Source organism: uncultured Tateyamaria sp., assembly GCF_947503385.1.
Classification (GTDB): domain Bacteria; phylum Pseudomonadota; class Alphaproteobacteria; order Rhodobacterales; family Rhodobacteraceae; genus Tateyamaria.
The window spans coordinates 223,880-279,625 of sequence record NZ_CANNDO010000003.1 but is presented as its reverse complement, the minus strand read 5'-3'; the positions used below and the strand labels follow the sequence as shown (position 1 = coordinate 279,625).

Here is a 55,746-nt window from a genome sequence, read left to right as displayed (position 1 = left end):
GATGGCGGCGCTGATCCGCGCCCATGCGCCAAACGCGCAGGTCATCAGCCTCCAGAACGGGGTGGGCAACGCGGATGCGTTGCGCCGCGCCCTGCCGGGGGCGGATGTGCGCGCGGCGATGGTGCCATTCAATGTGGTGGCGCGCGGGCCGGGGCATTTTCACCGGGGCACGTCTGGTGACATCATGGTCGAGGCAGGACCGTTGCCTGATCTCGATACCGAAACGCTGAAGTGGGTGCAGACCGGGCACATCGCGGCGGTGCAATGGGGCAAGCTGGTCCTGAACCTCGGAAACGCCGTGAATGCCCTGTCGGACCTGCCGCTGCTGGAGCAATTGCAGGACCGTCGCTGGCGGCGGATCATGGCGGCCCAGATGACCGAAGCGCTGCGCATCCTGACCGTCGCGGGCATCACCCCGGCCAAAAGTGCTGCCGCCCCGCCGTGGCTCATTCCGCACATTCTGCGCCTGCCGACCCCCCTGTTTCGCCGTGTTGCGGCCCAGATGCTGACCATTGACGCCACCGCACGCTCGTCCATGTGGGAAGACCTGTCCCAGCGCCGCCCGACCGAGATTGACGCGCTTCAGGGCGTGATCCTCGACCTCGCTGCGCGGCACGGGCGTCAGGCCCCGCTCAACACAAGGATGCGGCAGTTGATCAAACAGGCCGAGGCAGAGGGCAATGGACCACCGGGCCTTTCTCCCTCGGACATAGCCCCTCGGTTCTAGCGGCGCGGTTTGGCCCGCAGGGTCGGGTCGGCCTGCGTCGGATCCTCGGGCCAGGGGTGTTTGGGATATTGCCCGCGCATGTCCTTGCGCACATCCGCATAGCTGTTGGCCCAAAATCCGGGCAGGTCCGCTGTGACCTGCACAGGCCGCTGGGCCGGGGACAACAGGGTTATCTGCAAAGGCCGCGCGCCAACCATTGGATGCGTTGTGACCCCAAACATCTCTTGCAGGCGCACCGCGATGCCGGGCACTTCTGCATCATAGTCAATGGGCACCTTGCGCCCCAGCGGCGTGACAAAGGCGGGGGGAACAGCGCGGTTCAGGCGATCCATATTGTCCCAGCCCAGATGCGCCTCGAGCGCGGGCCTGATATCAAACGTCTTCCAGTCCGCTGCACTGCGCACTCCGTCGAGAAAGGGCAAGAGCCAGTCTTCGAGCGTCGCGCGCAAGGCGGGTTCGGACAAATCGGGGAAATCGTCGCCCATGAGCGCGGCGCGCGCCATCAGCCGGGCCGCCCGCTTGGACGGTCGCAGGCCAAGTTGGCGCACACCGTCGAGCATCGCGGCGCTGAGCGCTGCTGTGGGTGCGTCATTCCAAGGCAGATCCTCAAGCACGAGCGCTCCGAAACAGCGCTGCCGTCGGGCCAGAACGCGCGCCTCGCGGCGGGACCACAGGCAGGTATCGCGCCACGCGATCTGGTCGCCAAACAGGTCCTCCAGCGTGTTCTCGTTCAGTACGGCCGCCTGACGGACGCGCGCCTCGCGCGGGTTGCCGTCAAGGTCGGTGGCCACGATCAGGCGCTGGCCCGCCAGCGCGTCCCCGTCCGGCATCACCGCGCCTTTGCCGCCTGACAGCACATAGCGCGGGGCGTCCCCTTTGCGGCGCAGGCCGACGCGGTCCGGGTAGGCCAGAGCCGCCATGGCAGCCGGGCTGAGACCGGTTGCCTGTCGGCCCCGTGCCAGCCGTTTGGCCTCGGACTTGATCCGGGCGACAGCGCCGCGATGCACAGCCTCTCCGAAATCGCCGGGACGGTGCAGCGCACGCAGGCGCAACGCCAGATCGACGCCGCGCCCGCGCAGCGGGTCCCGTTCGGCCAGCAGCGCAGCAAGCAGGGCACCGTCCGATCCGCTGCGTTCCAGCATATGTGCCAGACGTGGGTGCAGCGGCGCGCGGGCCAGCGCGCGCCCGTGGTCTGTGATCCGGTCTGCGGCATCCAGCCCGCCCAGCATCCGCAACAGGCTGCGCGCCTCGGCCAGCCGCCCTGCATGGGGCGGCGTGACAAAGGCCATGTCCGACTCTGACCCGCCCCACAGCGCCAGTTCCAGCGCAAAGCCTGCAAGGTCTCCCGCCTCGATCTCAGGCGGGGGATAGGCGGCCAGCGCGCCGTCCTCGCCCCGCGTCCACAGCTTGAAGCATCGCCCCGGGGCGACACGGCCTGCGCGTCCCGCGCGTTGCGTGGCCTCGGCGCGGGTCACCCGTTCGGTCACCAGCCGGGACATGCCAGAGGCCGGATCAAACACCGCGCGCCGCGACAGGCCCCCGTCGACGACAATGCATATGTCCGGGATGGTCAGCGATGTTTCCGCGATGGAGGTGGCCAGCACGATCTTGCGGGCACCACTGGGTGCCACGGCGGCGCGTTGCGCCTTGAGGTCCATTGCACCAAAAAGCGGCTGCACCGCAGAGCCTATGGGCACGCGCCCGGCAATCGCGGCCTCGACCCGGCGAATTTCGCCCTCTCCGGGCAGGAAGGCCAGCAGCCCGCCTTCGGCCTCTTGCGCGGCGTGAACGATCAGATCGGCCATTGCCGCCTCGAATCGGGTCTGCTTCGGCACGGGACGCTCCAGCCAGTGCGGTGTCACATCAAAACTTTGGCCCTCGGAGGTCAGTATGCGGGCCTGCATCACGTCCGCCACCGGTGCGGCGTCCAGCGTGGCGGACATGGCCAGCAGGATCAGGCCATCCCGCAGCGCCTCGGTCACTTCAAGGCAAAGGGCAAGGCCCAGATCGGCATTCAGTGAGCGTTCGTGAAATTCGTCAAAAATGACCGCCCCGATGCCGGGCAATTCGGGATCGGATTGCAGCATCCGGGTCAGGATGCCCTCGGTCACCACCTCGATCCTTGTGTCGGGCGACACTTTGGTCTCGCCACGGATGCGGTAGCCGACGGTTTGGCCCACGGCCTCGCCCAGTGTTGCTGCCATGCGGTCCGCAGCGGCGCGGGCGGCAAGGCGGCGCGGCTCCAGCATCACGATCCGGCCCAGTGTCAGCCCTGCCTCCAGCATTGCCAAGGGCACGCGCGTCGTTTTGCCCGCGCCGGGCGGCGCTTGCAGCACGGCGCGCCCGTCTTGTGCCAATACGGTCATCAGGTCGGGCAGGATCGCGTCGATGGGCAGGGCGGGGCTGGTCATGGCTGGCCTTATGGCGCAACCGTGCGACCGCGCCAACTCTGGACATTTGGCGCGCCGCTGCTCAGAAAGCGGCGATGGCAAAGGCGACTGACATAGACGATCTGGCACGGCGCATCGCCGCAGGCGAGCGGCGTGCGCTGGCGCGCGGCATCACGTTGATCGAAAGCAGTCGCGCTGATCACCGGGCCGATGCGACCGCGCTGTTGAACGCGCTGCCACAGGACGCGCAAGCCTTGCGCATCGGGCTGTCGGGCACGCCGGGTGTGGGCAAGTCCACCTTTATCGAGGCTTTTGGCATGATGCTGACCGCGCGGGGCCTCAAGGTTGCCGTGCTGGCCGTCGATCCAAGTTCCGCCCGGTCGGGTGGGTCGATTCTGGGGGACAAGACGCGCATGGACCGGCTGAGCCGCGATCCGAACGCCTTTATCCGTCCGTCCCCCAGCCAGACGCATTTGGGTGGCGTGGCCCGCCGCACCCGTGAGGCGGTGCGGCTGTGCGAGGGTGCGGGCTTTGATGTCGTGCTGATCGAGACGGTTGGCGTGGGCCAGTCGGAAACGCAGGTGGCGCAGATGGCGGACCTGTTTTTGTTGCTGCTGGCCCCGGCGGGGGGCGATGAATTGCAGGGGGTCAAGCGCGGCATTATGGAGATGGCCGACATGATCCTGATCAACAAGGCCGATGGCGATCTGAAACCTACGGCGATGCGCACCTGCGCCGATTATGCCGGAGCCTTGCGCCTGCTGCGCAAACGCCCGCAAGACCCCGACACCTTTCCCAAGGCGATGATGGTGTCTGCGCTGGAAGAGGCCGGGATTGCCGACGCCTGGGACGAGATGCAGACGCTGACGGATTGGCGGCGCGAGACCGGGCATTTCGACGCCACGCGCGCCGCGCAAGCCCGCTACTGGTTCGAGGCGGATGTGCGCACTGCGCTGCTGGCGCAACTGGACACGCCGGAGGCCCGCACACGGATGGAGGCACTGGCGCAATCGGTGGCTGAGGGCCAAGCCGAGCCTGCCGCGGCGGCGGCGGAAATGCTCGCGCATTTACGGGGCTAGACCGCCCATTCCGGGTTGACCCGGCCCGCGATTCCCCCTATTGCCCGCGAACGATTTTCGCCAGCGCCGCGTCTCGCGCGGTGCTGCTGTCGTTTCAGGGGCCACATGTGGTGTCCGAACCGACACGATGGATAAGAGGATGACCCCATGTCGCGTGTGTGCGAACTGACCGGTAAAGGCCCGATGTCTGGCAACAATGTCAGCCACGCCAACAACAAGACCAAGCGGCGCTTTTTGCCGAACCTGAACGACGTGACCCTGCAGTCCGAGACTCTGGGCCGTGGCGTCAAGCTGCGCATCTCGGCGGCGGCATTGCGTTCGGTTGATCACCGCGGTGGTCTGGACGCGTATCTGGCCAAGGCCAAGGATGTTGAACTGTCCGACCGCGCCCGCAAGGTCAAGAAAGAGATCGCCAAGGCGCAAGCCGCAGCCTGAGCGACGTTGAATTGAGGGAACGGCCCCGCTTGCGCGCGACGCAGGCGGGGCCGTTTCTATTTGCCGCAGTTGTGATGCGGCGGGGCCTTGATTACGTCTTGGCCATGGCTCGTTCGATGCTCCCCCTGATCCTGTCGCTTGCGATGCTGTTCACCAGCATTGGGGTCGCGTCCGCGCGTGGGGCAGCCCCTGCCGTGGATCAGGTGGTGATCTGTTCCGGCCATGGCGTTTCGGTGCTGTTTCTTGATGCGGATGGCGCGCCGACGCAGGCGCCGCAGCTTTGCCCCGATTGCGTTGTGCACCTTGTTGGCCCGTTTCCCGGTGGCATGGATATAGCCCTTGGGTCCGCGCCGCGCCAAATGTCGTTGCAGGCGCGTGTCACGTCACAGAACGTGCGCCCGCACCGGTCTCCGACCTCGCCGCGGGCCCCCCCTGTTTCGTCGATCTGACCCACACACAATACGCAGATTTGATTTACAGGAGGACACCATGTCCCGACCCTTTCGCCTGACCGCCACCCTGTTGGCGACCCTGATTGCCCTGCCTGCCGCTGCTGCGGACATCATGGTGATGGATCCCTATGCGCGCGCAGCCAATCCGTCCGCCAAATCCGGGGCGGCCTTTATGACGCTGCACAACACCGGCACCGCTGATGACCGCCTGATCGCGGCACAGACTGATGCGGCCAAGCGGGTGGAGCTGCACACCCACATCGAAACCGGTGGCGGTGTCATGCAGATGACCGAGATCGAAGGCGGTATCGCCCTGCCCGCAGGCGAGATGCACAAAATGGTGCGCGGCGGCGATCACGTCATGCTCATGGGTCTGACCGGCCCGCTGGAGCAGGGCGCAGAGATCACCGTGACGCTTGTATTCGAACAGGCTGGCGAAGTGGTCGTGACCATCCCCGTCGACAACGCGCGCAAGCCCGAGGCGGGCGCGCATGGCGGGCATTCGAACTAGCTGCCCAGCACCTCTTTGACCCAGGCGGGCACGGTTTCGGACGCCTTGCCCGCCCGCGCTTCGGCAAAGAGAGACACGTTTTCGCCGGGATCAAGGTTCATCTCGACCGTGTGCGCACCGACATGTGTGGCAAGTTGCACGAACCCTGCGGCGGGGTAAACATTCCCGGACGTCCCAATCGCCACAAAGATGTCAGCGCGTGTCAGCGCCTGTTCGATACGCTCCATCTGGTAGGGAATTTCACCAAACCAGACGATGTCGGGCCGCGCGGTCGGCGTGGCGCATTTCGGGCAAAGCGCCCCCACCTGCATTTTCAAGGGGGCAGGCCAGCGGTGCGCGCAGGCAGCGCACAGCGCCGAATTCAGCGCCCCGTGCATATGGACGACGTTCTGGCTGCCGCCCTTTTCGTGCAAGTCGTCCACGTTCTGCGTAACCAGCGTCACGTTGCCTGCGTGTTCTGCCTCCAGCCGCGCCAGCGCCTCATGTGCGGCATTGGGCACCGCCTCGGCTGCCTGCCGTCGTCGCGCATTGTAGAAATCGACCACCAGTTGCGGGTTGCGCGCAAAGCCTTCGGGCGTGGCCACATCCTCGATCCGGTGCTGCGCCCACAGCCCGCCTTCGTCGCGAAAGGTGCCAAGGCCGCTTTCGGCGGAGATGCCCGCGCCGGTGAGGATCACAATGGAAGGAGACGCCATATTTCTGCTCTGTTTACCACGTATGCCCGTTTGTGACGGAGACAGAGCGACAAAGGCAAGCCCCCGTGATGAACACAGAGAAACCGCTTTTTACCTGGTTTGGTCCGTGGGGCCTGCCTGTGCAGGTGATGCCCAGCACCGCCTTTCTGCTTTTGTTGTTTGTGGGACTGTCTGCCAGCAGCGTGGATTCGATTGTCTGGGGCCTGAACATGTTTGCCATCCTCGTGACGGCCATTTTCCTGCACGAGGTCGGTCACGCATGGGGCGCGCATGTGCAAGGGATCAAGGTACACCGGATCGTCATCCATGGCGGCGGCGGGTTCTGTGAACACCGCAGCGCAGGGGCACGTGCGTCGGAATTGATTGTGCTGATGGGCCCGTTGGTCAACCTTGGCCTTTGGGCGGTGCTGTCGCTGGGTGCGTGGGCGATATTGCCCACCTTTCCAAGCTATGACGCGTCCGAAGAGGTGTGGGAGGCGTTCTTTCGCATTCATGACACTCGGTTCGAGGTGATCTACTGGCTTGATACAGCGGCGCAGATCAACCTGATGCTGTTCGTGCTGAACATGATCCCGGTGCAGCCTTTGGACGGGGGCAAGCTGCTGCATTTGTGGCTGTTGCGGGTCTTGCGCCCCGATGTGGCGCTGATGGTGGTGGGCGGGTTCGGCGTGCTTTGCACGCTGTTGTGGATCCCTGCAATGATTGCGCTTTATTTCTACGTTGGCTTTGTACTGCTGTTCTTTCCAAGCCTGCGAATGCACTGGTCAATGTTGCGCGGCGGCACGCGCCTGCGCCGTCTCGACCGCCGTTAGGGCGCGCGCCACTGACCGGCCCAGCCATCTGCGCGCGCGTAGCCTGCGCGCCGGTGCACGGTATACAGATGGACGAGATCAATCGCTGACACGTGGCAGCGCAGCACGGCAAAGCGGTCGCGGTTGGGCGGCTTGTCATAGGCATGAACGCTGTCGATGGGCTGGCCGGGCAGGGGCTCTGTTCCGTAGGACACGCGCGACGCGGGCGGGATCTGGTTCCATGAGTCAGACACCGCGTCGCCTGTCAAAATCTCGACCTGCGCCGTGACGCGGATTTGCAGCCGCGCGCGCGGCAACCAGACATGCAGGGCGGCCACCGGCGTCGCGCGCAGGGCCGTCACCTTGGGCGTGCGGGTGTCGGTATGCACCTCAAGGACACCGGCCTGCGGGTCCGCGCGGCGCAGCGCCACGGTCCGCGCCTCCGGCGTTCCGTCCGGTGACACAGTGGCAAAGACGGGATAGCGTGCGGGTGATTTGGCATCCGCCACGCCGCGCCGCAAATGTTGCCAGGCTTCGGCCAGAAAGGCGCGCAGATCGCCGGGGTCACTCATAGCCTGTCATCTCCAGATAGCCGCGTCCCTGATGCGTACCGGTCACGCTCACGGGCCCTTCCCAGTAGGGGATGGAGAGGTCCATCCATGCATCGCGGTTCAGTGCGGTGACGGTGACATCCGTCCCCCGGTGGGGGACTGTCACCTGCCAGCGGGTCGGCACGTCGCGTCCCGCAACAGAATGTGTGGCCAGTGGTTCGGCGGAGAACGCCCCGTTTGGCAGGCTTTCGGTCACGCCGTCCGGCGCAATCCACGTGCCCGAACTGTAGCCGCTGCTGCCATCGCGGTTGCGCAACTGGAACCCCATCAGCTTGGCCCCGCTGTCGAAGCTGAGCGAGAACCAGTCCCAGCCCGCCTGCCGCCCGGACAGGGGCTGGGACGACCATTCGCGGTCCAGCCACGCGGTGCCCGTGACCTTGATCGGGCCATCCGGCAGGTGCAGCGTACCGGCGATCCGGTAGAAAGGCTGCGAGTAGTAATAGCTGGCCTGCCCTTCCTCCGACTTGACGGAAAAACCGGCATCGCCGTGAAACACCAGCGGCCCTTGCGCATCAAGCGTCATGTCATAGCGGAACGCAGGCCCTGCCGCCGTCATGTGCAGGCTGTCGAAATTCGGGCCTTCCAGCGCCCATTCGTCGATCCATGCCCGGAACGGGTCGGCCTGTACGCCTGCGGTGCCCACCCCTCCGCGCGCAAAGCGTTCAGTGGCGTAATGCGTGTCCGGCGTAGTCACGGCGGCATGGGCAAACCACACTTGCGGTGACTGCCATCCGGGTCTTTCGCCCGGTGCCAAAGCGGACCGGAACAATGTCCATTGCAGCCCGTAGGGTGTGCCGTCCGGGCCGGTCAGGTTGGCAGTCAGATACCACCATTCGATGCGGTAATCGGGGTGCGGCCCGTGATCGGCGGGAAAGTCGAACGTGGTGCCGGGTTGTGGTACTGCGAACCCGTCCGCATCCGTGCCCAGCCCGGCAAACCCCTGTGCCCACGCAGCGACAGGCAGCATCAAGAAGAGGAAAAGCGCCTTAACGTTCATGGGCAAACACCTGCAAAAGCCGGGCAGGGGGCGTGCGCATGAGCCGTAAGGCGGGCCAGAGTGCCGCCAGAACGGCCGCCCCGATGGCCGCCAGACCCAGCAGCGCATAGCTGCCCGGAAAGAGGAACATGGGCAACCGCCAGCCAAAGGCATCCACGTTGACCTTGGCCAGCAGGACCCACGCCAGACCAAGGCCAACTGGCACGGCAATCACGCTGACCAGCAGCGCAAACAGGCCCGCGCGCGCCAATTCCAGCCGCCCCAGTTGTCGCCGTGTCAGCCCCAGCGCCCAGACAGGCGCAAGCTGCGGCAGGCGTTGGTCGGCCAGCGTCAGCAGGCTCATCAACATGGCGAACCCCGCCACCGCAAGGGTCAACACATTGAGCGCGGCAGTCACCGTGAAGGTGCGTTCGAACACCTGTAGGGAAAAGGATTTGAGTGCGGCCTGATCGATCATCGCGCTGTCGGGGATGCCCGCTGCGCGCAGCGTCGCGCGCAGGCGCGCCGGATCGTCGCTGCGCAGGCCAAAGCTCTGCGGCAGCGCTTGCGGGCGGAGGGTCTGGAACAGCGCCTCGCCCAGAATGACCTGCCCGCGCGGGTTGCCGTAATCGCCCACAACGGCAGCGATGGGCAGGGCCGTGACGTCCAAGGTGACGACATCGCCCACCCACAGGTCCGCACGTCGGGCAAACTGTTCGTTGGTGATGACGGCCCGGCCTTCTGCCACGGCGTCCCATGCCTCGGCTGTGCTGTCCAGAAACACCCAATTGTCGCGGTAGGTCCGCCCCACCCGCACCCCCAGCAGTTCCGTCGGCAGACCTGCCACCTGCGCATCCGCGCGCAACAGGGGCAGGATTTCGTCCGTATGGGCGGCCAGAACGGGGGCGATAACCTCGGCCTGTGCGGGATCGTCGAGACGCAGGTACAGCTCTGCCGCCAGCCGCTGGTCCAGAAACGCAACAAAGGTCAGACGAAAGCTCGACACCATGGTCGACACGCCAATGTTGGCCGACACCGCCAACAGCAGCGCCATGAGCGCAAGGCTAAGCCCCGGCAATTGCTGCCGGGTGTCGGCCCAGAACCATGCGCTGACCGGACCGCGCGCGCCGGTTTCAGCCCACCCGGTTATGGGACGGATTAACAGGGGCAGGGCAAGTGCGGCGGCAATCAGGAAACAGCCCAGCAGCGTAAATGAGGCGATCAGACCCTGACCAAACAGCGCAAGCCCAAGGGCACCCAAGGCGAGCAACCCAGCACATGCCGCCTGCCACGATGCGCTGCGTTGCGACGCCATGAACCACGCCCGGGGCCGCGCGCTGGCGAGGATTGGCATATGCGCGATCTGCCACAACTGACCGCTGGCGGCGATGGCGCTGCCGATGATGGCGATGGCAAGGCCCGAGGCCCACCATTCGCTGCGAAACCGCAGCGAACCCGACACCTCGGCCCCGTAGAGCCCGCGCAGCGTCACCGCCACATCCGGCAACAGGACCGCAGCCACCACATAGCCCAGCACGATACCCAACGCGGCCCCGACGCTGGCCAGCAACAGAATTTCCCCGGCAAGCAGGACAATCATCTGGCGCAACGGAATGCCAAGCGCGCGCAGGCTGCGCACCAGCCCCCGGCGCTGTTCGAAGGCCAGGCCAATGGTGCTGTGCACGATGAAAAGTCCCACCGCAAAGCTCAGCAATCCAAACGCCGTCAGGTTCAGATGAAAGCTGTCGGTCAGTTCGCCAACATCTGCTGTCTGGATGGACGGCTGCACGCGCAGATGGGGCGCAATCTGGTCCAGCGGCGGGCGACCCAAGGGCTGTTCGGGCAAAACCATGAGCCGCGACAGGTCGCTGCGGCCCAACAGGCGCTGGACCACACCGATGTCACCCACGGCCACGTTGGGGGCGGCATCCGTGCTCACGATTACCTGCGCGTCGGTATCAAGCCGCGCTGCCGTCTCCGCCGTGGCGAAGAGCTGGCCCGGCCCCATGAAGGTGCCGATGTTGCCACGCGCGGTCACTTGGCCAAAGTCGAACCGGCCGGGTGAAGACAGGGGATCAAGGCCCAGCAGCCGTACGTCCTGATACCGCCCTTCGATCACTGGCGATACGCGCCAACCAGCACGACGCAGGGCGACATAGTCGGATTGGGCGATGCTGTCGCCGGCGCGGGGAAGGATTTGGTCAAACTGCCCTTCGCCCAGTGTCGCCGCAGCAGCGTCATAGCTGGCGCGCGCTTCGGCATTGATGGCCTGCACCCCGGACCACAGTCCCGTGGCCAGCGCAAGACCGGCCAGAAAAGCAAAGAGTTGCAGCGGATGCCGCCGCCAATGAGACAGCAGCGCGTGCAGCGCCGCCCGCCTCATGCCAGTCGCCCCGCACTGAGATGCGCCCGCCGTTCCATCTGCGCCGCCAGCGCGGGGGAATGTGTCACCAAAAGCATCGCGGCACCGACCTCGGCCACGAGGTTGCGCATCTCTGTCATTACTTTGGCGGCGGTTGCTTCGTCGAGATTGCCGGTTGGTTCATCCGCGAGCAGCAGGCGCGGGCGTGCTGCCAAGGCGCGGGCAATCGCCACGCGCTGTTGTTGCCCGCCTGACAGCGCCTCGGGGTATTTGCGCAGCTGCGCCGTCAGCCCGAGACGGTCTGCCAGCTGTGCCGCTAGGGCCGCATCGGTACGCCCCGCAAGTCGCGCCTGAAACGCGATGTTGTCCGCCACGGTCAGCGATGGGATCAGGTTGAATTGCTGAAAGACAACGGCGATGTCGCTGCGCCGCAGGGCTGCGCGCGCCGTGTCGGACATCGGTGTGATGTCCGCGCCCGCAATGCGCACGGCCCCCTTGTCCGCCGTCTCCAGCCCCGCGGCGAGATGCAGCAACGTGCTTTTGCCACTGCCGGACTCGCCCGTGAGCGCTAGCGTGTCCGCAGCATTCAGCGTCAGGTCCACCCCGCGCAGCACGGGCACCGGACCTTCACTGCTGTCATAGGCTTTTTCCACCGCCTCAAGCTGTAGCACCGGTGTCATGCGGCCTCTGGTGTGTCGAGATGTGGGGCCAGCAGGTCGCGCACGGGTACGGTGGCCCCCAGCCGCGCTGCCAAAAGGAACATGCCCGCCACCTTGCGCTGCACAAAGAGCAGGTCCAGCGGCACAGGTTCGGTTGGTACGAACCCCGCGCGCGCCAGCGCCTCGCCCTCGGCCTGAAGGCGCGCGGGCAGGTCCGAGGCCGCCAAATCCAGCGTGTCGTGCCGACGCAACGTGTCGAACACCATTTCCACCATGTCGAGGATGCGCGCCTTGTGATGCGCAGGCGTGGTCGCAGGCACCAGCCCCATCCGGTCCAGTTGCTGCGCCACCGCGTCCCGCTCGCCCCGCAGCCCCGTCTGCAACAGGGTGCGGCACGCAGGGGCGAGCCATTCGGGCAGGCGCCGCGTCGCCCCGAAATCCAGCAGGACAATGCGGCCCGTATCGGACGCAATCCGGTAGTTGGCGAAATTGGGATCGGTCTGCATCACACCAAAGTCAAAAAGCTCGCGCAGCATCAACGCGATCAAACGTGCGACGGCACGGTCGCGCATATCAGCCGGTGCTTGGCCAAGGTTTTCTATCGGGTCAGAGGGCACAAAGCTCATGGCGAGCACTGTTTCAGAACTAAGCGGAGGGTGGAACCGCGGCAGGACAAAGTCCTGCGATCCTTCGAGCAGGCGGCCAAAGCGCTCCAGATGCGCGGCCTCGGCGGTGTAATCCGCCTCTTCCCGCAGTTGGTCACGGGCCTCGTCCAGATATGGGCCAAGGTCAAAGCCTTTGGGCAGGAGGCCCGACAGGCGCAGCAGCCGCCCCAAATTGGCAACGTCGCTGTCGATGCTGCGGCTGATGCCCGGATACTGCACCTTGATCGCCAGATGCGTCCCGTCCTTGAGCCAGGCCTGATGCACCTGACCGATAGAGGCTGCCGCAATGGGACGGACGTCGAACCGTTTGAACCGGGTGTGCCACCCCGGCCCCCACGCGTCGTTCAGCACATTGCGCAGCTGCTTGGGTGGCATGAAATCCGCGTCCGCGCGCAACCGCGCAAGAATTTCTGCGAGTTCAGGAGGCAGCGTGTCGCCGGTGTCCATCGAGATCAGCTGCCCCATCTTCATCGCCGCCCCGCGCATCTGCGCAAGCGTGTCCGCGACCCGGCGCAGATTTGCCGGGGTCAGCAGCAGGTCGCGGGGATCGGGGCGGGCGCCGGTGCTGAGACTGCGCAAGCCGCCCACCGCCATATTGCCCGCCACACCGGCGGCCATCGCGCCCATGCGCCCGGCGCGGGCCAGCCGCGACTGCGGCACCGCAGCGGGGCGGGATTGGGACGGGTCTTGGGTCATGGTGCTCGCCTCGTGGCCTTGGTCTTGAGGTATCGTGCGGGAGGGGGAATTCAATCCGGGCGCGTGCGGCGCGCCGTCACAGCGGGGCAGGGCGCGCCGCACGCGCCACTGCCCACAGCGCGTCAGGGGCGGGTAAGCGTGCCGTCGCAGAGCCATGCGTCAAGAACGCCCAGTGCCGCCGTGGCAAAAGCAGGATCATTGATGTGGCAGTCCAGCATGGTCAGCTCAACTGGGGCCGTGATAGCGGTCTGCATTTCTTCGACCATGGCGGCAAGTCCGTCCGGGTCATGTGCCGGGCCGCCGGGACGGTCCCATTCCTCGACCCCGTGGGTCGGCATCAGCATATGTACGGGACCCGAAGCGCGGCTGAGACGCTGGGCGATGTCGCGCACCAGCGTGCGGCGTTCATCGGGTGACAGGGCAGAGGATTGGATCAGCCGATTGTGGGCGTGAAACGGTCTGTCTGCATAGGCGTCGGGGATATCCTGCCAGCCTGCAAAGTCGATCAGGTCAGTGCAGCCCGGCGCCACAATCTGCGGAATGCCAAGCGCCCCGGCACGGGTCAATCGTCCGCGTCCGGCATGGGCAACAGACCCCACCATCAGATTGGCAAGCTCGGGCAACGCAAAGTCCATCGTGGCGGCAAAGTAGCCTTGGGCCGCCAGTGCTTCGAACGCCATGCCGCCCATGCCCGTGGCGTGGAACACGGCCACTTCGAACCCGCGTTCTTCGAGCGGGGCGCGCAGATGGGTCATGTATTTCAGGCAGGACGAGCCAAGGCTGGTCATCCCGATCACGGGACGGGTGGCGCGCGGTGGTTCCACCGCTTGCGCGGCCCCCAGCACCGCCCCTGCCGCTTGGCTCAGCGACGATTTGCACACGGCGTTCAACCCATAAAGCCCCCCCGCCCACAGGATCATCTGGATGTCCGGCGACAGCCGGTCCGGGGGGATCAACGGTGAAAAGGCGACGGTGGAGACCACGTATTTTGGCACCCCCATGGGCAGGGCCTGCGCGCAATCCAGCGCCAGATCGGTGCCCATCGTTCCGCCAAGGGCGAGCATCCCATGAATTTCGCCCTTGGCACAGAGCTCTGCCGACATGGTGGCTGCGCCGCGCGCCATGATTTGCATGGCCGTGTTTTCGTCTCCGCAGGTCATCGCCGTCTCGATGTCGCTGCCACCCGCGCGGGCCACGTCAGCCTTGGTGATCTCAGTTGGCTGCGACGGATCGCCCAGCACAGACACATCCATCCGCATCACCGCCCCGCCCATGGCAACGATGCGCCTCGCCACATAGCGCAATTCGTCGTCCTTGGTGTCGTAGGTGCCGATCAGCAGGATGGTCTTGGTCATGTTGGCCTCCTATTAAGGGAAGGCTAACCACTCGCGGCCTGCGCGCAAGTGGGGCTTTGCGCACATGTGAGACGTGACGTCGCACGAACGTCGCAAAGAATTTTGCCAAAGGACAGGAGATGGTGCTGCTGGAGAGAATTGAACTCTCGACCTCTCCCTTACCAAGGGAGTGCTCTACCTCTGAGCTACAGCAGCGCCGTGCGCGGCGGGATAGACCCAAATGCACAACCTTGCAACCCTATTCTGGACGCCCCAAAGCCCCTGCGGTAGAGAAGTCCCATGACAGGCAAGACGACCCCGAAAAACAAGGCGGCAACAGACCGCGATGCCCGGCTGAAAGCCGCGCTCAAGGCCAATCTGGCCCGGCGCAAGGCTCAGGCGCGCGCGCGCAGTGCTGGACCTCAAGGGGCAGAGACGCCGAGCAAACCGAAAGGGCAGGACGATGGATAGTATTCTGGTGCGCGGCGGTGGCCCGCTGAACGGGCAGATCCCAATAGCGGGGGCCAAGAACGCCTGCCTGACGCTGATGCCTGCCACGTTGCTGAGTGAAGAGCCGCTGACGCTGACCAATGCGCCGCGCCTGAGCGACATCAAAACGATGACGCAACTGCTGCAATCGCTGGGGGCAGAGGTCACCAGCCTGCAAGAGGGCAAAGTGTTGGCCATGTCGTCGCATGGTTTGAACAACCCCACAGCGCATTACGATATCGTGCGCAAGATGCGGGCCTCGATCCTCGTGCTGGGGCCAATGCTTGCGCGCGACGGCCACGCGATTGTGTCACTGCCCGGGGGCTGCGCCATTGGCGCGCGGCCCGTGGACCTGCACCTCAAGGCGCTTGAGGCGATGGGGGCCGAACTGGACCTGCGTGACGGCTATGTTCACGCCAAAGCCCCGTTGGGCGGTCTGCGCGGGGGCACAGTGGATTTCGAATTTGCCTCCGTCGGGGCCACGGAAAACGCGGTGATGGCGGCGACGCTGGCCAAGGGCACCACGGTGCTGAACAACGCCGCCCGCGAACCCGAGATCGTGGACCTTGTGGAGTGCCTGCGAGCCATGGGTGCCCAGATCGAGGGCGAAGGGTCGTCGACCATCACCATTCAGGGCGTCGACCGGCTGGGCGGGGCAACGCACCGCGTGGTCACCGACCGGATTGAGTTGGGAACGTACATGCTGGCCCCGGCCATTTGTGGTGGCGAGGTCGAATTGCTGGGCGGCAAGATCGACCTGATCGGCGCATTTTGCGAAAAGCTGGACGCGGCGGGCATTTCGGTCACCGAAACGGACAAGGGCCTGAAAGTGGCGCGCAAGAACGGGCGTATCCGCGCGGTGGATGTGACCACCGAACCATTCCCCGGCTTTCCCACCGATTTACAGGCGCAGATGATGGCGCTTTTGTGCACCGCCGAAGGCACTTCCGTCCTGGAGGAAAAGATATTTGAAAACAGGTTCATGCACGCGCCCGAACTGATGCGGATGGGCGCACAGATCGACGTTCAGGGTGGGACGGCGACCGTGACAGGGGTGGATCAGCTGCGCGGCGCGCCGGTGATGGCGACAGACCTGCGCGCCTCGGTCAGCCTGATCCTTGCCGGTCTTGCCGCCCAAGGGGAGACGCGCGTGGCGCGGGTCTACCACCTTGATCGCGGCTATGAACAGGTGGTCCGAAAGCTGTCGGGCGTGGGTGCGGATATCGAACGGGTGCAGGGCGAATGACCGAAGACGCACGGTTTGAGGACGGGCGCGAGGCGCCGTTAAATCTTGGCGCGCTGGACGGCGATGACCTTCAGGTGATCTCGTCGCTGGTGCAGGACGCTGTGTTTCCGATCACGGAAATGCGCTGGGATGGCAAGGCGCGGCGCTTTGCGTTGCTGCTTAACCGATTTCGCTGGGAGGACGCAGGCAAAGGCCGGCACGCACCGGAACGGGTGCAGGCGCTCTTGTCCTTTGAGGATGTGCTGGGTGTGTCCAGCCAAGGGATCGACCGGTCCGATACGGAAACGATCCTGTCGCTGCTGTCCATCGCGTTCGGCGACGCAGGTGATGGCGCGGGTCATGTCACGCTGACGCTTGCCGGTGACGGGGCCATACGCCTGTCGGTCGAGGCCATTGATGCGACCCTCCGCGATGTCACGCGGCCCTATGTCGCCCCATCGAAATCCGTACCGGAGCACGATGTATAATGCAGGTGCGGCGGCTGACCGCCGGGGATGCCGCGCAATGGCGGACCATCCGGCTGGACGCGCTTGAAGCCTTTCCGGACGCTTTTTTGACAACATATGCCGAAGCGGCTGCGGTGCCACTGGACAGGACGGCAACATGGCTGGAGCGGGGGCAGAGCTTTGGTGTTTTTGTCAGCGGCACGCTGGTCGCGACGGGCAGCCTTGCGCGTGAAAACCGGCGACAGACCCGCCACCGTGGGTCTATCGGGCCGTTCTTTGTCAAGCCGGGCTCGCAGGGACAGGGATTTGCCGATCCGTTGATGGAGGCGATGATTGCCGCTGCACAGGCGGCGGGCATGTGGCAACTGGAGTTGCAAGTGGCGGCGTCCAATACGCGAGCCATTCGGTTCTATCAACGCCACGGGTTCGAGGCCTGCGGGCGCATTCCGAATGCCACCGTGCTGGATGGGGTGCACGAAACGGACCTGCTTTTGATCCGAAGCGATCCGCCCGGGGCTTGAGACCCCGCACATGCCCCGCTATGTCCCGGAGCAACCACAAGGGACGGACATGCCTCAGTTTCTCGACTATGCCGATGCGGATTTTGACGCGCGGTTCAACGCCCTTCTGGGGGCCAAGCGCGAAGACAGCCCGGATGTGGACGCTGTCGTGGCGGACATTATTTCGGATGTGCGGGCGCGGGGCGATGCCGCTGTAATTGCGTTGACCGAACGGTTTGACCGCATGTCGCTGACACCGGCGACCTTGCGCATCAGCCCAGAGGCGGTGGCCGAGGCAACGGCTCAGGTGCCGCAGGCGGAACGGGATGCGCTGGCGCTGGCGGCCGACCGCATCCGCGCCTACCACGCGCGCCAGATGCCCGAAGATGCGATGTGGACCGATGATGTAGGCGCGCGGATCGGCTGGCGCTGGACGCCGGTGTCGGCGGCAGGGCTCTATGTGCCCGGTGGGCTTGCGTCCTATCCGTCTTCGGTGCTGATGAACGCGGTCCCGGCCAAGGTGGCGGGTGTAGAGCGGCTGGCCATCACGGTGCCCACGCCGGATGGTGTTCTGAACCCGGCGGTGCTGCTGGCGGCAGAGCTTGCCGGGGTGGACGAGATTTACCGCATCGGCGGGGCGCAGGCGATTGCGGCGCTGGCTTATGGCACTGAAAGCATCGCGCCCGTGGACAAGATCACGGGTCCGGGCAACGCCTTTGTCGCGGCGGCCAAGCGGCGGGTGTTCGGCAAGGTGGGGATCGATATGATTGCAGGCCCGTCCGAAATCCTCGTGATTGCGGATGGCGACAACGATCCGGACTGGATCGCGCTCGACCTGCTGAGCCAGGCCGAACATGACGAGAGTGCGCAGTCGCTCCTGATCACGACCGATGCCGCGTTCGGGCAGGCCGTGGTGCAGGCGGTGGACGCCCGTCTGCAAACCTTGCAGCGGCGCGACATTGCAGGCGCAAGCTGGCGCGACTTTGGGGCGGTGATCACGGTGCCCGATCTGGATGTGGCTGTCGCGCTGAGCGACCGGATCGCGCCAGAACATCTGGAGCTGTGTGTGGCAGATGCGGAAGCCCTGTCAGAACGTATCACCCATGCAGGGGCCGTTTTTATTGGCCCTTGGACGCCAGAGGCTATCGGGGACTATATCGGTGGTCCCAATCATGTTCTGCCCACAGCCCGCTCGGCGCGGTTTTCGTCTGGCCTGTCGGTGATGGATTTCATCAAGCGCACAACGCTCACGCAGATGACGCCTGACGCTTTGCGTGCCATCGGCCCGGGGGCAGAGACGCTCGCCGCATCGGAGAGCCTTGAGGCACACGGTCTGTCTGTCACCGCACGGCTTCGTAAGCTCAACAGTTGATCCTATTGCGCGCCGAGGGCGCATGACATGTTTTGGGGGGCTCTGCCCCCGGCCTGGGGCCTCCCCCGTGGTATTTTTGGTCAGAAGAAGACACGGCCATTGTGTTGAGGGGGGGGCTTGCGTAAGCATCGCGAAACATTGTTTCGCCTTTGGTCCTCGGTCATGACCCGTATCACACATATCACTCTCGACGACGCCAACCTGCCGCCGCCCACGCCGGAGATCGAGCAGGAGCGTAAGGTCGCCATTTTTGACTTGCTTGAGGACAACACGTTTGTCTTGCCTGATCGCGATGATCGTGCAGCGCCGGGCGGGCCCTATCACCTTGGCCTGTCCATTCGCGACAAGCGTCTGGTGTTCGATGTGAACACTGAGGCCGAGGAGAAGGCCGCAGAGTTCCATCTTTCGCTTGGGCCGTTCCGGCAGGTGGTTAAGGACTATTTCCAGATCTGTGAAAGCTATTTTGAGGCGGTCAAGAAATTGCCGCCCAGCCAGATCGAGACCATCGACATGGCGCGGCGCGGCATCCACAACGAGGGCAGCCGGGTCTTGCAAGAACGTTTGGAAGGCAAGGCCGAGGTCGATACGGACACCGCCCGCCGCCTGTTCACCCTCATCTGCGTTCTGCATTTCGGAGGCTAGATGCCGCAGCCGCTGCCATCGTCGGTGCTGTTTTGCTGCGATCACAACGCGGCGCGGTCGCCCATGGCCGAGGGCATCATGAAAAAGTTCTACGGTACGGGTACGTATGTTCAGTCCGCAGGGGTCAAGAATGACCTAGAGATTGACGGGTTTTCGATTGCCGTATGTCAGGAATTGGGGGTTGAGTTGAGCCGTCACCGGTCGCGCAGCTTTGACGAGATGGAGGATTGGGGCGACGATCTTGGTTCTTTTGATCTGGTGGTCGCGCTGTCCCCTGCGTCGCAGCGGCGCGCGCTGGATCTGACGCGATACTATAGCCTGGAGGTGGAGTATTGGCCAATCCTTGACCCAACCGGGCTGGGGGAGACACGTGATGCCAAGCTGGCCAGTTACCGCGATGCCCGCGATCAGATCGTAGCGCGTCTGGTGGAGCGCTGGGGTCCGGCACGCGAGGGCGCGCAATGACTGTGGTCGCCCAGTATTTCGAGGCATTCAATGCGGGTGACGTGGACGGGATGCTTGCCTGTCTGACCGAGGACGTGGCGCATCACGTGAACGAGGGACAGATCCGGCGTGGCCGAGAGGCGTTTGCCACCTTTTGCCGCCACATGTCGCGCTGTTATGCCGAAGAGCTGCGCGATATGGTGGTCTTTGTGCATCCCGATGGCACGCGCGCCGCTGCGGAATACGCCGTACACGGCACCTATCTGGCGACCGATGGCGATCTGCCCGCGGCGCACGGTCAGCGCTATGTTCTGCCTGCGGGGTCTTTCTTTGATCTGCGGGATGGGCGGATCAGCCGGGTCACAACCTATTACAATCTTGCCGATTGGCTCAGACAGGTGACCGCGTGAAGGTTGCCAAACTGACGGGTGCGGCCCTGGGTGAGGCGATTGACACAATAGCGCAGTTGCGGATGACCGTTTTTCGGGACTGGCCTTACCTCTACGATGGCGACATCAACTATGAACGTGCCTACTTGCAGCACTACCAGACCAGCCCCGAAGCGATTGTGGTTGTCGCACATGTTGGTGACTGGGTCGTCGGGGCCGCAACGGCCACGCCGCTGCTGGACCACGCGGCGGAGTTCGCGCAGGCGCTGGACGGCACCGGCATCGATATTGATCGTACGTTTTATTGTGGCGAAAGCGTTTTGCTGCCCAGCTATCGGGGCCGTGGCATCGGGCATCAATTCTTTGATCAGCGCGAGGCGCACGCCCGCACGTTAGGCTATCACCACATGTGTTTCTGTTCGGTTATCCGTCCCGATGACCACCCGCTGCGGCCTGCAAACTATAGACCTCTGGACGGGTTCTGGGACAAGCGCGGTTATGCGCGCGTGCCAGGAGCGGTGGCTCAATTCAGCTGGAAAGACATCGACACAGGCACCGACAGCCAAAAGCGGTTACAGTTCTGGATGCGCCGGCTTTAGGAACACAAGCGGGCGGCGGTCTGGCTGTAATCTTTCCAGCGCAGCCAAAAGCGTTCGTCGATGCTGCGATCCGACTGACGGACGACCTGCGCCTGATGCGGGTCGCCAAAAAAGCCGGCACCGCGCCGCTGGTCACTGGCATCCAGTTCCCGGTTGGCGACGGCCTGCACACAGCCGCACCGGCTGCGGTTTGCCGCGTCGCGCCCGGAGGACCGGCAGGCCGAATAGATCGGACCGGTGGCAAAGAGCGTGTTGGTCGCAGGGACCGCGACGCGCGTCACAGTGTTACGGCTGCCTGAACAGGCGGATAGGACCAAGGCTGCCACGATCAGGAGAGAGAAGGATTTCATGCGCTCGTACCTCTGTCGGCGGGTTATCCCGCTCTGAATAGGGCGGAGTATGCCGGAATTTGGGGGTGGGGGCAATGCGGCCACGCCGATGACCCCGCACAGTGTCCCACCATGACCTGACACAGTGTTAAGCGAGCCCAAGCATCCGGGACAAAACCAAGATTGCTTTGATCAAAACACCTGCGGCGACACCAACACGCCCGACATAGCCCGCAGCCTTTGAATGCTCTGTGTCGTAAAGTCTGGCCAAGCTCTCCACGGTCATCAAACCGCGCGCCTGTTGCCACATCCGCGAGATTTGGCGGCGCAAAACGATGCTGCGAATGGCGTGAGCTTGTGCGGACCATTCCGGCATTGGATCAGCCTCTGCATCAATGACCTGACCGCTGAGGATTTCAGCCTGATCTTCGCGTGTGGTAAGCGCCTCTTTTGCCTCAAGCATATCCGCGCTGATGTGCCACGCATCCTGTAAAACCAGCGCGTCCGCTTCTGGTATCGCCTGTGGTGCTGGATCAAAACCACGGTCAAGTTCTGTTGCAATTTCAGGGTCAGAATCGCAAACGAAGGCAACGCAGGCCGTGTTGGCTGCTTGCAGCAGGCGTAATGGCTCATCGTCAGCATATTCGCCGACTTTGATCTGCCGCCGAATGCTCTTGTTCACATCCGTCAGGTCAAATGCCACCCGTTCAGGGTCATCGCTGTACTTGCGCACCAGCCGTTTGATAATGCGGAATTCGACCGTGTTTGCGGTGACACCATTGCCACCACCAAGCGCAAGGATATCATCCAGCGCCTCTTCGACCCGAAGCAAATGGCGGCGCAGTCGCTCCGGATTTGCGGGTTCAGGATGTTCGGCGCGGTGCTTTTGGCTGTCCTCGTCGAGAACCAGCGTTTCGTTGATGCGCGCGACGTCATGCGCACGGCGCGCCTCAATCTCCCGGATCGCCTGTGCCACATTGGCCAGCGCATCATCACCCTCCCAAACCTCATCCGGAATCTTGGCCACTTCGATGGCCAGATCCCAGTCCGTAAAATCGCCCACCCACATCTCGCCGTACCAACGGTGCCAGAAAGACCATTGCTCGCCGTCGCTCAAGACGCTCAAGAACTTCTTGTGTTCAAGCAAGGCGTGCTGAGGCACATCGGTGTCTCCCCATAGGCTTCGCGAATAGAGTTCCTTTGGAGATCGGGTCGCGTCTTCCTCAGCAATCGAATAGTCCTCCGAAGAGTTGCCACTCGAGTGGAATATCGTCTGAGCTGCACCGGATGCACTGCGTGCTGCCGTTTTCCCTGTAAGCACACTCAGCGCTGCCGTAGTGGTGCTTGGTGCTTTTGCACTTGGGTAACTGTGGGAAATCGCCACCGCTACACTGTTGATGGAAGACGCGGCTAGTTGTACGTCCCTTCGACCCAACCCGCTTACAGCGACAAACAGAGCGCCCCTAAAGCAAGCCAATGTACGAAGGTCGGACCGGTATTCATCAATGAAGTATGCGCGTGTCACCACTCGCAAAACTGCACGCGCGCACATTATGCACCGCATCTCCTGGCTCTGCGTCGCAAACCAAGCTTCGCATTGCTTAAGGTATGTGAGATCTAGCTCAGCCACGTTTTGTTCCCTGCACCTTGCAAACTATTGAACATGCTCCATCGCCTAAATCTGAACTACACTGACGTCGCTTTCTCGAATGCTCAAACTGCTCATTGGGGTTCTTACCGCCTATGAGCAAATTCTTTGACTTCGAGAACTGCGAATGCCCGCATATACGAAACCAGTACGAAGGGTAAAAGCTCCTGCAACCCTTTAACCCATCCTTAACAAACACAACCGCACGCCCTGTTAACCCGGCAAAAGGTGCACGGGGGGTGTACGCCTGATGTACGCATGGTGCCCCCCGGATTTGCCATAAACCACAGGCGTTAACCCGCGATTCCCGCCCACACCCCGACACACCCCACCGAACGTTGCGTGGCGCGGCTCTCTGGCCCATTGACCAACCCCCAGTTCCGCGACATATCCAGCCCATGACACCGCTCAGCCATATCCGCAATTTCTCCATCGTCGCCCATATCGACCACGGGAAATCCACGCTCGCCGACCGTCTCATTCAGTCCACCAACACCGTGGCCGACCGGGACATGAAGGAACAGCTGCTCGACAGTATGGATATCGAACGCGAGCGGGGCATCACGATCAAGGCCAACACCGTCCGCATCGACTACACCGCCGACGATGGACAGGCTTATGTGCTCAACCTGATCGACACACCCGGACACGTCGATTTTGCCTATGAGGTCAGCCGCTCCATGCGCGCGGTCGAAGGTTCTTTGCTGGTCGTGGACAGCACCCAAGGGGTCGAGGCGCAGACGCTCGCCAATGTCTATCAGGCCATCGACGCCGACCACGAGATCGTCCCGGTTTTCAACAAGATCGACCTGCCGGCCTCGGATATCGACCGGGTGGCGGAACAGGTCGAAGACGTGATCGGCATCGACGCCTCGGGCGCCATCGCCGTTTCTGCCAAGACAGGCGAGGGCATTCACGAAACGCTCGAGGCGATTGTCCAGCTGCTGCCCGCCCCCAAAGGTGATCCCGACGCCCCGCTCAAGGCCATGCTGGTCGACAGTTGGTATGACAGCTATCTCGGTGTGATCGTCCTGATCCGCGTCATCGACGGGCGGCTCAAGAAGGGCGAAAAGATCAAGTTTCTGTCCAACAAGACCGTCCACCACGTGGACCGCGTGGGCGTCTTCCGTCCGCAGATGGAAATGGTGGACTCCTTGGGCCCCGGCGAGATCGGATTTCTCACCGCGTCCATCAAACAGGTGCGCGACACCCGCGTCGGCGACACGATCACCCATGAACGCAAAGAGGTCGCGCCGCTGCCGGGCTTTAAGCCTGCACAACCCGTTGTGTTCTGCGGCCTGTTCCCCGTGGACAGTGCCGAATTCGAAGATCTGCGCGACGCCATCGACAAACTGGCGCTGAACGACGCGTCCTTCTCGTTCGAGATGGAAACGTCCGCTGCATTGGGATTTGGTTTCCGCTGCGGATTCCTCGGGTTGCTGCATCTTGAGGTGATTCGCGATCGGATTGAGCGCGAGTACAACATCGAATTGATCACCACCGCGCCCTCCGTCATCTACCACGTGCACATGCGCGACGGGTCGATGATGGAACTGCACAACCCCGCCGACATGCCCGATTTGTCGGTCGTGGATCACATGCAGGAACCGCGGATCAAGGCGACGATCCTTGTGCCCGATGAATACCTCGGCGACGTGCTGAAACTGTGTCAGGACCGGCGCGGGATTCAAGAGGACCTGACCTATGCAGGCTCCCGCGCGATGGTGGTCTACGACCTGCCGCTGAACGAGGTGGTGTTCGACTTCTACGACCGCCTGAAATCGGTGACCAAGGGCTATGCGTCCTTCGACTACCAACTGACGGGCTACCGCCAGGACAATCTGGTCAAGATGTCGATCCTCGTGAATGACGAGCCCGTGGATGCCCTGTCGATCATGGTCCACCGCGACCGAGCCGAGATGCGGGGCCGCGCCATGGTCGAAAAGCTAAAGGACCTGATCCCCCGCCACATGTTCAAAATCCCGATCCAGGCGGCGATTGGCGGCAAAGTCATCGCTCGCGAGACACTGTCCGCGATGCGCAAGGACGTCACGGCCAAGTGCTATGGTGGGGATGCGACGCGGAAGCGGAAGTTGCTGGACAAGCAGAAGGCCGGGAAGAAGAAGATGCGGCAGTTTGGGAAGGTGGATATTCCGCAGGAGGCATTCATCAGCGCACTCAAAATGGATAGCTAAAACATCACCCTAGTCTATGGACGATGCTCTCAGTAAATCAGTGCGTTACCCTCCTCGCCGTGTAGACGTAAATCACGTAGTTTATTTGGAAAAAGTTTGGGTGTTTTAGTGAACCGTCAGTACTTGGACCCAAAGGTCGACGGAGCCAACTCTTTCTCACGTCGCTTTTGCGATAAGTTGTGCCGCATTCACGTTCTGAGCGCCGCAGCAATGTGGGTACTGATGCGCACTGAAGACGTAAATGCCTACGTGAGCTTTCAACGTACTGTTCGTGGACTATTAGAAGTCTTCCTAGTCAAGGGCCACGATGCAGAATGATAAACTCGGAAGCGACGATAGGAAAAGCAGTAGTTGACGTTTACCGAACTGCAAAAAAAGAGGGTTGGTTAGACAAGTTTCTTGCAGTTTTTCGAAAGAAACACCGGATACTCGTACTCGGCTCATCTGGTGCTGGAAAAACTCAACTGATCCGCAGTCTTTCGTCTGTCGTCCCTGACGTTGTCGGTATTTTGGAGCGGACTCAATTCGTTGAAAGAAACAATATTGAAATTTCCAAGAACTTGTTTGAGTTTGTTGAGGCTCCGGGCGAACTGAGTATGTTTGACGCGAGGCTGGAGGCAATTGCCGAAGCGGCGCGTAGAAAGTATGATCTCGTTTTGAACGTTGTTTCGTATGGGTACCACGAGTATTCAGAAGAAAACGCAAGCTTGATTTTTGATGATAACGGAGCGGTGCAAGCCGAATTTTTGAAAGAACATCGGGATATTGAGATAGATTTGCTGGCAGAGTGGTGTGAAACTCTTTCAGAGTCAAAGCGCCCGCCGCGTGTGATTACGATTGTTACCAAAGCTGATATCTGGTGGGACAATAAAGACTCTGTCATCAAGAATTACAGAAACGGAGACTACGCAGAAATCATCAGTCATCACAAATATCAGCATTCCGTCGTGCCTTATTCATCTAGAATCTACAGGATGCATAAGCTGGGCGCAACGTCTCGATACTTCGACGAACTTACGAAGGCAGAACTCCGAGCTCAATTGTTTCGAACTCTTTTTTCCGGTATTAATGTGTCCAATCCATCCGAACATGTAGATGGATAGTGTGTTGGTGGATACAAATGAAAGCAGTGCGTTTCGCTGGTTGAGGTTACCCAAAGTACAGTATTTGGACGCTGTGTGCGCTGACTATTGGAACGTAACCAGTGTTTCAATATCATTGGGCAAACCCACGTAAACGACATAGCTGCTGACCAATCCCAAGCTCCGGCTAATGCTACACATTCCAATCTTATCCCCACCTTCTCCACAGGAAACACACAAGTAATATCAACAGCTTATCCCCAAGAAATTTCGCCACCGCGCGATTTTTTCGTTGCGCGACTCATCCCCGATACCGCACGTTAAACCTACCGGCGCAGAGTTCCTTGAACAAAGCGGTGGACGCAAAGGCCCCGGGGGCAACGGGATGTGTAGGACGGGTGGCAACACCTAGCCGAACCATCAACGGGCAACCGGATGCAGGTCGGATCGTGTGGGCGTGAAAGCGTCGTGGCGAATGGGCGGTGTCAGCAGGGTTAATGCGGGAGGCGGATTGGCTTCGGTTGAAATGTCTCGGCGACGGGTGGTAACGCCCCGAGCAAGCTGGGCCAAATGTCGCCCTCTGGGGGGATGATGAGGTTCAACGAGGCGTCAGGATGTGCCCTTGGGCACGGCAAGGATTTCGGTCCGCGCCCCTGACGCCTTTTCGTATTTTCCGACAGCCTGAACAGTCTCACCGCGCGTGCCACGGAAAAAGGGGCGCGCGGTCGCCTGACCGGCGCGCCCTTGGGTGTGTCCCACCTCGGGACGTGTTACTTGTGGCCAAAGGCCGCGTTGGGCATCCAATCCGGGGCGCCTTGGCCCGCGCGCATGTGCAGGCAGGATGTGCCCACACGCTGAAAGTAGAGGATGTCCACAGGATACCAGCCCGCTTGCGGCACCTCGACCTGCACGGCGCGGGTTTCGGCGCAGGATTGGCGCCCGTTAAAGTACCCCACCTGTTGACCGCCAACATTCGCATCCAGTCCATCATTGGTCAGAAAATCGATGTTGTATGTCCCCGCCGCGTCAAATTTCACGTAGCCCGTGATCTTGGCCACCACGTGGTGGGCGCGTTTGGACGTCAACGTTTTGTCCCCGTCATTGGTGTCGCGATAGTCGAGCCCCGCCAGCGGTTTGCCGGGCTTGGATTTGCGCAAGGCGTTTTGGGCGTTGCCGAGCGTCTTGACGTCAGACGGGTAGGCGTAACTGACCGCCAGCCCCTTTTTCAGTCCCGAAGGTTGCGGGCTGGCTGGCTTGAGTTTGAGGGGGGCGGCAAAGCTGGCGGTTGCCAGCACAGTAACTGCGGCGGCCAACATGGCCGTCTTGATAAATGTCATCCATTCACTCCCGTTGGACATGGCAGGTCTCGGGCCCGCCTTAGAATCGTCGTTGAAGGTAGAGGGCGGGCTTGCGCTCTGGCAAGCGACGGGCGTGAAACGTGATCGAAATTCTAGGCCAGGTAGAAAAGATAACGGTCCGGGTCGATCGTGTCCGGTCCAGAAATCTGTCTGAACCCGGTCAGGGGCTGTTGTGACACGATCAGACCGCCGGGGGCCATGACAGCGGCGATATGCGGGCTGAGGGCGGCGCCTTCGGCGACGTCCTTTTCCTTGATCCCGTAGCCAAAGTCGTAATGGGCCAGCGCCATCTTGTGACCTTGGGTGGCGAGACGCGCCAACATATCCTCTGCCTCACCTTCGAGGAAGTTTTCGGTGGGCGGGATGCAGCTTGGGTGTGGGTTGAGCACGCGGTCAATCACCCAAATGCGCCGGTCGGGAATTTCCTGACGCAGATGATCGTAAGTACGCCCGTTGCCGAGGCCCAGTTCCAGCACATCGCCGGGGGTGTTCGCGATGCGCGCCGCCGCCCAGTTGATGCCGTCAATCTGCGCGCTGAGCCGTCGGCGCATGGATTCAAGTCTGCTCATGTCATGTCTCCATCTGCCAGGGCGTGGCACCACCCGTCAGCATTTCGGTAAGGAAGGTTTCGGCAAATGCCCAAATCGCCGCGTCATGCACAAGGTGGTGGGTCAGCAGGCCAAATGGTTCGGACGCATCGGCAGCGCCCGTGCTGCGTTGCCGAAGGTGCGCTGCGGCGTCGTCGATCAGGGTTTGCGTATCAACAAGGCTGCGCGTGCCTTTCCAGTGGATCGGGTCCACGTGGGTGTTGATCCGGGTAAGGCCCGGAACGGCTGCCCCGCGCGGGCCGAATGTCGACAAGGTTGTGTAGCCCATATCCGGCAGGGCGGTTGTGACCTGCGCGCTGATACGGTTCCACGGCGGAACGAACATGGGTCTAAGGGTCTGCCCAAACAGGCTGCGCATATGCGTCAACCCGCGTGCAGCATCGCGTTTGGCGTCGGGGCGCGGGGTGAGAAATTCGTTCTTTTTGTCGTGCGCGGCGCTGTGGTCGGTGTGCGCCCAACCATGGACCACCGGGATCAGTGGCGCATCGACGCAATATGCGGCGAGGGCGTCCGTCGCGAGGGCCGGGATGATGGCAAGGTGGACAGACAGGTGGAAGGTCTCGGTCAGGGCACACAGTTGGTCGAGCGCGCGTGTCGGTGCGACGGCGTCATCATCGCGCCACCAGAGCGTGGGCATCGTGTTCGCCGCGCGGCAATCCCGCAAGGCGTTGCGGAGCGGTGTCCAGTCAGGGTTGGCCATGGTTGCGCCCCCATAGCTTTCCGGTGATGCGCACGGCCTCGGCGGCGCCGGTCATGCCAATGCGACGCGGCGTCCGTTCCTCCTGCCGCACGGCGTGCAAGGCGGACATCAGCGTATCGGGGATCAGCGCATCCTGCCGAACAACGGTGATGCCTGGTTGTTGTGCCAGTGCCGCTGCGCGCAGGCCCTGTTCCACCTCGTTACCATCGTCAAATGGGATGATGACGGCGGGCACCCCTGTCTGCAACAAATCCAGCGCGGTATTGTAGCCGCACATCGACACGGATGCGCCCACATGCATCAACAGATTGCGGAAATCAGGCCGGGGTGCGTCAACGACGACGTTCTGTGGTGCACGCGCCGCCAAAGCGTTGCGACGCATGTCTTCTCCGCCGACCAGCAAATGCCACGTCGTGTCGGGGTGACGCACAGCGCTTGCCAGCGCAGTGTCATAAATCGTGTCGCCCACCGCGCCGCCGCCTGCACTGACGAGGATTGTATCGTTGCGCTCCGAGGCCCCGGCAGGCGCTGGTGGTGCGACAAACCCGGTGTAGTTCAGGTAGGGCGCGAGGGTGTCCGACACGGGCCAGCTTTGATCAAGTGTGACAATGTCGCGGTCCGCGTGGACCAGAACGCCCCGGTAATAGCGCTGCACCATATCGTCTGCGAAGGCGACCTTGGCAGGCTTGGAGGGAGGGGCGAGGATATCGCGCACCGACGACAGGATGACAGTCCGCTTGGCCGTCGCAGCGTCGAGCAGCGCCATAAATTCGTCTCGCAGATTGCGCCGCCCAAACGGAAAAAGCTCTGTGATCAGCACGTCGGGTGCGAAGGAGTGGAACCGGTCAAGCGCCGTGGCGATGCGTGCGGCGCGATAGGCTGGGCCCGCCTGTGCGCCTTGCGCGTCAAGCAGGGTGGTGAAATCCGTTCCGTCCGACCGCAGCGGGGCAAGTTGTTCCAGTTGCAGCCCAACCGTTTCAAAATGCGGCACCGGCAGTCCACCGCTGAGCACCATGACACGATGCCCCGCATCAGCAAAGGCGCGCCCGAGGGTGAGCGCGCGGGCAAGGTGGCCCGTGCCCAACAAATGCGTGACCACGATCATCACCCGCATGGCGGGCCCTCTTGCAGCCGCTCGACCGGGGCCACCTGCCAGTCATTGCCATCTATGTGCAGCACAAAAAGCCGGTTGCGCTTGATCTGGAACGGGGCGGGGCCGTCAAACGCCCACCCGGTGGCATGGGCCAAAAGCACCCGCATGATCCCGATGTGACAGATCGCAACCGTGTCACGCGCAAGGGTGCTGACCCAAGGCAGCAGGCGCGCGCGCACTGCGCGGGGGCTTTCTCCATCCGGTGGGCAATAATCCCAGCCCCAGTCTTCGATATGGCGAAACCCGCTTGCTGGATCGGCGTTCAAGTCTTCGCCGCGCGCACCCTCCCATGCGCCCCAATCCATTTCGGTGAGGGCAGGGATTTCCAAGGGCGTCTTTCCGGTCACCAAGACACCTGTCTCAACAGCGCGCGACAGCGGGCTTGATACGATATCCGCATCCGCCCAGCCATCAGGAAGCCGCAGCGCGCCCAGTTGCGCGCGCGCCTCGTCATCCAGTGCGATATCCGTCCGTCCCTGAATGCGCCCCGCGCGGTTCCAAGACGTGTGCCCATGTCGCAAAAGCCCAAGGCGGATCATGTCACGGCCTCAATGGTTTGGCGCAAGGTGGCGGCGGCCTTTGGCAACAGGTGCGTGCGGGTCATCCTGTGACGGGCAGCGTCACCCTCGGCACGTGCCATTGTTGGGTCGGTCCACAATGCGGCAATGCGTTCCGCAAGGGCCTGTGGGCCGGCTGCCGGAACCGGATGCGTCCCTGCAACCACATCGCGCACACCGGGGCGGTCCTGCGCGATCACCGGCACCCCTGCGGCCTGCGCCTCCAGATAGACCATGCCAAAGGCTTCGTTGATACCGGGCCAAAGCAGCGCCCGGGCGGTCGCGTAGTGTCGGGCCAACGCATCGGCATCGCATTCGCCCAGAAATGTCACGCGCGGACCAAACGGGGCCATGAGCGCTTGCACCTCTGCGCGGGCCGGTCCGTCGCCTGCGATATTCAGGTGCCACTCCAGACGTTTCGGCAACATGGCCAACGCGTCAGCGATCAGTTGGTAAGACGCCACTTTGTCGCCTGCGCGCATCATGGCCACGCTCAGCAGCGGGCCACTCAGGTCGCTCGGCGCGGGCAGGGCAGCGCTGTTCAGAAAGGGCGGCAAATGGACAAGCCGTTGCCCGGCAGGCGCATCCCGGCGCAGCGTTTCGGCATCGTGCCCGGTGAAGTAAAAAATTGCACGGGCGGCATCGCTGGCCGCCTCGGCTGCGGCGGCAAAGGCCGACCACGGTCCGGTCAGGCGCTTGCGCGCGCGGGTGCTTTCGACCTGCAAATAGGGGATGTTCAGCGCCGCGCTGACGCGTGGGCCGATCAGGTCGGGGGCCTTGTAATAATTGTGGTAGGTCAGCCAATGCGACCAGCTTGCGGATCGCTTGGTTGCACAGAGGCGCCGGATTTCGGCGTCCGCCTGCGCCGCGAGCTGCGCCTGTGTGTCCGCAACGCCGGAGCCATCATAAAGCCGCAACTCAGAAGCAAGGCACACGTCATAGCCCGCGTGATCAAGCGCCGACATCACCGCGCGCGCCACCGACCGGTCGCCTGACGGCACAGGGTGTGTTGGTGGCTTGAGCGGGGCGAAAAAGGCGATGCTCATGTGTCCATCACCGCACGCAACCGCTGTGCCAAGTGGTCGATACCCGGTTGCATTGTGAAATCGCTGCGCAGGCGGGTATGGGCCGCATCGGCAAGCGCTTGCGCCCGCGCAGGATGTGCGGCGAGGTCGATCATGTTCTGGGCCAGCGCGGATGGGCTGTCATCGCTTAGAACGCCGTGGATGCCGTTTTCGATGAATTCAGGAATGGCGGATACCGGGGTGGACAGGATGGGCAGACCTTGGCTTGCCGCTTCCATCAGCACATTGGGCAGCCCGTCGCGGTCACCGTCAGCCGCCACGCGGCTCGGCAAGACAAAGAGGTGGGCGGCGCGCATGGCTGCGATCACTTCGGGCTGGTCGCAGGCCCCACGCCAAGTGATCCGCTTGGACAGGCCGTGCCGTTCTGCGCGGGCGCGCATGTCGTCGCCAAGCGTGCCACCGCCGATGTGGGTCCAATGCCAATCCAGCCGATCAGGCAGCAGCGCGAGGGCGTCGATTAGCCGGTCAAAGCCTTTCTTTTCCACCAGCCGACCCACAGATACCATGCGGAAGGGGTCATTTGGCGCACGCAAGGGCCGGTCCGGCCGGGTTGGAAAGCGGTCAAGATCGAGACCATGATAGACAAGGTCGACTTGCGTCGTACGTGCCAAGGATTGCAAATGCTCCGCTCCGAAACGGGTGCAGGTGGCGCCGTATGCCGCGCCGGATGTGGCGACATCAAGCTTGTCCCGCAGTTCCCAATCGGGTGAGGTCCAGATGTCCTTGGCGTGGGCCGAAAAGGACCATGGGATGCCGCGCAGCATCGCGGCGTAACGGGCAACAGAGGATGGAGTGTGCAGAAAATGGGCGTAGATGGCGCGGGTCCCCGTTGGCAGCTCGCGTGCCATGACGCAGGCCTGACCAAAGCGGCGCAGGCGGTTTGATGTCCGATCGCGGGCGAGGTCGCGCAGGAACTGCGCAGCCGTGCGCCAAAAGCGCGGCCGCAGCAGCGCCGCTCCAAATCCGCGCAGCACGCGGCCCGGTTCATTGCGCAGGTACTCTGGCAGATATCGCACGTGGGCCTGCACGGCGTCGCTCAGCGGGTGCGTCTTGGTGTCGGTGGGGTGGCGCAATGACCAGATTTCAAAGCGTATCCCGGCGCGTTCCAGCGCCAGCAATTCCTGAGCAATGAAAGTCTCTGACAGCCGCGGCCAGCCTTTGACCGCGATTGCCAGCGGCGCGGTGGAGTTGGTCATTCAGCCGCGCTTTGCACATCCGCACCCATAAGCGCGCGGGCGCGCGCGATCACCACGTCGAGCCCGTCCAGCAATCCGTCGGCCCCGGCTTCGCTCGGGCGCGTCTGCGTGGGCAGGGCGCGAATTGCGGCGATCATCGCATCCGGCGTCAGCCCGTCCCGGAACTGGTCGAGGTTGCGCACCAGCCCCAGTTCCTCGGCGCGGTTGGCTCGTATCCACTGTTCCAGTCGCGGCTTGGTGCGGGGCACGATGACGGCGCGCGCATCAAATGACAGCAACTCGCAGAACGTGTTGTAACCGCCCATGGACACAACCCCTTCGGCCCCGGCAAAAAGCGCTTCGATCTTGCTGTCGAACCCGGTGGCGATCACCCGACCATTGAGGTCGGCCACGCGCGCCTCGAACCGGTCGCGGGTCTCGCCAGAGAGGAACGGGCCATAGACCAGCACTGCCTTGGGGCCCAGATCGGCATCCTTTTCATAGGCTTGCAGCACGAGGTCCACCATCGCGGCACCATCGCCACCGCCACCGGGCGTGATCAGGATGTAGGGTTCGTCCGGCACCTCCGCAGGATCGATGATCTCGCGGCGCAGATATCCCGTCCAATGGGTGCGCGCCCGCACCCGGTCGGACAGTGGCAAGCCTTGGGTCGGGTCATAGACGGAGCGCGGTCCATAGACCCACACCTCGTCATAGAACCGTTCGGTTGCTTCGACCGCGTTCTTGCGCGCCCATTCGGCGGCCAGCACGTCCGGTTCGTCCAACACGTCACGCAGGCCCAGCACGATCCGCGTTTTGCCCGCATTGCGCAGCTTTTCTAGCGTCGGCACCAATTCGCCGCGAAATCCGGTGGGCTCCTTGTCGACGATCAGCAGGTCCGGCTCGTACTCGGCCACGGTCGACGCGATAAGCCCCGCGCGCAGGGCCGTGGTGCCGTCGATGTCCATGCCGCTGTTCTTGCTGATGTAGCTGCCATCGGGCAGCTTCTTCACGCCGGGCAGGCGCACGTGGTCAACGGCCGGAGGAAAGGTGAACCGCCCCGCAACAGGGCTGCCGGTGAGGATAATGGCGGACGTCACGACCCCCGACTGGGTCAGCGCAGAGGCCAGCGCACGCGAGCGCCGCAGGTGGCCAAGACCGAATGTGTCGTGGCTGTACAAAACGGCGCGCCGTTGGTGCATGGGTCCTGCCGGCTCAGCGGGCGGGTACGTGTGCCGCATTGTCATCGTCTCGTCATGGTTCGGGACAGCCACGCAAGCCGCACCCAATGAATCGTTCTGGCCGGTATAGCACAGCGTGTTCCGATCCCAAGCCATGAGCGCCGGATTCCCTTCTTGGTGGTGTACTTACGCTCGGCAGGTGGCGTGTTTCAGGGCAGTCTTCAAGGGGGACACACCGTGATCGCCAAAGGGTGATGCGATGTGTGCCCGGTGTGCCTCGCCACATTGTCATCGCGCCAGCCGTGGCGTAGCGTTTGGCCCGACAAGACCGGAACGGGTGGCGGGACACGTGACGAGACGACTGTGTTGGCAGGGTATGCACCTGTGCATCATCGCGGTGCTCATCCTTTGGGCAGGGGTGGCAACCGCGCAGGGGCTTGGCAGCCTTCTGCCGGGCAGTGGCGCTGACACGACGCAGGACAGCGTGTCCGAGATCATGCGTCAGGCCGCCCAGAATGGCGTCAGCGTCGTCGTGATCGACAGCGATGGCCGCGTTCTGACCCAAGCGGCTGAACCGGCTTCGACCGCGCCCGGATTGGGTGACGGCAGCACGCTTATGACCATACAGGACGACGCGGTGGCCTTTCGATCTGCGCTGATCGAACGTCTGCTGAACCTGCCTGCCGCCTTTCAGGAAGTGCTGTTCATCCTGCGCGCCTCAAGCCCGGACGGCACCATCTTTGCCTATGTCGAGGCACTGCTGTTCAGCCTTGCCCTGTTCGCCGCCGGGATGGTGTTCGAAGCGCAGATTTTCGGCAAACGCATCGCCAAACGGTTCGTTGTGGCACGCATTCGTCAGAACCCGCAGGGCTATGCGGAAAAGATGCCGTTTCTGGTGTTCCGCTTTCTCGCGGGCGTGGTGGGTATTCTGGTGTCCATGGCGGTGGCCTATGTCCTCGGTTTCATCATATTCGGCCCGCTTGAGGATACGGCGATGCAATTCACTGTATCGCTGATCAATGTGGGCTACTTTCTGACCCGCTTGGTGGCGGGCATCTGGCGCATGATCCTGTCGCCATATCTCAGCCAATACCGCATCCCCGTCATCCAAGATGCGGCGGCCAAACGGCTGCACCTGTGGCTGAGCATCGTGGCGGCCCTTGGATTTTTTGCGATCCTGTTCGGTGTCTGGATCGAAGAGTTGGGCCTGAATTACGAAGTGTACGTGTTCCTGTTTTCCTTCGTTTCCTTTTTCGTGATGCTGCTGAATATCGCGCTGGTCTGGGTGAACGCATCGGCCATTACGGGGGCGATCCTGAATGGCAAGGCGGTGACGCAGGCCACGTGGGTTGTGCGGGTGCTGTCGCGGCTGTGGGCACCGTTGGCGGTGGGCTATTTCATCTTTGCGTGGGGCGAACAGACCTACCACCTTGTGCTGGGCGATCCGTTGGGCGTGCCGCTGCTGGCGGGGGCTTGGGCGATCCTGATGACGATCATCGTTGTGTATGGTGTGATCAATTTTGGCATAGAACGTAGCTTTGCCCGGGCACGCACCTTGCGGGAACAGGCCGCGTTTGATGGCGAAGTGCTGGACCCCGACTATTCCGAGATGGCCACCGTTGGGCCGCGGATCACCACCTTTCAGGGGTTGGCGCAGCGCGTTGCCGGTATCCTTGCCTTTGTGGCCGGCGCTTATGCGTTCCTGTCGATTTGGCAGCCCGAGACAGGCGGTATGATGGACGAAAGCCTGACGGACCGCGCGCTGGATATCATCGTGATCCTGTTTCTGGGGTACATCGCCTACAACGCCTTTCGGATCTGGATTGACGCCAAAATCCGCGAAGAGCAAGGCGACGTGGTTGAGGCGGAACTGGGCGACGAGGGCGGCGGGTCCTCTGCGTCGCGGCTGGCCACGCTCTTGCCGCTGTTTCGAAACTTTGTCCTGATCGTGATCGTGATCACGATCGTGCTGATTGCCCTGATGGATATGGGGGTGAATGTGGGCCCGCTCTTTGCCGGTGCGGGTGTGGTTGGTGTGGCGGTGGGCTTTGGCTCGCAAAGCCTTGTGCGCGACATCTTTTCGGGCGCGTTTTTCCTGTTCGACGATGCGTTCCGCAAGGGCGAATACATCGACGTGGGCGGGGTCAAGGGGACGGTGGAAAACATCTCTGTCCGGTCGTTTCAGTTGCGTCACCACCTTGGCGCGCTGCACACAATCCCCTTTGGCGAAATTCAGGTGCTGACCAATTATTCCCGCGACTGGGTGATCATGAAGCTGCCGCTGCGCGTCACCTATGACACGGATGTCGAAAAGGTGCGTAAGCTGATCAAGAAGCTGGGTGTCGAACTGCTCGATGATCCGGTGATCGGCGACAACTTCATTCAGCCGCTGAAATCCCAAGGCGTGATCGAGATGCAGGACAGCGCGATGATCATCCGGGTCAAGTTCATGACGAAACCGGGTGATCAATGGTTGGTGCGCAAAAAGGTCTACGAGGATATCCGCGCGCTGTTCGAACGCGAAGGGATCAAGTTCGCCCATCGCGAAGTCACCGTGCGACTGGCCGACGGTCAGGCCGAGGGTTTGACCGAAGACGAGAAAAAGGCGGTTACGTCCGCCGCACAGGCCGCCATCGAAGAAGAGCTGTTGGACGAGGTCGAAACCGGCGACGACCGATAATTCCCTCGACAAGGCGGGCCAAAGGGCATAGGCGCGCAGCCTTGCCCCCCGTCTGAGGACCTTTGCCGTGATCACCCCGCTTCAAACCGCGCTGACTGCGCGTGGCTACACTGACCTGACACCCGTGCAAACGGCAGTGACCGAGCCTGCGCTTGCCGGTGCTGATTTGCTGGTGTCGGCACAGACCGGGTCCGGCAAGACGGTTGGGTTCGGTCTGGCTCTGGGTCCGACATTGCTGGGCGATGCACATGTGTTTGATGCGGCGGATGCGCCGCTGGCGCTGGTGATCGCGCCGACGCGCGAACTGGCCTTGCAGGTCAAGCGCGAGTTGGGCTGGCTTTATGCTGAAACAGGCGCTGTGATGGCGTCTTGCGTCGGAGGCATGGACATGCGCGACGAACGGCGCGCGCTGGCGCGCGGGGCGCATATTGTCGTCGCCACGCCGGGCCGGTTGCGCGACCATATTATGCGCGGGTCGATTGATCTGACGGCGATCCGTGGGGTGGTCTTGGATGAAGCGGACGAAATGCTCGATCTGGGCTTTCGCGAGGATCTTGAGTTCATTCTGGATGCCTGCCCCGAAACGCGGCGCACGCTCATGTTCTCGGCGACGGTGCCGGCGCAGATTGCGCGGCTGGCCAAGACCTACCAAAAGGACGCCGTTCGGGTCGAGACGACATCAGGCACCGATCAGCACGCAGACATTGCCTATCAGGCGATGAGCGTCGCCAATCACGATGCGGAAAACGCGATCATCAACATCCTGCGATATCACGAGGCACCCAATGCCATCGTGTTCTGCAACACCCGCGCGATGGTCAACCGCGTGACGACGCGCCTGTCGAACCGTGGCTTTCCCGTGGTGGCCTTGTCGGGCGAATTGACGCAATCCGAACGCACCAACGCGTTGCAGGCCATGCGCGACGGGCGTGCGCGGGTCTGTGTGGCCACGGATGTGGCAGCGCGTGGCATTGATTTGCCGAACCTTGATCTGGTGGTCCATGCCGAATTGCCTTCGAATTCCGAGACGTTGCTGCACCGTTCGGGCCGCACGGGCCGCGCGGGCCGCAAGGGCACCAGCGCCCTTATCGTGACGGCCAAGGTGCGATCCAAAGCGTTGCGCATCCTGCGCGGGGCCAAGCTGGAGGTCGAATGGACCGATGCGCCATCCGCGGAAATGGTGCGGGCGCAGGACGCGCTTCGTCTGATGGACGACCCGATGTGGGACGGCGCTGTGGCCGACAGCGAGGCCGATATGGTGGCCAAGCTGACCGAACGGTTCAGCCCCGAACAACTGGCCGCTGCGGTGTTGCGCACCCATGGGGCGCGCCATTCTGCGCCGGAACACCTGTCCGATGTCACGGACGCCAAGGCTCCCAAAGCCCGCGCGCCCTTTGGTCCCAGCACGTGGTTTTCCGTCACCGGGGGACGCGACCAAGGCGTCGAAGTGCGTCGGCTGCTGCCCATTTTGTGCAATGCGGGCGACATCACCAAAGACGATATCGGCGCGATCCGCATCCAGTCCGACATGTCTTATGTCGAATTGAAAGTTGAGGCCGTCGATGGGTTTGTGGCCGCCTTGGGCGCTGACCGCACCGTGGAAGGCGGCGCGCAGGTGACGCGGCTGGATCACGTGCCTGCGGCAGCATCACAGGCCAAACCAAGGTTTGAGGGCAAGCCCAAGCGAAAGGACGGCCCGCCGCGCGGCCCCAAGCCTCAGAACGCTGATGCCCAGCCCGCCAAACCGCGTGCCAAGAAGGTCTGGAGTGATACGCCTCTCATCCCGCACGCGCCAAAGCCCGACGCGACGCCCATCGACTGGAACGACACCGCAACCCCGAAACCGCGCAAGCCCAAACCGAGCGCCGCGCCCAAGGGCAAACCCCGCAGCAAGCCTGCGACCCGTCTGGAACGCGCCATCGAAGGCGGGGCCGTCACAACGCCGAAAAAACCGCGCCACAAGGCGGGCGGAAAAGGCAAGCCAACAGGCGGCGGCGCGCCCGCAGTCGGCAAACCGAATAGCAAAAAGAACAAAGCCCGCCGCGCAGCCGCCAAGGCCGGTGGCACTCAGCCGCCGCGGCGCAAGGCCTAGTCGCTGTAGGGGTCGAGGCTGTCGCGCAACCCATCCCCGAGGAAGTTGAACGCCAGCACGACGATCACGATGGGCAGCATCGGGATGGCCGTCCACGGATAAATCTCGATACTGGCGAGGTTTTGCGCATCGTTCAGCATCACGCCCCACGACACCGCAGGCGCACGCAGGCCAAGGCCAAGGAACGACAGCGCCGTTTCGCCTAGGATCATCGCCGGGATCGACAATGTGGCCGAGGCGATCAGGTGCGACATGAAATTCGGCAACAGGTGGCGGCGGATCACCCGGCCCGGTTTGGCCCCCATCATCTCTGCCGCGCGCACATATTCCTCCTCCCTCAGCGAGAGGAACTTACTTCGGACGGCACGCGCCAAGCCGGGCCAGTCCAGAAGCCCGAGGATGATAGATATGATAAAGAACACGGACACCGGCCCCCAATTTGACGGCACCGCCGCCGACAGGGCCAGCCACAGGGGCAGTTCGGGCAGGCTTCGCAAAATTTCGATCGCGCGGTTCACCACCCAGTCGACCCAGCCACCAAAGTAACCTGCCATCGCCCCCAGCGTGATGCCGATCAGAAAGCTGACGGTGATGCCGATCAGACCCACGGTCAGCGACAGCTGCGCGCCGTAGGAAATGCGCGAAAACACATCACGTCCCAGCCGGTCAGAGCCAAAGATAAACACTGTGGCCCCCTCGGGCGCGCAGAACAGGTGCCGTTCGGTCGGGATGAACCCGATCAGATTATATTCGGATTTCCGGCAAAAGAATTGCAGCGGCATTGGCCGGGTGGTGTCCGTCTCGTACACCCATTGGAAGTTTTCCAGATCAGGTGCGCCCGTGGTGGGGTAGACAAAGGGGCCGACAAATTCGCCCTCATGCCAGAACTTGATGGCCTGCGGCGGATGGAACAGGTGTTCGGCGCTGCGTTCGTTGGGGGTGTAGGGCGAGATGAAGCCCGCAAAGGGAATGAACGCGTAAGCGAAGAACAAAAAGATCGCGGAGATCAGGCCAAGCCGATGTCGGCGGAACTTGCGCCAGACCAGCAGCCAGTTCGGCGCGTCCATATCTGCGCGTTCGATGGCCGAGATGTCCACATTCGGATCATAAGGCGCATCGTCGATAAAACGGCCATCGGGCAGGGTGCTCATACGCTTATCCTTCCCGCGCGCCATAGCGGATGCGCGGATCGAGCAGCACCAGCAAAAGGTCTGAGATCATCGTGCCCACAAGCGTCAGGAACGCCACAAACATCAGCACGAACCCGGCAAGGAACTGGTCTTGGGTCTTGAGCGCAGTGAGCAGGTCAGGCCCGATCGTGGGCAGGCTCATCACGACAGAGATGATGACCGATCCCGACACCATCGCCGGCAGCAGGTTGCCGATATCCGCCACAAAGGGATTGAAGGCGACGCGCAGCGGGTACTTGGTCAGCATCCGCGACGGGGCAAGGCCCTTGGCGGTTGCGGTCTCCACATACGGTTTGCCCAGTTCGTCCAGCATGTTGGCGCGCAAACGCTGCATCATAGCGGCAACCCCGGCAGTGCCGATGACAAATGTGGGTACGATCATATGGGTCAGCACGGATTGGATCTTGCCCCAGCTCAACGGCTCGCCCTCGTATACCGGGTCCATCAGACCGCCGATGGGCAGGCCGATATATTTGCGTCCGTAGTAAAACAGGATCAGCGCCAGCAAAAAGTTCGGCGTGGCAAGGCCGAGGTAGCCAATAAAGGCCGTTACATAGTCGATCCAAGTCTTTGACTTGGCGGCGGCCAGAACGCCCAGCGGAATGGCCATGAAGTAGATAAAGAGCACGGCGGCGAGGTTGACCAGAACGGTCAGCCACAGCTTGGACCCGACGATGTCGATCACCGGCTCGTCATTAAAGAAGGACCAGCCAAGGTCGCCCTGCAACAGGCCGGAAAACCCGTATTCGCCCGGCGCAAGGCCCACCCACATCAGATATTGATACCAAAGCGGCCGGTCGAGGCCGAATTCGGTGCGCAGAAATTCGGCCTTGGCCACGCCTTCGGCCTGACCTGTGGCCCGCAGCTCTGCGATTTGGTTCGACAGATAGTCGCCGGGCGGCAGGTTGATGATGGCGAAGACGAGGATGGACACCACCACCAACGTCAGACACATCGTCAGCAACCGGTAGGCCGCGTAGCGCAGGAACATCATTCGCGCACCTGCGCCAGTTCTTCGTCCGGTTCACCGAACCAGAATTCGTCCACGCGGTGCACGCCGAAATGGGCGCCGGGGTCCCAGGCCCATTTGCCCTTTTCGGGCACGTTGCGCAGCCTGTCGGACACGACAATGGGTTGCGGCGCCTCGCTCAGCACACCGATGCCGAATTGCTGATCCGCGTGGATCGCCAGCATCTCGCGCCAGATGGCGGCGCGCTGGACCGGATCGCGGGTCTGACCCCAACGGCGGTTCAGGTCCATGAGCTTGCCCGCTGCGGGCATGTCGATCCGTTCGCCAGCCGCTCCTTGGGTTTGGTAGTATTGCCCCCATTTCGGCCAAGCAAAAAACACTTGATCCGTGGGCGCAAGGTAGCTGGGCGGCGTATAGGCCTGCGGGATGCCATTGTCCCATCCGAACCAGACAGCGGCCATGGTCACACCCGAAAACACGCGGTTGCGCAGGATGTCCCGGTCCAGCGGACGCATGATCAGCTTGATGCCCACATCGCGCCACGTGTCGGTGATGATGGCCAGCGCGTTCTCGACCTCTTGCCGTTCGCCAGCGGTTTCGATCACAAACTCCATGGGGCGGCCATCGGGCAGCAGACGGATGCCGGAACGGTCGCGTTCGGCAAGGCCCATATCGTCCAGCAGGGCGTTTGCCGTCTCGGGGTCGTAAATCGCCCATTTGGTCAGGTTTTCCGGATCAAAGAGCGGACTGGCGGCCAAAGCCGTCATGCCGCCCTCCTTGCCCAGCCCAAAGTACAGCGCGCGGTTGATGATGGTCCGGTCGATGGACAGCGACAGAGCCCGGCGAAAGCGCACGTCGCGGATGACCTCGCGCCAGACCGGGTCGGCAAAGTTCAGGTTGGGATAGATCGCAATCTGGCTGGCGGCCCCATTGGACCACAGATATGTCCGGTAGGGTGAGCCGTCGGCCTCGCCTTTTTTCAGGATCGAGGTGTCGCGGAAATCAAGGCCACGGGCCTGCAAGTCGACTTCGCCCGCATTCGCCTTGGCTGCGACGAGGCCGGATCCAACCACGTTCATCTCGACCACGTCGATATAGGGCAATTGCACGCCGCGCGCATCCACGCGGTGGAAATATGGGTTGCGCACAAACAGATAGCGCGACGCCCCACCGGTCGATGCGGGCATCCACGGCTGCAAGGTGGGCAGTTCGTGGTTGTCGAACTTGTACATATTGTCGAGCTTGTTGTGCAGCGGTGCCCAGCCGCGCACGCGCTTTTTGTCGATCATCTCTTCCATTTGTTCCACCGTGTTGAAATCCACATGGAACTGTTTGAGGTAATGCGCAGGCCGGTAGATGAAGGGCGGGCTGGCCTGCGCCAGCGCGGGCAGAAAGCGTGGGTTGGCGCGCGGGAAACTAACGACAACCGTATGCGCGTCGGGAAAGGTCACCGTCGCCACGTCATCGCCCACGCGCATGATCTCCGGCGGGCCATTCGGGCTTAGCTCGGGGTTGTTGGCGACATGGTTCCACCAATACTCGAAATCCGCCGAGGTAAAGGGCACGCCATCGGACCACCGATGTCCCGGCCGCAGGTGCAGCGTAAAGGTGCGGCCCCGGTCCACCTCGAAATCGCGCAGAATGTCGGGGCGCAGACGGTATTCGTGATCGTATCCGACAAGGCGCGCATAGCCGTAGACAACCATCTGCCGCACGTCCTTGGTCCGTGTGACCATGGTGCGCAAGGTGCCACCCTGCTGGCCAAAGCTGCGGCCCTTGGCCTCTAGGTCAACGACAAGGGGGACGTCCGGCACGCGGTCAGGTGCGGCGTCCATCTGGCCCTTTTCGACCTCGGCGCGCCAGAATGCGCTTTCCCCGACGGGTACGGTCAGCGTCGATTGGGTGGGCGCGACAAATACGTCGAGCGGCTGGGCCGTGACAGGCATCGGTGCCGCAAATACGGCGGTGGCCACGCATACAGCCGTCAGCATGGATTTGAGATCGCGAAAGGCTCTAGGCATGGCAGCGCACCTTGTGTCCGGGTTCAATCTCGCGCAGGGCAGGCGCGGCCATCCCTTCGAACCGGTAGAGGTCGGGCCATGTTTCCGGCTCACCCGCACCGCTTGACACCGCCGCAAGGTCGATGGGGCTGTGAATGTCGGGCTCGGGCTGCGCCGCAATCAGCGCCTTGGTGTAGGGATGGCTTGGGTTGTAAAACAGCGTCTTGGGCGGGGCCTGTTCCACCACCACACCGCGTCGCATCACCGCCACTTCATCCGCAATGCGGGCCACAACGGCAAGGTCATGGCTGATGAACAGGTAGCTGAGGCCCATGCCGTCCCGAATGCGTTCCAGCAGGCTCAGGATCTGTTCCTGCACGCTCACATCAAGGGCGGAGGTCGGCTCGTCGCAGACCAGCAGCACCGGATCAAGCGTGAGCGCGCGCGCAATGGACAATCGCTGGCGCTGACCACCCGAAAAGGCGTGCGGGTAACGTTTCAGCATATCGGGGTTCAGCCCGACCCAGCGCAACATCTCCGCCGCCTTGTCGCGGCGCGATATCTTGGTGCCGAGGCGGTGAATCTCCATCGGCTCGGTCAGTGCCTCCTGCACCCGCATCCGGGGGCTGAGGGAGGAATACGGGTCCTGAAACACCATCTGCGCCTGTCGTTGAAAGGCGACCTTTTCCGCCCGGCTCAGATGATCGACGCGGACAGGTTGCAGACCCGCTTCGGCGCGAAAAATGACTTCGCCGCCGGGGTCGGGCAGTTCTGCCCCCAACGCGATGCGCGCGCATGTGGTCTTGCCCGAACCGCTTTCGCCGACAATGGCGAGCGTCTTGCCCCGGGGAACGCGCAGGTTCACGTCCGAACAGGCATAGACCGGCTTTGACGCGCGCCATCCGCTGGCGCGAACGTGGTAGGTCTTGGATATGCCATTCAGTTCGAGGATTGCATCGTTACCGTCAATTGGATCGGCAGGCTTGGCCACCTCCGGGATCACGGGGGCCGCCGCAAAAAGCTTTTGGGTATAGCCGTGGCCCGGCGCGCTCAGCACCGCCTCGGCGGGGCCGCGTTCCATGACGTGGCCCTTGTTCATCACCACAACGCTGTCTGCCATGTTGGCCACCACGCCAAGGTCGTGGGTGACAAGGATCATCGCCATGCCGGTGTCGCGTTGCAGGGTCTTCATCAGGCCCAGCACCTGCGCCTGCGTGGTCACATCCAGCGCTGTCGTCGGCTCATCCGCGATCAGCAGATCGGGCTTGGCCACCATTGCCATGGCAATCATCGCCCTCTGGCGCATCCCGCCGGACAGTTCGAAAGGATAAGCCCGGTAGGCACGTTCTGCATCGGGAAAGCCCACGCGGTCAAAAGTGGCAATCACGTCGCGCTTGGCCTCGGCAAGGCTCATGTCGCGGTGCAAGGTCAGAACTTCGCTCACCTGATTTCCGATGCGGTGCAGCGGTGACAGGGACCTCATAGGCTCTTGAAAAATCATGGAAATCCGGTCGCCCCGAACGTCGCGAATCTGGCGCGGAGCCATCTGCAACAGGTCCGCGCGCGACGCCCCGGTGCCAAAATGCACCTCGCCACTGCGCACCTGTGCTGCGGCGGGCAGAATGCGCAGCACGGACCGGCAGGTGAGTGTTTTGCCTGAGCCGCTTTCACCGACAAGAGCCAGCGTTTCGCCCGCATTGACCGAAAAGGACACGCCATACACGACCGGCGGGGCAGACCCGAAGCCGATGGACAGGTTTTTAACGTCCAAGAGTGGTGACATGCACCGTCCCGTCTTTGCGTTCGTTGGCTCCACAAAAGCCGATTTCGACCGGCGCGTCCATACACGCTGTGCGCACGCGATTGTGCTACACATTTCACCATTTGTCCCCCATCTAGGGGCAAATGCGTAAAGGACTGATGACGACATGACCCAAAGCCGCCTTGATCTGTTCGTGGACCGTATGGTGTCGCAACGTGCCTGCCTTGATCATGCGGCACGTGTGGTAGCCGATCTGCCCGGCCCGATTTACGAGCTGGGTTTGGGCAACGGGCGGACCTATCACCACATGTGCCACATCATGCCAGACCGGGATATCTACGTGTTTGAGCGTGCGGTGGCCTCGCATCCCGACAGCACACCGCCCGATGACAGGGTGCTTTTGGGCGATGTGTTTGACACGCTGCCAGCGGCGCTGGCGCGGTTCGGGCCGACGGCGGCGCTGATCCATGCGGATCTGGGTGGGCACAACGCAGCCAAGAACGATCAATTTGCACAAGACGTGTCGCCCATCATCGCGCCACTTTTGGCGGTGGGCGGGCTGATGGTGTCGTCGGACCGGATGTACTTTGACGATCTGGTCGAACAGCCCCTGCCGGACGGCGCCGTGCCGGGGCGGTGTTTCATCTACCGGCGCGAAACCTGACCAACCTAGCGACCTGTTGCGACCCGACCCTTCGGGGAGGATTTTTTGGGACAGAGACGGGGCGGGCGTGGCTTGCCCTTTGGTGTGATCTCTCTACTCTGACCGCAGCAGGGAGGCGCGCAATGAGTGATGTGATCGGGTATGACCGGGTAGGTGAGATTGCCGTTCTGACGGTGCGCAACCCGCCCGTGAACGCGCTGAGCCAAGCCGTGCGGCAGGGCCTGTGGGACCGAATGGATCAGGCCGAAGCGGATGCCGACGTGCGTGCCATAATGATCGTGGGGGAAGGGCGCGCGTTTTTTGCGGGTGCCGACATCAAGGAGTTTGGCAAACCGCTGAAAGAGCCGTTTCTGCCGGACCTTATTCACCGCATTGAAGCCTCGCCGCTGGTTGTGGTGGCCGCAATGCATGGCGTGTCGCTGGGCGGTGGGCTGGAAGTGGCGTTGGGCTGCCATTACAGGATCGCGGTGCCGCAGGCCCGCGTTGGCCTGCCCGAAGTGCATCTGGGTCTCATCCCCGGTGCGGGCGGCACCCAGCGTTTGCCGCGCCTGACGGGTGTCGAACCTGCCTTGGAGGTCATGACAACCGGGCGCCATGTGGGAGCGGCAGAGGCGCTGTCGCTGGGCATTCTGGACGCAGTGGAAGAGGGCGACCCGCGCGAGATCGGGTTGGCTTTTGTCCAGCGCCTGTTGGCAGAGGGCGCGCCGCGACGTCCGGTGAGCGAGATGGCGCTGCCCCAGCCGATTGACTGGGACTATGCCTTTGACGCGACGCTGGCACGGGGCCGGGGACAGATTTCACCTGCATGGTGCGTTCGCGCGGTCCAGGCGGCTTATGGCGGTTCCTTTGCCCAAGGGATGCAGGCCGAACGCAAGATGTTCATGGACCTGATGGAAACAGACCAGAGGCAAGGCATGATCCATGCGTTCTTTTCCGAACGCGCTGTGTCGAACCTGCCCGAGTTGAAAGGCGTCGCACCGCGTGACATTCAGCACCTTGCCGTCATTGGTGGCGGTACAATGGGCGCGGGGATCGCGACTGCGGCATTGCTGGCCGGATTGCGGGTTCATCTGCTGGAAATGTCGGCAGAGGCAGGCGCTGCGGCCCGTGGCCGGATCGAAGCAAACCTCGCCGGTGCATTGAAGCGCGGCAAGATCACCGCAGAGGCGCATGGCGCAATGCTGGAACAGGCGCTGCGCGTGTTGACCGACTACACGGATTTGTCCGAGGTCGATCTGGTGATCGAGGCCGTTTTTGAGGACATGGACGTCAAAAAACAGGTGTTTGCCCAGCTGGACGCCGTATGCAAACCGGGATGCGTGCTGGCGTCGAACACCTCTTACCTCGACATTGACGTGATCGCGGCCACAACGTCCCGGCCTGCGGACGTTCTGGGCCTGCACTTTTTCTCACCTGCGCATGTGATGAAACTGCTCGAAGTCGTTGTGGGTGAACAGACGGCACCGGATGTTGCCGCAACCGGCTTTGCCTTGGGCAAGCGGTTGGGGAAGATCAGCGTGCGTGCGGGCGTGTGCGATGGGTTCATCGGCAACCGTATTCTGGCCACCTACCGCACCTGTGCGGATCATATGGTCCTCGATGGCGCGTCGCCTTACGACATTGATGCCGCACTGGAGGCGTTTGGCTTTGCCATGGGACCGTTTGCTGTGGCGGACCTGGCCGGGCTCGACATTGGCTGGGCGGTGCGCAAGCGCAAACGCGCCGAAGGGCAGGCGCCCACCCGCGATGCCACCTATGCGGACCGGCTCTGCGAGGACGGACATTTTGGCCAAAAGACGGGCAAAGGATACTATGACTACGCCGCGGGCGCGCGGGCGCCGGTGCCAAACCCGGAGGTCATGCCGATGATCGAGGCGGACCGGGCCCGGCTGGGCATTACGCCACGGCGTTTTGATGCGGATGAGATCGTGCGCCGCTACATGGCAGCGATGGTGAACGAGGCCGCCAAAGTCGTGGGCGAAGGGATCGCGCGGCGCCCGTTGGATGTCGATATGACACTGCTTTTTGGGTACGGGTTTCCGCGCTACCGCGGCGGCCCGCTAAAATGGGCGGATATGGTCGGCCTCGAAGGGCTTTTGGATGACATACGCGGCTATGCCGTTGAAGATGCAGTATTTTGGGCCGCTGCACCCCTGCTGGAACAGCTTGTCGCCGATGGCCGCTGCTTTGATGACTTGAACAAGGAGAGCTGAGATGGACCTGTCCTACACCGCAGATGAAGAGGCGTTCCGCGCCGAAATCCGGGCCTTCTTGGAGGCTGAATTGCCAAGCGAGTTGGCGGAAAAGGTGCGGCTGGGCCGGGACCTGACCAAAGCGGATATGGAAGGCTGGCACGCGATGCTGAACGCGCGTGGTTGGCTGGCGCCAAACTGGCCAAAATCGTTTGGTGGCGCGGAATGGAACGCCGTGCAACGCCACATCTTTGACGAAGAATCCGCCGCAGCCAACGCGCCGCGGGTTGTGCCGTTTGGCCTGTCGATGCTGGGGCCTGTCCTGCAGAAGTTCGGGAACAGCGCACAACAGGAACATTGGCTGCCGCGCATTCTGGACGGCACCGACTGGTGGTGTCAGGGCTATTCGGAGCCGGGTGCCGGTTCCGATCTGGCATCGCTCAAGACGCGCGCCGTGCGCGACGGCGATCACTACATCGTCAACGGGCAAAAGACGTGGACGACCCTTGGCCAGCACGCAAACATGATCTTTTGCCTTGTCCGTACGGACCCGGATGCCAAGCAGCAGGAGGGGATATCCTTTTTGCTGATCGACATGGACACGCCCGGTGTCGAAGTCCGCCCGATCATCCTGCTGGATGGCTCGCACGAGGTGAACGAGGTCTGGTTTACGGATGTCCGCGTGCCTGTTGAGAACCTCGTGGGCGAGGAAAACAAGGGCTGGACCTACGCCAAATACCTGCTCACCCATGAGCGTACCGGCCTTGGCGGCGTCGGCTTTAGTCAGGCGGGGCTGGCGGCCGTCAAACGCATCGCGCGGGCCGAGATGCACAATGGCAAACCGTTGATCGAGAACCCGCATTTCGCAGCGCGTGTGGCCCAGGTGGAAATCGAGATGCGCGCCATGGCGACAACCAATTTGCGCGCGATTTCCAAAGCCGCCGCGGGCGAGGCACCGGGGCTGGAGGCGTCAATGCTCAAGGTCAAGGGCAGCGTTATCCGTCAGGAAATCAACGACTTGGCCCGTCGGGCTGTGGGACCTTACGCCATGCCATTTGCGTCTGAAGCCCTCGAAGGGGCCAATGACTTGGTGCCTGATCCGCAGGATGCCGGGCCGGTGGCGGCGCAGTATTTCAACAATCGCAAACTGTCGATCTTTGGCGGGTCCAATGAAATTCAGCGAGGGATTATCGCCAAGGTCGCCATGGGAGGCGGGCGATGAATTTCGAACTGACAGAAGAACGCCGGATGTTGCAGGACACGCTGCGACGCTATCTGCGGGCAGAGTATTCGACAGAGCGGCGCAATGCGATCCTTGACAGCGCGGCGGGGTATGCGCCGGAAATCTGGTCCGGGCTGGCCGACCTTGGGGTCATTGGGGCGCTGTTTGACGAGGCGCAGGGCGGATTTGGCGGTGCGGGGTTCGACATCGCTGTCGTGTTCGAGGAATTGGGGCGGGCAGGCGTGGTTGAGCCGCTGTTGGACGGCGCGTTGTTGGCGGGACGCGCGCTGGCGCTGGCCGGACGGCAGGACATCGTCGATGGGTTGATCGCAGGTGATGTGCAGTTGGCTTTTGCCCATTACGAACCCGGTGGCCGCTACGATCTTGATTATGTCCAGACAGAGGCGTCCGGTGGTGGGCTGACGGGCCGCAAGGCCGTCGTCATGCACGGCGGAGCGGCGGAACATATTGTAGTGTCAGCACGCGACGGGGATCAGATCGGGCTGTACCTCGTGAACGCTGGCGCGCCCGGGCTGGACGCGCGCGACTATCCGCTGTTGGCCGGGGGACGGGCAGCAGAGGTGATGCTGGACAACACGCCAGCAGAGCCATTGGGTTTGGGACTTGCCGAGATCGAGAGCCTCGTTGCACTGGCCATGGTCGCGCAATGCGCCGAAGCGTTGGGGGCGATGGAAACGGCTGTTGCACTCACGCAGGACTACCTGATGACGCGCAAGCAATTCGGGCGGCCGATCGGCACATTTCAGGCTTTGGCGCACCGGATGGCAGATCTGTTGATCGAGTTGGAGCAGGCGCGATCGGCTGTGATCAACGCGGCGGGTATGCTGGGCACGCGGGACGAAGCGACGACATTGGCTGCGTCCAAAAACCTGATCGGGCGGGTTGGTCGGCAAGTGGCGGAGGAAGCGATCCAGATGCATGGCGGGATCGCCATGACGCAGGAATATGAACTGGCCCATATCGCCAAGCGGATCATCATGGCCGACCACCGCTTTGGCGACACGGACTACCACCTTGAGCGGTTCATCGCCCTGTCGGCGGCCTGATCCTTGGCGCGGGTTGAGGCGTTTCTGACGAAACAGGCCGATCAGCGGCCCGATGCACCTGCGGTCGAGGATGCTGTGTCTGGTGTGCTGAGCTATGGCGCGCTTGCCCACGAAGTGGCCGCGTACGCGGATATGATGCGCGGCGGCGTGGCACCCGGAGAGCGGGTGATGATCCTGTCGGAAAATTGCGCCGGGGCAGTCGCGGCAACATTTGCGGCGTGGCAGTGCGGGGCGACGGTGGTGCCGATCAATGCGCGCCAAACCGCGCGCGAGGTGGACCGCGTGATCGCCCACGCTGACCCCAGACGGGTGTTTTTTACCACACATGTCTCGTCAGAAGCATCCGCCCATGCCGACCGGCTGGGTGCGCAGGCGGGGCGGATGCCTGTCCTGCACCGCAGCCCGCGCAAGGCACCATGCGACAGCGATATCGCGGTGATCCTTTATACCACCGGCACAACGGGCGATCCCAAAGGGGTAATGCTCACCCATGGCAACGTCCGCTTTGGCGCGCAAACCTCGGCGGCGCTGCGGGATATGGTGGCAGAGGATGTCATTCTGGGGGTTCTGCCGATCACCCATGTGTTCGGTCTGTGTTCGGTTCTGGTGGCATCGGTACACAAGGGCGCGTTCATGCGCCTTGCCCCCCGTTTTGATCCCGAGCGGGCGTTGGCGACATTGCGCGACGGGGTCACGCTGTTTTCTGGTGTGCCGCAGATGCACGCCCTGCTGATGGCCCATGCCGCCGCCATGGGAGCCACTGCGCTGGGATCGGACAGCCTGCGTTACGTGTCATCCGGTGCAGCACCGCTTGATCCTGCGTGGAAGCGCGCGGCAGAGGCGTTTTATGGAGTTGCGGTGCAGAACGGCTATGGCATGACCGAAAGCACCGCAGGCATTGCCGCGACCCGACATGCAATTGGCAATCCGGATATGTCTGTGGGACCTGCATTGCCCGGTGTCGACGTGCGGATTGACGAAACGGTTCCCGGCGGCGGGAACGGTCAGGGCGAGGTCCTGACGCGCGGCCCGCATGTGATGCCTGGTTATTTCGACGCGCCCGAGCGGACGGCCGAGGTGCTGGCGTCGGATGGTTGGCTGCGCACCGGCGATCTCGGTCGGTTTGATGATGCGGGGCATCTGCACATCATGGGCCGGTCCAAGGAGTTGATCATTCGCGGCGGCTTTAACGTCTATCCGCCGGAGGTGGAGGCGGTCCTGACGGATCATCCCGACGTTGTGCAATCGGCAGTGATCGGTCGACCGGCAGGCGGAGATGAAGAGGTACTGGCCTTTGTCCAGACACGCGCGGGCGCTGACCTGACCGCCGCGTCATTGGCGGCGTTTGCAGCTGAACGGCTGGCCGGTTACAAGCGGCCCGCGCGCTATGTGTTTGCCGACAGGCTGCCTGCGGCACCTACGGGAAAAGTGTTGAAACACAAGCTGTTGGAGACATTCGCAGCCGCGTTGGCCTAGCGTCCCTCCACGCCCCGATGCACCTAGGCCCAGACACCCTCGGCCGCCGCGCGAATGGCGCGGATGTTTTCGCCGTAAGGGGCGGGGTCCGTCACTGACCCGCCGCGGAACACGGCAGAGCCTGCAACCAGCACATCTGCACCTGCCTTGGACAGGCGTGGCGCGGTTTTGGGGTCCACGCCGCCGTCAATTTCGATATGCACGGGGCGGTCGCCGATCATGCGGCGCAGGTCTGCAACCTTGGCGGTCATGTCGATAAAACTCTGTCCACCAAAGCCGGGGTTCACGGTCATCACACACACCAGATCAACAAGGTCCAGCACATGTTCGACCGCCGCCGCCGGTGTGCCGGGGTTCAGGGCCACACCGGGCCGCATACCGGCAGCACGGATCGCCTGGAGGGTTCGGTGGATGTGCGGCCCCGCCTCAACATGCGCGGTAAGCACGTCGGCACCAGCGTCAGCAAAAGCATTGATGTAAGGATCAACCGGCGCGATCATCAGGTGAACGTCCATCACCCCTTTGATATGAGGACGGATCGCGGCACAGGTCGCGGGGCCAAAGCTGATATTCGGCACAAAATGCCCATCCATCACGTCCACGTGGATCCAGTCGGCCCCCTGCGCTTCGACCGCCGCGCATTCTGCACCGAAATTCGCGAAATCCGCGGCAAGGATCGAGGGGGCGATTTTGATGGATCGGTCAAAAGACATCGTAAGTGCTCCGTGACGGGGTTGGCGCGGGTATAGTCAGCCTGCGGCCCGGTGGAAAGGGGCCCTTCGGGGAGGATTTTTTAGGGACAGAGACGGGCCGGACCCATCACACCTGATAGTAGTCGCGATACCAGCCGACAAAGGCGTCTATCCCCTCTTGGATCGGGGTCGACGGGCGGTTTCCGGTCAGCGTTTCAAGCAGGGTTGCGTCAGCCCACGTGGCAGGCACGTCGCCCGGTTGCATGTCGTGATAGGTCTTGATCGCCGCACGCTCGCAGGCGGTTTCGATGGCGGCGATAAAGTCCATCAGGGGCACCGGCGCGCCATTTCCGATATTGACGATGCGGTGCGGCGCCACGGGCGACAGGCTGTCGCCCGGAACGGGCGCGTCACCCGGAACAGTGTCGATGAGGGCAAGGATGGCGCCGGTCAGATCGTCGATATAGGTGAAGTCGCGGCGCATGTCGCCATGATTGTAGATGTCGATAGGCTCACCGCGCAGGATCGCGCGGGTGAATTTGAAATGCGCCATATCGGGACGGCCCCACGGCCCGTAGACCGTAAAAAACCGGAACATGGTGATCGGCAGGTCATAAAGGTGGGCATAGCTGTGGGCCATGTTCTCTGTCGCCTTTTTGGTGGCGGCATAGAACGACATCTGGTGATCGGCGCGCATATCTTCGCGGTAGGGCATGTCGGTATTGGCACCATATGCCGAGGACGTGGAGGCCAGCAGCATATGCGCGGGCGGTACGGCACGGGCCGCCTCCAGCAACTCGAACGTGCCCATCAGGTTGGCTTCGACATAGCTGCGCGGCGCTTCGATGGAATAGCGGACACCGGCCTGCGCCGCGAGGTGGATCACGGCGTCAAAGCGATGCTGTTCGAACAGGTCCCGGAGCAGGCCGGGTGTTTCGATGCGCCCTTCGATATCTGTGTACCCCGGTGTCTGCCGCAGCATGGCGCGGCGGCGTTCCTTGAGGCCGACCTCGTAATAGTCGGTCATCGCATCCAGACCGACGACCTGCCAGCCTGCATCTATCAGCGCGCGGGCGGTGAAATAGCCGATGAACCCGGCCGATCCTGTGACCAATGCGGTGCGCGTCATGCCTGCCTCTGCGTTGTGGTGATCCGGTTCTGCCCGATGCGCGGGTTTTTGGCCAGTGCCGCGCGCAACAGGGTTAAGTTTGAGCGTGCCCGGTTGACGCGGCGTTGTGCAGCGCCCAAACCCCTTTGGAAAGCCGAATCTTTGCAAATTCAGTCTCGGGGGATGCGTTATGTCTATCGGTGAGGCGATTGGTTTTGTCGCCGATGTGGGCGGCACCAATACGCGATTGGCCTTTGTCGGCCCAGCGGGTGTGCTGACCGACACCATCGCCCGCAAGCGCAATGCGGATTTCGACAGCTTTGAGCATCTGGTGGGCGACTACCTTGGCGACACGCGCGTGGGCGGCCCAATGGTGGTGGCCGTGGCGGGCCCCGTTGGCGGGCGCGAGGCACGGTTGACCAATCGCAACTGGCGGATCAATGCGGATGCGGTGGCGTCACAGTGCGGTGCAACCGAAGTGACATTGATGAATGATCTTGAGGCGCTTGGACAGGCCGTGCCCACCGTGACCGCAGATGCGGTCGAGCCGTTGCACGAAGGTGCAGCGCTGGGTGGCAGCGGGCAGGGGTTGGTGATTGGGCTGGGCACCGGGTTCAACGTGTCGGTCGTTCACATTGCGAGCGGTGCCGCGCTGATTTCCGAACAGGGGCACGCGAGCCTGCCATCAAGCGTCATGGACGTGCTGCGGGAGCATATGCCGGACACCTCGGCCTTTGACAGCATCGAAAACCTGTTTTCGGGCGTTGGTCTGCTGCGGCTCGCCAAAGTGATTGGGGTTGACGTGGACAGCGCCGAGGCGCTGGCCAAATCAGATGACCCGCGCGCGCGCGAGGCACTGGAGACCTGTACAGACGCCTTTGGTCAGATGGTGCGTGAACTGGCCTATGCCTATTTTCCGCGGGCGGGGCTCTATTTTAACGGGTCGCTGGCGCAGTTTCTGTTGGCGCCGGAGCGGCGGGAGCGGGTGCTTGCGCCATTGCGGTCAGAGACCGGTTTTGACGGTCAGTTCGCCCGGATTCCTGCGTTTCTCTTTGTGTCACACACGGTTGCGTTGGGTGGGGCTGCGGCCCGGTTGATGGCGCAGGTGCAACGCTAGGCAAAAGACAGGTCCACGCGGCCAAAGTCACCGAAATCGGCGTGGATGTCCGTGCCGGGAGGGCATTCGATCGGGCGGATGAAACTGCCCGACAGGATGACCTGCCCGGCCTTGATCTGGTCACCATAGAGCGCCATGCGGCGCGCCAGCCACACAACGCTTTCGACCGGGTCTCCTAGGACGCCAGCGCCCAAGCCTGTTTCCTCAACCACGTCTCCGACGGACACGATGGCACCGACCCATGGCAGGTTGTCGGGTGCATTGCGCGACGCCCCCAGCACGATGCCTGCATTGGCGGCATTGTCCGAGATGGTGTCAAAGACTTTGCGCGCCTGACCCGTTTCCGGGTCCCGGCGCAGGATGCGGGTGTCGAGAATTTCGAGCGCGGGGGCAACGTATTTGGTGGCGGCCAGCACGTCGGCCCGTGTTGCGTCCACGCCACCCAGATCCGACTGCATGACAAAGGCGATCTCGGCCTCGATGCGTGGTTCGATGAAATGACCCGTTGGAATGGTCGCACCGCTGTCGAACCGCATCGAGCGGGTCAGCACGCCACTGTCGGGGATGTCGATGTTCAGCGCCATTTGCATGGCCCGGCTGGTAAGGCCGATCTTCCAACCTATGACCGGATCGCCCGTGGCGACCTTGGTGGCGACGACCTGTTTCTGGATGGCATAGGCGTCATCCATGCCGATGTCGGGATAGGCGACGGACAGCAGGCCGATCTGTGTCCGGTCGCGTTCGGCCTGCACCAGTGCTGCGGCGGCGTGGCGGTGGTCTTCAAGTTTCATCCGCCACCCCGTTGCGCAAGGTGCCGATCCCCTCTGCGGTCACTTCGATCACGTCGCCGGGTTTCAGAAATTTCGGCGGATCAAATCGTGCCCCGGCGCCGGTCGGTGTGCCGGTAACGATGATGTCGCCGGGAACCAGCGTGGTAAAGGTCGAGATATAGGCGATCTGGCGGCGGATCGGGAACAACATCCGCGAGGTGCGATCATCCTGCCTGAGTTCGCCGTTCACACGGGTGGTCAGCCGGATGTCGTCAAGCTGCGCAGGCGCGGTAAAAGGGACGATCCATGGGCCGATGGCCCCCGAACGGTCCCAGTTCTTGCCTTGGGTGACGTTGAATTTCGCGTGCCGCACCCAGTCTCGGATTGTGCCTTCGTTGCAGAGGGTGAGCGCTGCGATGTGATCATAGGCATCAGCCTCGGCAATGCGCCGCCCGCCCTTGCCGATGACAATGGCAATCTCCCCTTCATAGTCCAGTTTCTCACTTTCCGGCGGGCGGATCAGAGGGTGGTCCGCTCCGGTGAAACTGCGCGGAAAGCGGGGAAACAGCGACATATTGGGGGGGGCGTCTTGTCCGTCTTTATATTCTGCATTGCGGTCGGGAAAGTTGACGCCAACGCAGATAATCTTTTCCGGGTTGGGCACGGGGATCGTATAGGTGACGTCGCTGTGCGTGGCCGCGCGGCCATGGGCGGCACGGGCGAGATCGTGCAGCCCATCGGCTGCGACCACGTCGCGCAGTGTGGGCCACTGCGGATGGTTGGGCGACAGCGGGATCATGCCACCGTCTGTGACAGCGCCATAATATGTGTCTCCGCCGGTCGTGTATGTGGCGAATTTCATGCGCGCCTCGCAATCTCGGTGATGGTGTCAAAGGCCACGTCGAAATCGCGTTCTTCGCAATCGAACTGTCCTGCCTGAAAGCGGATGACCTTGCGCCCATCGACCATACCTTGGGTCAGGTAGATGCGGCCATCGTCGTTGATGGCATCGACGAGGGTCTGGGTGGCCTCATCGCTGGCGCTCTTCGGCCGGAAGGTCCAGAGCGACAGGATCGGTTCGGTCACGATCTCGAACCCGTCCTCGGCCCGTAGGCGCTCGCACAACGCTTGGGACCATGACACATGGTTGCGGATACGGTTGC

53 protein-coding genes and 1 tRNA gene (2 of these 54 only partly in view) are annotated in these 55,746 nt (G+C 62.8%); 25 read left to right on the top strand and 29 right to left on the bottom strand.

All coding sequences use genetic code 11. The annotated features are described in order from the left end of the window. On the top strand, window positions 1–727 hold the 3' portion of the coding sequence (locus Q1A85_RS12440; RefSeq protein ID WP_299689443.1) for a 2-dehydropantoate 2-reductase. Its footprint begins 266 nt before the window's first position; 727 of the gene's 993 nt are visible here — the last part of the coding sequence; its start codon lies beyond the left edge, outside the window; its stop codon occupies window positions 725–727. On the opposite strand, the gene hrpB is transcribed toward Q1A85_RS12440, so the two are convergent. Beyond that, complete coding sequence (gene hrpB / locus Q1A85_RS12435) at window positions 724–3,138, bottom strand: ATP-dependent helicase HrpB (protein ID WP_299689440.1); 2,415 nt, start codon at window positions 3,136–3,138, stop codon at window positions 724–726. The genes Q1A85_RS12440 and hrpB overlap by 4 nt on opposite strands. A gap of 74 nt (window positions 3,139–3,212) precedes the next feature. On the opposite strand from hrpB, the gene meaB reads away from it, so the two are divergent. The 4 genes from meaB to Q1A85_RS12415 all read left to right on the top strand — a co-directional run bounded on the left by meaB (window position 3,213) and on the right by Q1A85_RS12415 (window position 5,594). After that, complete coding sequence (gene meaB / locus Q1A85_RS12430) at window positions 3,213–4,196, top strand: methylmalonyl Co-A mutase-associated GTPase MeaB (protein ID WP_299689437.1); 984 nt, start codon at window positions 3,213–3,215, stop codon at window positions 4,194–4,196. 147 nt (window positions 4,197–4,343) lie between these two features. Then, window positions 4,344–4,631 (top strand): 50S ribosomal protein L28, encoded by a 288-nt coding sequence (gene rpmB / locus Q1A85_RS12425; protein ID WP_299689434.1) that lies wholly within the window; start codon window positions 4,344–4,346, stop codon window positions 4,629–4,631. Between the two features lie 104 nt (window positions 4,632–4,735). After that, complete coding sequence (locus tag Q1A85_RS12420; RefSeq protein ID WP_299689432.1) at window positions 4,736–5,080, top strand: hypothetical protein; 345 nt, start codon at window positions 4,736–4,738, stop codon at window positions 5,078–5,080. Window positions 5,081–5,120: 40 nt separating this feature from the next. Continuing rightward, on the top strand, window positions 5,121–5,594 hold the full coding sequence (locus Q1A85_RS12415; RefSeq protein WP_299689429.1) for a copper chaperone PCu(A)C: 474 nt from the start codon (window positions 5,121–5,123) through the stop codon (window positions 5,592–5,594). Here Q1A85_RS12415 and Q1A85_RS12410 read toward each other — a convergent pair. Further along, window positions 5,591–6,289: an NAD-dependent deacylase gene (locus tag Q1A85_RS12410; protein WP_299689426.1), complete on the bottom strand. Its 699-nt coding sequence runs from the start codon at window positions 6,287–6,289 to the stop codon at window positions 5,591–5,593. The genes Q1A85_RS12415 and Q1A85_RS12410 overlap by 4 nt on opposite strands. A 68-nt stretch (window positions 6,290–6,357) precedes the next feature. Here Q1A85_RS12410 and Q1A85_RS12405 point away from each other — a divergent pair, with 68 nt between their 5' ends. Continuing rightward, window positions 6,358–7,101 carry a site-2 protease family protein gene (locus tag Q1A85_RS12405; protein ID WP_366140590.1) on the top strand — a complete coding sequence of 248 codons (744 nt, stop codon included), beginning with the start codon at window positions 6,358–6,360 and terminating at the stop codon, window positions 7,099–7,101. Here Q1A85_RS12405 and Q1A85_RS12400 read toward each other — a convergent pair. The 7 genes from Q1A85_RS12400 to Q1A85_RS12370 form a co-directional block, all read right to left on the bottom strand. Beyond that, the gene (locus Q1A85_RS12400) at window positions 7,098–7,652 is read right to left on the bottom strand and encodes a pyridoxamine 5'-phosphate oxidase family protein (RefSeq protein WP_299689420.1); all 555 of its coding nucleotides are present in this window, start codon (window positions 7,650–7,652) and stop codon (window positions 7,098–7,100) included. The two genes, Q1A85_RS12405 and Q1A85_RS12400, sit on opposite strands and share 4 nt — an antisense overlap. Further along, complete coding sequence (locus tag Q1A85_RS12395) at window positions 7,645–8,688, bottom strand: lipocalin-like domain-containing protein (protein ID WP_299689418.1); 1,044 nt, start codon at window positions 8,686–8,688, stop codon at window positions 7,645–7,647. Before Q1A85_RS12395 ends, Q1A85_RS12400 begins: the two co-directional genes overlap by 8 nt. Further along, on the bottom strand, window positions 8,678–11,050 hold the full coding sequence (locus Q1A85_RS12390) for an ABC transporter permease (protein ID WP_299689415.1): 2,373 nt from the start codon (window positions 11,048–11,050) through the stop codon (window positions 8,678–8,680). Before Q1A85_RS12390 ends, Q1A85_RS12395 begins: the two co-directional genes overlap by 11 nt. Then, a complete protein-coding gene (locus Q1A85_RS12385; RefSeq protein ID WP_299689412.1) occupies window positions 11,047–11,709 on the bottom strand; it encodes an ABC transporter ATP-binding protein in 663 nt (220 codons plus the stop codon). Before Q1A85_RS12385 ends, Q1A85_RS12390 begins: the two co-directional genes overlap by 4 nt. Beyond that, entirely contained in the window at window positions 11,706–13,049 is a 1,344-nt protein-coding gene (locus Q1A85_RS12380) for an AarF/ABC1/UbiB kinase family protein (protein WP_299689409.1), read from the bottom strand. Before Q1A85_RS12380 ends, Q1A85_RS12385 begins: the two co-directional genes overlap by 4 nt. A 122-nt stretch (window positions 13,050–13,171) precedes the next feature. Beyond that, on the bottom strand, window positions 13,172–14,404 hold the full coding sequence (locus tag Q1A85_RS12375; protein ID WP_299689406.1) for a Tm-1-like ATP-binding domain-containing protein: 1,233 nt from the start codon (window positions 14,402–14,404) through the stop codon (window positions 13,172–13,174). A 120-nt stretch (window positions 14,405–14,524) separates the two neighbouring features. Next, window positions 14,525–14,599: transfer RNA gene (locus Q1A85_RS12370), tRNA-Thr, on the bottom strand. An 84-nt stretch (window positions 14,600–14,683) separates the two neighbouring features. Between Q1A85_RS12370 and Q1A85_RS12365 the strand changes: the two genes are divergently transcribed. The 9 genes from Q1A85_RS12365 to Q1A85_RS12325 all read left to right on the top strand — a co-directional run bounded on the left by Q1A85_RS12365 (window position 14,684) and on the right by Q1A85_RS12325 (window position 20,510). Then, entirely contained in the window at window positions 14,684–14,854 is a 171-nt protein-coding gene (locus Q1A85_RS12365) for a hypothetical protein (protein ID WP_299689403.1), read from the top strand. Continuing rightward, the gene (gene murA / locus Q1A85_RS12360) at window positions 14,847–16,118 is read left to right on the top strand and encodes a UDP-N-acetylglucosamine 1-carboxyvinyltransferase (RefSeq protein WP_299689400.1); all 1,272 of its coding nucleotides are present in this window, start codon (window positions 14,847–14,849) and stop codon (window positions 16,116–16,118) included. The genes Q1A85_RS12365 and murA overlap by 8 nt, the downstream gene beginning before the upstream one ends. Continuing rightward, window positions 16,115–16,585, top strand: a complete 471-nt coding sequence (locus tag Q1A85_RS12355) for a DUF2948 family protein (RefSeq protein WP_299689397.1) — start codon at window positions 16,115–16,117, stop codon at window positions 16,583–16,585. Before murA ends, Q1A85_RS12355 begins: the two co-directional genes overlap by 4 nt. A 5-nt stretch (window positions 16,586–16,590) precedes the next feature. After that, window positions 16,591–17,085 carry a GNAT family N-acetyltransferase gene (locus Q1A85_RS12350; protein ID WP_299689394.1) on the top strand — a complete coding sequence of 165 codons (495 nt, stop codon included), beginning with the start codon at window positions 16,591–16,593 and terminating at the stop codon, window positions 17,083–17,085. 49 nt (window positions 17,086–17,134) lie between these two features. Beyond that, entirely contained in the window at window positions 17,135–18,436 is a 1,302-nt protein-coding gene (gene hisD / locus Q1A85_RS12345; RefSeq protein ID WP_299689392.1) for a histidinol dehydrogenase, read from the top strand. Window positions 18,437–18,598: 162 nt separating this feature from the next. Continuing rightward, on the top strand, window positions 18,599–19,078 hold the full coding sequence (locus tag Q1A85_RS12340; RefSeq protein ID WP_299689389.1) for a UPF0262 family protein: 480 nt from the start codon (window positions 18,599–18,601) through the stop codon (window positions 19,076–19,078). Next, window positions 19,079–19,543, top strand: coding sequence for a low molecular weight phosphatase family protein (locus tag Q1A85_RS12335; protein WP_299689386.1), 465 nt, complete (start codon window positions 19,079–19,081; stop codon window positions 19,541–19,543). Further along, complete coding sequence (locus tag Q1A85_RS12330) at window positions 19,540–19,932, top strand: ketosteroid isomerase-related protein (protein ID WP_299689383.1); 393 nt, start codon at window positions 19,540–19,542, stop codon at window positions 19,930–19,932. Before Q1A85_RS12335 ends, Q1A85_RS12330 begins: the two co-directional genes overlap by 4 nt. A 62-nt stretch (window positions 19,933–19,994) precedes the next feature. After that, entirely contained in the window at window positions 19,995–20,510 is a 516-nt protein-coding gene (locus Q1A85_RS12325) for a GNAT family N-acetyltransferase (protein WP_299689380.1), read from the top strand. Here Q1A85_RS12325 and Q1A85_RS12320 read toward each other — a convergent pair. Further along, window positions 20,507–20,860 (bottom strand): hypothetical protein, encoded by a 354-nt coding sequence (locus Q1A85_RS12320; protein WP_299689378.1) that lies wholly within the window; start codon window positions 20,858–20,860, stop codon window positions 20,507–20,509. The genes Q1A85_RS12325 and Q1A85_RS12320 overlap by 4 nt on opposite strands. 127 nt (window positions 20,861–20,987) lie before the next feature. Continuing rightward, entirely contained in the window at window positions 20,988–22,469 is a 1,482-nt protein-coding gene (locus tag Q1A85_RS12315; RefSeq protein ID WP_299689375.1) for a hypothetical protein, read from the bottom strand. A 416-nt stretch (window positions 22,470–22,885) separates the two neighbouring features. Between Q1A85_RS12315 and lepA the strand changes: the two genes are divergently transcribed. Next, window positions 22,886–24,682: a translation elongation factor 4 gene (gene lepA, locus Q1A85_RS12310; RefSeq protein WP_299689372.1), complete on the top strand. Its 1,797-nt coding sequence runs from the start codon at window positions 22,886–22,888 to the stop codon at window positions 24,680–24,682. A 314-nt stretch (window positions 24,683–24,996) separates the two neighbouring features. Beyond that, complete coding sequence (locus Q1A85_RS12305; RefSeq protein ID WP_299689369.1) at window positions 24,997–25,785, top strand: GTPase domain-containing protein; 789 nt, start codon at window positions 24,997–24,999, stop codon at window positions 25,783–25,785. 588 nt (window positions 25,786–26,373) lie between these two features. On the opposite strand, the gene Q1A85_RS12300 is transcribed toward Q1A85_RS12305, so the two are convergent. The 9 genes from Q1A85_RS12300 to Q1A85_RS12260 all read right to left on the bottom strand — a co-directional run bounded on the left by Q1A85_RS12300 (window position 26,374) and on the right by Q1A85_RS12260 (window position 33,641). Continuing rightward, the gene (locus Q1A85_RS12300) at window positions 26,374–26,523 is read right to left on the bottom strand and encodes a hypothetical protein (protein WP_299689366.1); all 150 of its coding nucleotides are present in this window, start codon (window positions 26,521–26,523) and stop codon (window positions 26,374–26,376) included. Between the two features lie 11 nt (window positions 26,524–26,534). Then, complete coding sequence (locus Q1A85_RS12295) at window positions 26,535–27,101, bottom strand: PA14 domain-containing protein (RefSeq protein ID WP_299689362.1); 567 nt, start codon at window positions 27,099–27,101, stop codon at window positions 26,535–26,537. A 113-nt stretch (window positions 27,102–27,214) separates the two neighbouring features. Beyond that, complete coding sequence (locus Q1A85_RS12290) at window positions 27,215–27,691, bottom strand: class I SAM-dependent methyltransferase (RefSeq protein ID WP_299689359.1); 477 nt, start codon at window positions 27,689–27,691, stop codon at window positions 27,215–27,217. Window position 27,692: 1 nt separating this feature from the next. Continuing rightward, window positions 27,693–28,430 (bottom strand): polysaccharide deacetylase family protein, encoded by a 738-nt coding sequence (locus tag Q1A85_RS12285; RefSeq protein ID WP_299689356.1) that lies wholly within the window; start codon window positions 28,428–28,430, stop codon window positions 27,693–27,695. Next, on the bottom strand, window positions 28,417–29,544 hold the full coding sequence (locus Q1A85_RS12280; protein WP_299689353.1) for a glycosyltransferase: 1,128 nt from the start codon (window positions 29,542–29,544) through the stop codon (window positions 28,417–28,419). The genes Q1A85_RS12285 and Q1A85_RS12280 overlap by 14 nt, the downstream gene beginning before the upstream one ends. Continuing rightward, complete coding sequence (locus Q1A85_RS12275; RefSeq protein ID WP_299689350.1) at window positions 29,535–30,122, bottom strand: histidine phosphatase family protein; 588 nt, start codon at window positions 30,120–30,122, stop codon at window positions 29,535–29,537. Before Q1A85_RS12275 ends, Q1A85_RS12280 begins: the two co-directional genes overlap by 10 nt. Further along, window positions 30,119–31,186, bottom strand: a complete 1,068-nt coding sequence (locus tag Q1A85_RS12270; RefSeq protein WP_299689347.1) for a glycosyltransferase family 4 protein — start codon at window positions 31,184–31,186, stop codon at window positions 30,119–30,121. The genes Q1A85_RS12275 and Q1A85_RS12270 overlap by 4 nt, the downstream gene beginning before the upstream one ends. After that, complete coding sequence (locus Q1A85_RS12265) at window positions 31,183–32,421, bottom strand: glycosyltransferase family 4 protein (protein ID WP_299689344.1); 1,239 nt, start codon at window positions 32,419–32,421, stop codon at window positions 31,183–31,185. Before Q1A85_RS12265 ends, Q1A85_RS12270 begins: the two co-directional genes overlap by 4 nt. Beyond that, a complete protein-coding gene (locus Q1A85_RS12260) occupies window positions 32,418–33,641 on the bottom strand; it encodes a glycosyltransferase (RefSeq protein WP_299690210.1) in 1,224 nt (407 codons plus the stop codon). Before Q1A85_RS12260 ends, Q1A85_RS12265 begins: the two co-directional genes overlap by 4 nt. Window positions 33,642–33,930: 289 nt before the next feature. Between Q1A85_RS12260 and Q1A85_RS12255 the strand changes: the two genes are divergently transcribed. Both Q1A85_RS12255 and Q1A85_RS12250 read left to right on the top strand, forming a co-directional pair. Next, on the top strand, window positions 33,931–36,261 hold the full coding sequence (locus tag Q1A85_RS12255) for a mechanosensitive ion channel domain-containing protein (RefSeq protein WP_299689341.1): 2,331 nt from the start codon (window positions 33,931–33,933) through the stop codon (window positions 36,259–36,261). Window positions 36,262–36,328: 67 nt separating this feature from the next. Then, window positions 36,329–38,353, top strand: coding sequence for a DEAD/DEAH box helicase (locus Q1A85_RS12250; protein ID WP_299689337.1), 2,025 nt, complete (start codon window positions 36,329–36,331; stop codon window positions 38,351–38,353). Here Q1A85_RS12250 and Q1A85_RS12245 read toward each other — a convergent pair. Genes Q1A85_RS12245 through Q1A85_RS12230 form a run of 4 tightly spaced genes read right to left on the bottom strand, consistent with a single transcriptional unit; the run spans window position 38,350 to window position 44,296 of the window. Beyond that, window positions 38,350–39,504, bottom strand: coding sequence for an ABC transporter permease (locus tag Q1A85_RS12245; RefSeq protein WP_299689334.1), 1,155 nt, complete (start codon window positions 39,502–39,504; stop codon window positions 38,350–38,352). The genes Q1A85_RS12250 and Q1A85_RS12245 overlap by 4 nt on opposite strands. 4 nt (window positions 39,505–39,508) lie before the next feature. Continuing rightward, the gene (locus tag Q1A85_RS12240; protein WP_299689331.1) at window positions 39,509–40,537 is read right to left on the bottom strand and encodes an ABC transporter permease; all 1,029 of its coding nucleotides are present in this window, start codon (window positions 40,535–40,537) and stop codon (window positions 39,509–39,511) included. Then, on the bottom strand, window positions 40,534–42,534 hold the full coding sequence (locus tag Q1A85_RS12235; protein ID WP_299689328.1) for an ABC transporter substrate-binding protein: 2,001 nt from the start codon (window positions 42,532–42,534) through the stop codon (window positions 40,534–40,536). The genes Q1A85_RS12240 and Q1A85_RS12235 overlap by 4 nt, the downstream gene beginning before the upstream one ends. Further along, complete coding sequence (locus Q1A85_RS12230) at window positions 42,527–44,296, bottom strand: ABC transporter ATP-binding protein (protein ID WP_299689325.1); 1,770 nt, start codon at window positions 44,294–44,296, stop codon at window positions 42,527–42,529. Before Q1A85_RS12230 ends, Q1A85_RS12235 begins: the two co-directional genes overlap by 8 nt. 145 nt (window positions 44,297–44,441) lie before the next feature. On the opposite strand from Q1A85_RS12230, the gene Q1A85_RS12225 reads away from it, so the two are divergent. From Q1A85_RS12225 to Q1A85_RS12205, 5 genes are all read left to right on the top strand, one after another. After that, the gene (locus Q1A85_RS12225; RefSeq protein ID WP_299689322.1) at window positions 44,442–44,939 is read left to right on the top strand and encodes a class I SAM-dependent methyltransferase; all 498 of its coding nucleotides are present in this window, start codon (window positions 44,442–44,444) and stop codon (window positions 44,937–44,939) included. Between the two features lie 122 nt (window positions 44,940–45,061). After that, the gene (locus Q1A85_RS12220; protein ID WP_299689319.1) at window positions 45,062–47,152 is read left to right on the top strand and encodes a 3-hydroxyacyl-CoA dehydrogenase NAD-binding domain-containing protein; all 2,091 of its coding nucleotides are present in this window, start codon (window positions 45,062–45,064) and stop codon (window positions 47,150–47,152) included. A gap of 1 nt (window position 47,153) precedes the next feature. Beyond that, on the top strand, window positions 47,154–48,353 hold the full coding sequence (locus Q1A85_RS12215; RefSeq protein ID WP_299689316.1) for an acyl-CoA dehydrogenase family protein: 1,200 nt from the start codon (window positions 47,154–47,156) through the stop codon (window positions 48,351–48,353). Beyond that, window positions 48,350–49,420, top strand: coding sequence for an acyl-CoA dehydrogenase (locus tag Q1A85_RS12210; protein ID WP_299689314.1), 1,071 nt, complete (start codon window positions 48,350–48,352; stop codon window positions 49,418–49,420). Before Q1A85_RS12215 ends, Q1A85_RS12210 begins: the two co-directional genes overlap by 4 nt. A gap of 3 nt (window positions 49,421–49,423) precedes the next feature. Further along, window positions 49,424–50,896 carry an AMP-binding protein gene (locus Q1A85_RS12205; RefSeq protein ID WP_299689311.1) on the top strand — a complete coding sequence of 491 codons (1,473 nt, stop codon included), beginning with the start codon at window positions 49,424–49,426 and terminating at the stop codon, window positions 50,894–50,896. Between the two features lie 23 nt (window positions 50,897–50,919). On the opposite strand, the gene rpe is transcribed toward Q1A85_RS12205, so the two are convergent. Both rpe and Q1A85_RS12195 read right to left on the bottom strand, forming a co-directional pair. After that, window positions 50,920–51,609, bottom strand: a complete 690-nt coding sequence (gene rpe / locus Q1A85_RS12200) for a ribulose-phosphate 3-epimerase (protein ID WP_299689308.1) — start codon at window positions 51,607–51,609, stop codon at window positions 50,920–50,922. A 106-nt stretch (window positions 51,610–51,715) separates the two neighbouring features. Next, window positions 51,716–52,717: an SDR family NAD(P)-dependent oxidoreductase gene (locus Q1A85_RS12195; protein ID WP_299689305.1), complete on the bottom strand. Its 1,002-nt coding sequence runs from the start codon at window positions 52,715–52,717 to the stop codon at window positions 51,716–51,718. A 169-nt stretch (window positions 52,718–52,886) separates the two neighbouring features. Here Q1A85_RS12195 and Q1A85_RS12190 point away from each other — a divergent pair, with 169 nt between their 5' ends. After that, window positions 52,887–53,813: a glucokinase gene (locus tag Q1A85_RS12190; RefSeq protein ID WP_299689302.1), complete on the top strand. Its 927-nt coding sequence runs from the start codon at window positions 52,887–52,889 to the stop codon at window positions 53,811–53,813. Here the strand turns inward: Q1A85_RS12190 and Q1A85_RS12185 are convergent. The 3 genes in view from Q1A85_RS12185 to Q1A85_RS12175 are tightly spaced (each overlapping or abutting the next) and all read right to left on the bottom strand, a layout consistent with a single transcriptional unit that may run on beyond the window. Next, entirely contained in the window at window positions 53,810–54,604 is a 795-nt protein-coding gene (locus Q1A85_RS12185; protein WP_299689299.1) for a 2-oxo-hepta-3-ene-1,7-dioic acid hydratase, read from the bottom strand. The two genes, Q1A85_RS12190 and Q1A85_RS12185, sit on opposite strands and share 4 nt — an antisense overlap. Further along, window positions 54,594–55,445, bottom strand: a complete 852-nt coding sequence (locus Q1A85_RS12180; RefSeq protein ID WP_299689296.1) for a fumarylacetoacetate hydrolase family protein — start codon at window positions 55,443–55,445, stop codon at window positions 54,594–54,596. Before Q1A85_RS12180 ends, Q1A85_RS12185 begins: the two co-directional genes overlap by 11 nt. Further along, window positions 55,442–55,746 carry the 3' end of a pyridoxal-dependent decarboxylase gene (locus Q1A85_RS12175; RefSeq protein ID WP_299689293.1) on the bottom strand. It continues 1,093 nt past the right edge of the window, so 305 of the gene's 1,398 nt are visible here — the last part of the coding sequence; the start codon falls outside the window, past its right edge; the stop codon is at window positions 55,442–55,444. Before Q1A85_RS12175 ends, Q1A85_RS12180 begins: the two co-directional genes overlap by 4 nt.

Bases quoted from the DNA above. Each gene is read 5' to 3' on its own strand.
- hrpB (WP_299689440.1), bottom strand. From the start codon at position 3,138: ATGACCAGCCCCGCCCTGCCCATCGACGCGATCCTGCCCGACCTGATG.
- meaB (WP_299689437.1), top strand. From the start codon at position 3,213: ATGGCAAAGGCGACTGACATAGACGATCTGGCACGGCGCATCGCCGCA.
- rpmB (WP_299689434.1), top strand. From the start codon at position 4,344: ATGTCGCGTGTGTGCGAACTGACCGGTAAAGGCCCGATGTCTGGCAAC.
- Q1A85_RS12420 (WP_299689432.1), top strand. From the start codon at position 4,736: ATGGCTCGTTCGATGCTCCCCCTGATCCTGTCGCTTGCGATGCTGTTC.
- Q1A85_RS12415 (WP_299689429.1), top strand. From the start codon at position 5,121: ATGTCCCGACCCTTTCGCCTGACCGCCACCCTGTTGGCGACCCTGATT.
- Q1A85_RS12410 (WP_299689426.1), bottom strand. From the start codon at position 6,289: ATGGCGTCTCCTTCCATTGTGATCCTCACCGGCGCGGGCATCTCCGCC.
- Q1A85_RS12405 (WP_366140590.1), top strand. From the start codon at position 6,358: ATGAACACAGAGAAACCGCTTTTTACCTGGTTTGGTCCGTGGGGCCTG.
- Q1A85_RS12400 (WP_299689420.1), bottom strand. From the start codon at position 7,652: ATGAGTGACCCCGGCGATCTGCGCGCCTTTCTGGCCGAAGCCTGGCAA.
- Q1A85_RS12395 (WP_299689418.1), bottom strand. From the start codon at position 8,688: ATGAACGTTAAGGCGCTTTTCCTCTTCTTGATGCTGCCTGTCGCTGCG.
- Q1A85_RS12390 (WP_299689415.1), bottom strand. From the start codon at position 11,050: ATGAGGCGGGCGGCGCTGCACGCGCTGCTGTCTCATTGGCGGCGGCAT.
- Q1A85_RS12385 (WP_299689412.1), bottom strand. From the start codon at position 11,709: ATGACACCGGTGCTACAGCTTGAGGCGGTGGAAAAAGCCTATGACAGC.
- Q1A85_RS12380 (WP_299689409.1), bottom strand. From the start codon at position 13,049: ATGACCCAAGACCCGTCCCAATCCCGCCCCGCTGCGGTGCCGCAGTCG.
- Q1A85_RS12375 (WP_299689406.1), bottom strand. From the start codon at position 14,404: ATGACCAAGACCATCCTGCTGATCGGCACCTACGACACCAAGGACGAC.
- Q1A85_RS12365 (WP_299689403.1), top strand. From the start codon at position 14,684: ATGACAGGCAAGACGACCCCGAAAAACAAGGCGGCAACAGACCGCGAT.
- murA (WP_299689400.1), top strand. From the start codon at position 14,847: ATGGATAGTATTCTGGTGCGCGGCGGTGGCCCGCTGAACGGGCAGATC.
- Q1A85_RS12355 (WP_299689397.1), top strand. From the start codon at position 16,115: ATGACCGAAGACGCACGGTTTGAGGACGGGCGCGAGGCGCCGTTAAAT.
- hisD (WP_299689392.1), top strand. From the start codon at position 17,135: ATGCCTCAGTTTCTCGACTATGCCGATGCGGATTTTGACGCGCGGTTC.
- Q1A85_RS12340 (WP_299689389.1), top strand. From the start codon at position 18,599: ATGACCCGTATCACACATATCACTCTCGACGACGCCAACCTGCCGCCG.
- Q1A85_RS12335 (WP_299689386.1), top strand. From the start codon at position 19,079: ATGCCGCAGCCGCTGCCATCGTCGGTGCTGTTTTGCTGCGATCACAAC.
- Q1A85_RS12330 (WP_299689383.1), top strand. From the start codon at position 19,540: ATGACTGTGGTCGCCCAGTATTTCGAGGCATTCAATGCGGGTGACGTG.
- Q1A85_RS12325 (WP_299689380.1), top strand. From the start codon at position 19,995: ATGACCGTTTTTCGGGACTGGCCTTACCTCTACGATGGCGACATCAAC.
- Q1A85_RS12320 (WP_299689378.1), bottom strand. From the start codon at position 20,860: ATGAAATCCTTCTCTCTCCTGATCGTGGCAGCCTTGGTCCTATCCGCC.
- lepA (WP_299689372.1), top strand. From the start codon at position 22,886: ATGACACCGCTCAGCCATATCCGCAATTTCTCCATCGTCGCCCATATC.
- Q1A85_RS12305 (WP_299689369.1), top strand. From the start codon at position 24,997: ATGATAAACTCGGAAGCGACGATAGGAAAAGCAGTAGTTGACGTTTAC.
- Q1A85_RS12295 (WP_299689362.1), bottom strand. From the start codon at position 27,101: ATGACATTTATCAAGACGGCCATGTTGGCCGCCGCAGTTACTGTGCTG.
- Q1A85_RS12290 (WP_299689359.1), bottom strand. From the start codon at position 27,691: ATGAGCAGACTTGAATCCATGCGCCGACGGCTCAGCGCGCAGATTGAC.
- Q1A85_RS12285 (WP_299689356.1), bottom strand. From the start codon at position 28,430: ATGGCCAACCCTGACTGGACACCGCTCCGCAACGCCTTGCGGGATTGC.
- Q1A85_RS12280 (WP_299689353.1), bottom strand. From the start codon at position 29,544: ATGCGGGTGATGATCGTGGTCACGCATTTGTTGGGCACGGGCCACCTT.
- Q1A85_RS12275 (WP_299689350.1), bottom strand. From the start codon at position 30,122: ATGATCCGCCTTGGGCTTTTGCGACATGGGCACACGTCTTGGAACCGC.
- Q1A85_RS12270 (WP_299689347.1), bottom strand. From the start codon at position 31,186: ATGAGCATCGCCTTTTTCGCCCCGCTCAAGCCACCAACACACCCTGTG.
- Q1A85_RS12265 (WP_299689344.1), bottom strand. From the start codon at position 32,421: ATGACCAACTCCACCGCGCCGCTGGCAATCGCGGTCAAAGGCTGGCCG.
- Q1A85_RS12260 (WP_299690210.1), bottom strand. From the start codon at position 33,641: ATGCGGCACACGTACCCGCCCGCTGAGCCGGCAGGACCCATGCACCAA.
- Q1A85_RS12245 (WP_299689334.1), bottom strand. From the start codon at position 39,504: ATGAGCACCCTGCCCGATGGCCGTTTTATCGACGATGCGCCTTATGAT.
- Q1A85_RS12240 (WP_299689331.1), bottom strand. From the start codon at position 40,537: ATGATGTTCCTGCGCTACGCGGCCTACCGGTTGCTGACGATGTGTCTG.
- Q1A85_RS12235 (WP_299689328.1), bottom strand. From the start codon at position 42,534: ATGCCTAGAGCCTTTCGCGATCTCAAATCCATGCTGACGGCTGTATGC.
- Q1A85_RS12230 (WP_299689325.1), bottom strand. From the start codon at position 44,296: ATGTCACCACTCTTGGACGTTAAAAACCTGTCCATCGGCTTCGGGTCT.
- Q1A85_RS12225 (WP_299689322.1), top strand. From the start codon at position 44,442: ATGACCCAAAGCCGCCTTGATCTGTTCGTGGACCGTATGGTGTCGCAA.
- Q1A85_RS12220 (WP_299689319.1), top strand. From the start codon at position 45,062: ATGAGTGATGTGATCGGGTATGACCGGGTAGGTGAGATTGCCGTTCTG.
- Q1A85_RS12215 (WP_299689316.1), top strand. From the start codon at position 47,154: ATGGACCTGTCCTACACCGCAGATGAAGAGGCGTTCCGCGCCGAAATC.
- Q1A85_RS12210 (WP_299689314.1), top strand. From the start codon at position 48,350: ATGAATTTCGAACTGACAGAAGAACGCCGGATGTTGCAGGACACGCTG.
- rpe (WP_299689308.1), bottom strand. From the start codon at position 51,609: ATGTCTTTTGACCGATCCATCAAAATCGCCCCCTCGATCCTTGCCGCG.
- Q1A85_RS12195 (WP_299689305.1), bottom strand. From the start codon at position 52,717: ATGACGCGCACCGCATTGGTCACAGGATCGGCCGGGTTCATCGGCTAT.
- Q1A85_RS12190 (WP_299689302.1), top strand. From the start codon at position 52,887: ATGTCTATCGGTGAGGCGATTGGTTTTGTCGCCGATGTGGGCGGCACC.
- Q1A85_RS12185 (WP_299689299.1), bottom strand. From the start codon at position 54,604: ATGAAACTTGAAGACCACCGCCACGCCGCCGCAGCACTGGTGCAGGCC.
- Q1A85_RS12180 (WP_299689296.1), bottom strand. From the start codon at position 55,445: ATGAAATTCGCCACATACACGACCGGCGGAGACACATATTATGGCGCT.